General features: G+C 37.3%; 59 protein-coding genes, 1 other RNA gene and 3 other annotated features (2 of these 63 cut by a window edge). Of the genes, 10 read left to right on the forward strand and 50 right to left on the reverse strand.

Annotated features, from left to right (window positions below; translation table 11 throughout):
* From ACLIBG_RS04125 to sigK, 5 genes are all read left to right on the forward strand, one after another.
* Window positions 1-1,273, forward strand: partial view of a Na+/H+ antiporter subunit D gene (locus ACLIBG_RS04125; RefSeq protein WP_439311455.1) — the 3' portion only. 203 nt of this gene lie to the left of the window's left edge; the window shows 1,273 of its 1,476 coding nt (coding positions 204-1,476); the start codon falls outside the window, past its left edge; the stop codon is at window positions 1,271-1,273.
* A gap of 6 nt (window positions 1,274-1,279) precedes the next feature.
* Window positions 1,280-1,756 carry a Na+/H+ antiporter subunit E gene (locus ACLIBG_RS04130; RefSeq protein WP_439311456.1) on the forward strand — a complete coding sequence of 159 codons (477 nt, stop codon included), beginning with the start codon at window positions 1,280-1,282 and terminating at the stop codon, window positions 1,754-1,756.
* Entirely contained in the window at window positions 1,753-2,064 is a 312-nt protein-coding gene (locus ACLIBG_RS04135) for a Na(+)/H(+) antiporter subunit F1 (RefSeq protein ID WP_439311457.1), read from the forward strand. The genes ACLIBG_RS04130 and ACLIBG_RS04135 overlap by 4 nt, the downstream gene beginning before the upstream one ends.
* Window positions 2,045-2,413, forward strand: coding sequence for a monovalent cation/H(+) antiporter subunit G (mnhG, locus tag ACLIBG_RS04140; RefSeq protein ID WP_439311458.1), 369 nt, complete (start codon window positions 2,045-2,047; stop codon window positions 2,411-2,413). Before ACLIBG_RS04135 ends, mnhG begins: the two co-directional genes overlap by 20 nt.
* Before the next feature lie 138 nt (window positions 2,414-2,551).
* Window positions 2,552-3,262 (forward strand): RNA polymerase sporulation sigma factor SigK, encoded by a 711-nt coding sequence (sigK, locus tag ACLIBG_RS04145; protein ID WP_439311459.1) that lies wholly within the window; start codon window positions 2,552-2,554, stop codon window positions 3,260-3,262.
* Between the two features lie 94 nt (window positions 3,263-3,356).
* Here sigK and ACLIBG_RS04150 read toward each other — a convergent pair whose 3' ends face one another.
* From ACLIBG_RS04150 to cymR, 16 genes are all read right to left on the reverse strand, one after another.
* On the reverse strand, window positions 3,357-3,599 hold the full coding sequence (locus ACLIBG_RS04150) for a YrhC family protein (RefSeq protein WP_439311460.1): 243 nt from the start codon (window positions 3,597-3,599) through the stop codon (window positions 3,357-3,359).
* An 85-nt stretch (window positions 3,600-3,684) separates the two neighbouring features.
* Window positions 3,685-4,395: a 5'-methylthioadenosine/S-adenosylhomocysteine nucleosidase gene (gene mtnN / locus ACLIBG_RS04155; protein ID WP_439311461.1), complete on the reverse strand. Its 711-nt coding sequence runs from the start codon at window positions 4,393-4,395 to the stop codon at window positions 3,685-3,687.
* 28 nt (window positions 4,396-4,423) lie between these two features.
* Entirely contained in the window at window positions 4,424-5,077 is a 654-nt protein-coding gene (locus ACLIBG_RS04160) for a YrrS family protein (protein WP_439311462.1), read from the reverse strand.
* Between the two features lie 257 nt (window positions 5,078-5,334).
* Window positions 5,335-5,811: a transcription elongation factor GreA gene (greA, locus tag ACLIBG_RS04165; RefSeq protein WP_439311463.1), complete on the reverse strand. Its 477-nt coding sequence runs from the start codon at window positions 5,809-5,811 to the stop codon at window positions 5,335-5,337.
* A 187-nt stretch (window positions 5,812-5,998) separates the two neighbouring features.
* Window positions 5,999-6,634 (reverse strand): O-methyltransferase, encoded by a 636-nt coding sequence (locus ACLIBG_RS04170; protein WP_439311464.1) that lies wholly within the window; start codon window positions 6,632-6,634, stop codon window positions 5,999-6,001.
* A 34-nt stretch (window positions 6,635-6,668) separates the two neighbouring features.
* The gene (gene mltG, locus ACLIBG_RS04175; protein ID WP_439311465.1) at window positions 6,669-7,784 is read right to left on the reverse strand and encodes an endolytic transglycosylase MltG; all 1,116 of its coding nucleotides are present in this window, start codon (window positions 7,782-7,784) and stop codon (window positions 6,669-6,671) included.
* Between the two features lie 131 nt (window positions 7,785-7,915).
* Window positions 7,916-8,197 (reverse strand): DUF1292 domain-containing protein, encoded by a 282-nt coding sequence (locus ACLIBG_RS04180; RefSeq protein ID WP_439311466.1) that lies wholly within the window; start codon window positions 8,195-8,197, stop codon window positions 7,916-7,918.
* A 12-nt stretch (window positions 8,198-8,209) separates the two neighbouring features.
* The gene (gene ruvX / locus ACLIBG_RS04185; protein WP_439311467.1) at window positions 8,210-8,626 is read right to left on the reverse strand and encodes a Holliday junction resolvase RuvX; all 417 of its coding nucleotides are present in this window, start codon (window positions 8,624-8,626) and stop codon (window positions 8,210-8,212) included.
* Window positions 8,627-8,896 carry an IreB family regulatory phosphoprotein gene (locus ACLIBG_RS04190; RefSeq protein WP_439311468.1) on the reverse strand — a complete coding sequence of 90 codons (270 nt, stop codon included), beginning with the start codon at window positions 8,894-8,896 and terminating at the stop codon, window positions 8,627-8,629.
* Between the two features lie 61 nt (window positions 8,897-8,957).
* Complete coding sequence (gene alaS, locus ACLIBG_RS04195; RefSeq protein ID WP_439311469.1) at window positions 8,958-11,609, reverse strand: alanine--tRNA ligase; 2,652 nt, start codon at window positions 11,607-11,609, stop codon at window positions 8,958-8,960.
* A gap of 66 nt (window positions 11,610-11,675) precedes the next feature.
* Window positions 11,676-11,878 (reverse strand) — a binding site (T-box leader).
* 42 nt (window positions 11,879-11,920) lie between these two features.
* Complete coding sequence (locus ACLIBG_RS04200; protein ID WP_439311470.1) at window positions 11,921-12,985, reverse strand: AI-2E family transporter; 1,065 nt, start codon at window positions 12,983-12,985, stop codon at window positions 11,921-11,923.
* A 183-nt stretch (window positions 12,986-13,168) separates the two neighbouring features.
* Window positions 13,169-15,493, reverse strand: a complete 2,325-nt coding sequence (gene recD2 / locus ACLIBG_RS04205; RefSeq protein ID WP_439311471.1) for an SF1B family DNA helicase RecD2 — start codon at window positions 15,491-15,493, stop codon at window positions 13,169-13,171.
* A gap of 27 nt (window positions 15,494-15,520) precedes the next feature.
* The gene (locus ACLIBG_RS04210) at window positions 15,521-16,183 is read right to left on the reverse strand and encodes a tetratricopeptide repeat protein (protein WP_439311472.1); all 663 of its coding nucleotides are present in this window, start codon (window positions 16,181-16,183) and stop codon (window positions 15,521-15,523) included.
* Between the two features lie 72 nt (window positions 16,184-16,255).
* Window positions 16,256-17,368 carry a tRNA 2-thiouridine(34) synthase MnmA gene (gene mnmA / locus ACLIBG_RS04215; protein WP_439311473.1) on the reverse strand — a complete coding sequence of 371 codons (1,113 nt, stop codon included), beginning with the start codon at window positions 17,366-17,368 and terminating at the stop codon, window positions 16,256-16,258.
* A 6-nt stretch (window positions 17,369-17,374) separates the two neighbouring features.
* A complete protein-coding gene (locus ACLIBG_RS04220; RefSeq protein ID WP_439311524.1) occupies window positions 17,375-18,529 on the reverse strand; it encodes a cysteine desulfurase family protein in 1,155 nt (384 codons plus the stop codon).
* 22 nt (window positions 18,530-18,551) lie between these two features.
* Window positions 18,552-18,974, reverse strand: a complete 423-nt coding sequence (gene cymR, locus ACLIBG_RS04225) for a cysteine metabolism transcriptional regulator CymR (protein ID WP_439311474.1) — start codon at window positions 18,972-18,974, stop codon at window positions 18,552-18,554.
* Window positions 18,975-19,326: 352 nt separating this feature from the next.
* On the opposite strand from cymR, the gene ACLIBG_RS04230 reads away from it, so the two are divergent.
* Both ACLIBG_RS04230 and ACLIBG_RS04235 read left to right on the forward strand, forming a co-directional pair.
* A complete protein-coding gene (locus ACLIBG_RS04230) occupies window positions 19,327-20,613 on the forward strand; it encodes a replication-associated recombination protein A (RefSeq protein WP_439311475.1) in 1,287 nt (428 codons plus the stop codon).
* 287 nt (window positions 20,614-20,900) lie between these two features.
* On the forward strand, window positions 20,901-21,554 hold the full coding sequence (locus ACLIBG_RS04235; RefSeq protein WP_439311476.1) for an RsfA family transcriptional regulator: 654 nt from the start codon (window positions 20,901-20,903) through the stop codon (window positions 21,552-21,554).
* Window positions 21,555-21,639: 85 nt separating this feature from the next.
* Here ACLIBG_RS04235 and ssrS read toward each other — a convergent pair.
* From ssrS to ACLIBG_RS04255, 4 genes are all read right to left on the reverse strand, one after another.
* Window positions 21,640-21,822: non-coding RNA, 6S RNA (gene ssrS, locus ACLIBG_RS04240), on the reverse strand.
* A 109-nt stretch (window positions 21,823-21,931) separates the two neighbouring features.
* Window positions 21,932-23,704 carry an aspartate--tRNA ligase gene (aspS, locus tag ACLIBG_RS04245; RefSeq protein WP_439311477.1) on the reverse strand — a complete coding sequence of 591 codons (1,773 nt, stop codon included), beginning with the start codon at window positions 23,702-23,704 and terminating at the stop codon, window positions 21,932-21,934.
* Window positions 23,694-24,983, reverse strand: coding sequence for a histidine--tRNA ligase (gene hisS, locus ACLIBG_RS04250; protein WP_439311478.1), 1,290 nt, complete (start codon window positions 24,981-24,983; stop codon window positions 23,694-23,696). The genes aspS and hisS overlap by 11 nt, the downstream gene beginning before the upstream one ends.
* 81 nt (window positions 24,984-25,064) lie before the next feature.
* Window positions 25,065-25,282: a binding site (T-box leader), on the reverse strand.
* Between the two features lie 49 nt (window positions 25,283-25,331).
* Complete coding sequence (locus ACLIBG_RS04255; protein WP_439311479.1) at window positions 25,332-25,505, reverse strand: hypothetical protein; 174 nt, start codon at window positions 25,503-25,505, stop codon at window positions 25,332-25,334.
* 93 nt (window positions 25,506-25,598) lie between these two features.
* Between ACLIBG_RS04255 and ACLIBG_RS04260 the strand changes: the two genes are divergently transcribed.
* Window positions 25,599-26,669 (forward strand): N-acetylmuramoyl-L-alanine amidase, encoded by a 1,071-nt coding sequence (locus ACLIBG_RS04260; protein ID WP_439311480.1) that lies wholly within the window; start codon window positions 25,599-25,601, stop codon window positions 26,667-26,669.
* A gap of 536 nt (window positions 26,670-27,205) precedes the next feature.
* Here ACLIBG_RS04260 and dtd read toward each other — a convergent pair.
* The 7 genes from dtd to ACLIBG_RS04295 all read right to left on the reverse strand — a co-directional run bounded on the left by dtd (window position 27,206) and on the right by ACLIBG_RS04295 (window position 36,517).
* Window positions 27,206-27,649 carry a D-aminoacyl-tRNA deacylase gene (dtd, locus tag ACLIBG_RS04265; RefSeq protein ID WP_439311481.1) on the reverse strand — a complete coding sequence of 148 codons (444 nt, stop codon included), beginning with the start codon at window positions 27,647-27,649 and terminating at the stop codon, window positions 27,206-27,208.
* An 11-nt stretch (window positions 27,650-27,660) separates the two neighbouring features.
* The gene (locus ACLIBG_RS04270) at window positions 27,661-29,865 is read right to left on the reverse strand and encodes a RelA/SpoT family protein (protein ID WP_439311482.1); all 2,205 of its coding nucleotides are present in this window, start codon (window positions 29,863-29,865) and stop codon (window positions 27,661-27,663) included.
* Window positions 29,866-30,587: 722 nt separating this feature from the next.
* Window positions 30,588-31,103 (reverse strand): adenine phosphoribosyltransferase, encoded by a 516-nt coding sequence (locus ACLIBG_RS04275; RefSeq protein ID WP_439311483.1) that lies wholly within the window; start codon window positions 31,101-31,103, stop codon window positions 30,588-30,590.
* Window positions 31,093-33,426 carry a single-stranded-DNA-specific exonuclease RecJ gene (gene recJ, locus ACLIBG_RS04280; protein ID WP_439311484.1) on the reverse strand — a complete coding sequence of 778 codons (2,334 nt, stop codon included), beginning with the start codon at window positions 33,424-33,426 and terminating at the stop codon, window positions 31,093-31,095. The genes ACLIBG_RS04275 and recJ overlap by 11 nt, the downstream gene beginning before the upstream one ends.
* 66 nt (window positions 33,427-33,492) lie before the next feature.
* Window positions 33,493-33,789: a LapA family protein gene (locus ACLIBG_RS04285; RefSeq protein WP_439311485.1), complete on the reverse strand. Its 297-nt coding sequence runs from the start codon at window positions 33,787-33,789 to the stop codon at window positions 33,493-33,495.
* Window positions 33,790-33,908: 119 nt separating this feature from the next.
* Window positions 33,909-36,167, reverse strand: a complete 2,259-nt coding sequence (gene secDF / locus ACLIBG_RS04290) for a protein translocase subunit SecDF (protein WP_439311486.1) — start codon at window positions 36,165-36,167, stop codon at window positions 33,909-33,911.
* A gap of 56 nt (window positions 36,168-36,223) precedes the next feature.
* Window positions 36,224-36,517 carry a post-transcriptional regulator gene (locus tag ACLIBG_RS04295; RefSeq protein ID WP_439311487.1) on the reverse strand — a complete coding sequence of 98 codons (294 nt, stop codon included), beginning with the start codon at window positions 36,515-36,517 and terminating at the stop codon, window positions 36,224-36,226.
* 115 nt (window positions 36,518-36,632) lie between these two features.
* Between ACLIBG_RS04295 and spoVB the strand changes: the two genes are divergently transcribed.
* Window positions 36,633-38,186 (forward strand): stage V sporulation protein B, encoded by a 1,554-nt coding sequence (spoVB, locus tag ACLIBG_RS04300; protein ID WP_439311488.1) that lies wholly within the window; start codon window positions 36,633-36,635, stop codon window positions 38,184-38,186.
* A 245-nt stretch (window positions 38,187-38,431) separates the two neighbouring features.
* Window positions 38,432-38,812, forward strand: a complete 381-nt coding sequence (locus ACLIBG_RS04305) for a TIGR04086 family membrane protein (protein ID WP_439311489.1) — start codon at window positions 38,432-38,434, stop codon at window positions 38,810-38,812.
* A 658-nt stretch (window positions 38,813-39,470) separates the two neighbouring features.
* Here ACLIBG_RS04305 and yajC read toward each other — a convergent pair.
* The 23 genes from yajC to mreD form a co-directional block, all read right to left on the reverse strand.
* A complete protein-coding gene (gene yajC / locus ACLIBG_RS04310; RefSeq protein ID WP_439311490.1) occupies window positions 39,471-39,731 on the reverse strand; it encodes a preprotein translocase subunit YajC in 261 nt (86 codons plus the stop codon).
* Between the two features lie 20 nt (window positions 39,732-39,751).
* Window positions 39,752-40,888, reverse strand: coding sequence for a tRNA guanosine(34) transglycosylase Tgt (tgt, locus tag ACLIBG_RS04315; RefSeq protein ID WP_439311491.1), 1,137 nt, complete (start codon window positions 40,886-40,888; stop codon window positions 39,752-39,754).
* A gap of 18 nt (window positions 40,889-40,906) precedes the next feature.
* A complete protein-coding gene (gene queA, locus ACLIBG_RS04320; protein WP_439311492.1) occupies window positions 40,907-41,935 on the reverse strand; it encodes a tRNA preQ1(34) S-adenosylmethionine ribosyltransferase-isomerase QueA in 1,029 nt (342 codons plus the stop codon).
* Between the two features lie 23 nt (window positions 41,936-41,958).
* On the reverse strand, window positions 41,959-42,156 hold the full coding sequence (locus tag ACLIBG_RS04325; protein ID WP_439311493.1) for a DUF2905 domain-containing protein: 198 nt from the start codon (window positions 42,154-42,156) through the stop codon (window positions 41,959-41,961).
* Window positions 42,153-43,157, reverse strand: coding sequence for a Holliday junction branch migration DNA helicase RuvB (gene ruvB / locus ACLIBG_RS04330; protein WP_439311494.1), 1,005 nt, complete (start codon window positions 43,155-43,157; stop codon window positions 42,153-42,155). Before ruvB ends, ACLIBG_RS04325 begins: the two co-directional genes overlap by 4 nt.
* 18 nt (window positions 43,158-43,175) lie before the next feature.
* On the reverse strand, window positions 43,176-43,781 hold the full coding sequence (gene ruvA, locus ACLIBG_RS04335) for a Holliday junction branch migration protein RuvA (RefSeq protein WP_439311495.1): 606 nt from the start codon (window positions 43,779-43,781) through the stop codon (window positions 43,176-43,178).
* A 100-nt stretch (window positions 43,782-43,881) separates the two neighbouring features.
* Window positions 43,882-44,610 (reverse strand): YebC/PmpR family DNA-binding transcriptional regulator, encoded by a 729-nt coding sequence (locus ACLIBG_RS04340; RefSeq protein WP_439311496.1) that lies wholly within the window; start codon window positions 44,608-44,610, stop codon window positions 43,882-43,884.
* 197 nt (window positions 44,611-44,807) lie between these two features.
* Window positions 44,808-45,350 carry a YhcN/YlaJ family sporulation lipoprotein gene (locus ACLIBG_RS04345; RefSeq protein ID WP_439311525.1) on the reverse strand — a complete coding sequence of 181 codons (543 nt, stop codon included), beginning with the start codon at window positions 45,348-45,350 and terminating at the stop codon, window positions 44,808-44,810.
* 61 nt (window positions 45,351-45,411) lie between these two features.
* On the reverse strand, window positions 45,412-46,158 hold the full coding sequence (nadE, locus tag ACLIBG_RS04350; RefSeq protein WP_439311497.1) for an NAD(+) synthase: 747 nt from the start codon (window positions 46,156-46,158) through the stop codon (window positions 45,412-45,414).
* Between the two features lie 618 nt (window positions 46,159-46,776).
* The gene (locus ACLIBG_RS04355; RefSeq protein WP_439311526.1) at window positions 46,777-48,003 is read right to left on the reverse strand and encodes an IS110 family transposase; all 1,227 of its coding nucleotides are present in this window, start codon (window positions 48,001-48,003) and stop codon (window positions 46,777-46,779) included.
* A 345-nt stretch (window positions 48,004-48,348) separates the two neighbouring features.
* Entirely contained in the window at window positions 48,349-49,320 is a 972-nt protein-coding gene (gene safA / locus ACLIBG_RS04360; RefSeq protein WP_439311498.1) for a SafA/ExsA family spore coat assembly protein, read from the reverse strand.
* Window positions 49,321-49,641: 321 nt separating this feature from the next.
* A complete protein-coding gene (gene pheA, locus ACLIBG_RS04365; protein WP_439311499.1) occupies window positions 49,642-50,496 on the reverse strand; it encodes a prephenate dehydratase in 855 nt (284 codons plus the stop codon).
* Window positions 50,497-50,512: 16 nt separating this feature from the next.
* Window positions 50,513-50,959: an ACT domain-containing protein gene (locus ACLIBG_RS04370; protein WP_439311500.1), complete on the reverse strand. Its 447-nt coding sequence runs from the start codon at window positions 50,957-50,959 to the stop codon at window positions 50,513-50,515.
* 30 nt (window positions 50,960-50,989) lie between these two features.
* Window positions 50,990-52,261: a GTPase ObgE gene (gene obgE / locus ACLIBG_RS04375; RefSeq protein ID WP_439311501.1), complete on the reverse strand. Its 1,272-nt coding sequence runs from the start codon at window positions 52,259-52,261 to the stop codon at window positions 50,990-50,992.
* A gap of 15 nt (window positions 52,262-52,276) precedes the next feature.
* The gene (locus ACLIBG_RS04380) at window positions 52,277-52,807 is read right to left on the reverse strand and encodes a Spo0B domain-containing protein (RefSeq protein ID WP_439311502.1); all 531 of its coding nucleotides are present in this window, start codon (window positions 52,805-52,807) and stop codon (window positions 52,277-52,279) included.
* Window positions 52,808-52,951: 144 nt separating this feature from the next.
* Window positions 52,952-53,248, reverse strand: a complete 297-nt coding sequence (rpmA, locus tag ACLIBG_RS04385; protein ID WP_439311503.1) for a 50S ribosomal protein L27 — start codon at window positions 53,246-53,248, stop codon at window positions 52,952-52,954.
* Between the two features lie 14 nt (window positions 53,249-53,262).
* Window positions 53,263-53,586, reverse strand: a complete 324-nt coding sequence (locus ACLIBG_RS04390; protein WP_439311504.1) for a ribosomal-processing cysteine protease Prp — start codon at window positions 53,584-53,586, stop codon at window positions 53,263-53,265.
* 9 nt (window positions 53,587-53,595) lie between these two features.
* Window positions 53,596-53,904: a 50S ribosomal protein L21 gene (gene rplU, locus ACLIBG_RS04395; protein WP_439311505.1), complete on the reverse strand. Its 309-nt coding sequence runs from the start codon at window positions 53,902-53,904 to the stop codon at window positions 53,596-53,598.
* A gap of 16 nt (window positions 53,905-53,920) precedes the next feature.
* Window positions 53,921-53,989, reverse strand: a sequence feature (ribosomal protein L21 leader region).
* Between the two features lie 87 nt (window positions 53,990-54,076).
* Window positions 54,077-54,943 (reverse strand): M50 family metallopeptidase, encoded by an 867-nt coding sequence (locus ACLIBG_RS04400; RefSeq protein WP_439311506.1) that lies wholly within the window; start codon window positions 54,941-54,943, stop codon window positions 54,077-54,079.
* On the reverse strand, window positions 54,927-55,691 hold the full coding sequence (locus ACLIBG_RS04405; protein ID WP_439311507.1) for a peptidoglycan DD-metalloendopeptidase family protein: 765 nt from the start codon (window positions 55,689-55,691) through the stop codon (window positions 54,927-54,929). Before ACLIBG_RS04405 ends, ACLIBG_RS04400 begins: the two co-directional genes overlap by 17 nt.
* Before the next feature lie 209 nt (window positions 55,692-55,900).
* On the reverse strand, window positions 55,901-56,698 hold the full coding sequence (minD, locus tag ACLIBG_RS04410; RefSeq protein ID WP_439311508.1) for a septum site-determining protein MinD: 798 nt from the start codon (window positions 56,696-56,698) through the stop codon (window positions 55,901-55,903).
* Window positions 56,691-57,377 (reverse strand): septum site-determining protein MinC, encoded by a 687-nt coding sequence (minC, locus tag ACLIBG_RS04415; RefSeq protein WP_439311509.1) that lies wholly within the window; start codon window positions 57,375-57,377, stop codon window positions 56,691-56,693. Before minC ends, minD begins: the two co-directional genes overlap by 8 nt.
* 65 nt (window positions 57,378-57,442) lie before the next feature.
* Window positions 57,443-57,671, reverse strand: the final stretch of a protein-coding gene (mreD, locus tag ACLIBG_RS04420; protein ID WP_439311510.1) for a rod shape-determining protein MreD. The gene runs 311 nt beyond the window's last position; 229 of the gene's 540 nt are visible here — the last part of the coding sequence; its start codon lies beyond the right edge, outside the window; its stop codon occupies window positions 57,443-57,445.

Below are 57,671 nucleotides of genomic sequence, written 5' to 3' on the forward strand. Positions count from 1 at the left end.
TGGAATCGTTTTTGTTGCCGACCCATTGTCCGTTCTACTCGTTTTAACGACGAATGTGCTTGCGGTTGCCTGTGCTTTTTATGCACCTCATTCCCTTTCGATTAAAAAAGAAAAGCATTACTTCTATTCCTTTTTCTTCTTTTTAATTAGTGGGGTTTCTGGAGCTTTTTTAACAGGAGACTTATTTAACTTATTCGTTTTCTTTGAAGTTCTTTTAATGGCTTCTTACGGTTTAATCGTATTAGGAGGAAATAAAGTACAACTTAGAGAGTCATTGAAATACGTGCTTTTCAATTTATTTTCATCGGTTATATTTGTTACGACAGTCGCGTTCTTGTATTCGGTCGTAGGTACCGTTAATATGGCCCAAATCGCCGAGCGTGTTCAGGAAGTGGAACAGCAAGGTATTTTAACGACGATTGGGATTGTCTTATTTTTCGTATTCGCAACGAAAGCTGCTTTATTCCCGCTTTATTACTGGATGCCGCATTCCTATATTGTTCCAAATCCGGTAATTTCTGCTTTATTCGGAGCGTTATTAACGAAAGTTGGGCTGTATTCCATTTTACGCGTATTTTCACTGATTTTTGTTTTTGAAATCAATTTAACGCATTACTTTTTCATCTGGATCGCCGGGTTATCCATGATATTTGGTGTTATTGGAGCACTTTCAACGAATAATATTAAATTAATTATTGCCTATAATGTTATCCCTGCTATTGGATTTATGATTATGGGGATCGGTATTTTTAATCAAGATGCAATGAGTGGAACCGTTTATTATTTAATCCATGATATGATTATAAAAACAGCTCTCTTTTTAATCGTAGGTGTCATTACTTATGTTGCTGGAACATCGGACTTACGAAAGATGTCAGGTCTAATACATCAATATCCTGCACTGGCATGGATCTTATTTATTTCCGCATTTGTACTGTCTGGTATACCACCTTTCAGCGGTTTTATCGGGAAACTACTTTTATTTAGAGGTAGTGTCGCCAATGAAGAAATAGTAATTGTCATCATTGCTTTAATTACAAGTTTGCTTATTTTGTATTCCATTTTAAAAATCTTTATACGAGGATTTTGGGGAGAAAAACAGGAGTCTATTGAGAAGAAGTCAACGAAAGGACTGATTGCTCCGATTGTCTTTCTCTTAGCCTTTTCAGTAGCCTTAGGAGTCGGTGCTGAATTTGTCTACCCGGTTGTTGATTCTGTCTCGGCCTATTTGCTTCAACCAGAAATATATATCGATTCTGTCTTAAAGGAGTAAATTGTGATGACTTTTCAAATTGTAGTAAATTTAATTATTTCTTTCATGTGGATGTTTTTAAGTGAAACCTATTCATTTTCCAGCTTCATTTTTGGTTACTTGTTAGGAATTGTGCTGATCCTTATTTTAGACCGGTTCTTTCCAAGTTCATTTTACTTAGTGCGTGTATACAGCATTATAAAATTGATATTTATTTTTTTCCGCGAGCTGATCTTATCAAATATCGATGTTGTCAGACTCGTATATAAGCGCAAACCGGATATTGAACCTGGAATATTTGCAATGCCTACTGAATTAAAAACAAATTGGGAAATTACTTTATTGGCGAATCTAATTACCCTTACACCAGGAACTATGTCTGTAGCAATATCCGAAGATGATTCAATTATATTTATTCATGCAATGCATATAGACGAAGTCCATACAGCAATTTACGATATTAAAAATACATTTGAAAAAGCAATAATGGAGGTAACACGATGACGGATACTTTGGAATTCACTGAGCAACTCTTAACGTTTGTAACACTCATTTGTTTGGTTGGTATTGCTGTATCCGTTCTTCTTCTTTTATACCGAATCATCATCGGACCGACAAATCCAGATAGAGCTACCGCATTGGATGCACTAGGGATCAATCTGATGGCAATTGCCGCCCTCATGGCTATTCGATTAGTTACATCTTATTTAAATGATGTCATCCTTCTCATAGGAATTCTTGGCTTTATTAGCACATTAGCAATTGCCAAATACGTTGAAAAGGGTGATCTAATTGATCGAGACTTTGATTAATATAATAATGAATTTTGTTATCATTTTCTTTTTACTTGCGGGTACATTTTTCATTTTATCAAGTTCCATAGGTATTAATCGTTTCCCTGGTGTATTCACAAGATTGCATGCTGCAACAAAAGCTCCTACACTCGGTATATTTAGTATATTAATAGCTGCGTTTTTATTTTTATATGGGGACCATGGTATTGTGAGCGGAAAATTATTATTGGCAGTCATCTTCATATTGCTTACCGCGCCAGTAACCGGTCATGTGCTATCAAGAGCTGCTCATCGAAGTGGTGTAAAACCTTACTTAAGAAGCAGAAATGACGAATACAAAGAATATTTACAAGGTAAAAAGAAATAAGAAAAAAGATGATTTATTTTGAAATCACCTTTTTTCTTTTTATCCTCTCGGACAGACACAATTTCTCTCTTCTGAACATAAAGATAAGTTATAGGCTTTTACCTAACCATAGGTGAACATATCAGGAGGTGGAGATTGTTGTCGGGTATTTTGACCGTTCTTGCCTACTTAGTTAAAGAAACCCTCTTTTTTGTATCTTATGTTAAAAATCACGCATTCCCACATCCTTTATCCCCGAAAGATGAAAAAAAATACATTCAACAAATGCAAGATGGTAGCAGAGACGCACGAGATAAATTAATAGAACACAACTTACGACTAGTTGCACACATTGTAAAAAAATTTGATAATACCGGTGAAGATATGGAAGATTTAATTTCCACCGGCACTATTGGATTAATTAAAGGAATTGAAAGCTTTAAGGCGGGCAAAGGAACAAAGCTTGCCACTTACGCTGCCAGATGTATTGAGAATGAAATACTTATGCATTTAAGGGCATTGAAGAAGGTTAAGAAGGACGTTTCTCTTCATGATCCGATTGGGCAAGATCATGAAGGGAACGAAATCAGTCTAATTGATATACTGGAAGCTGAAAATGAAAATATAATCGAGTTCATTCAATTAAATATGCAGATTGATAAAATGCAAGACTACTTTCAAGTGCTTGATGAACGGGAAAAAGAAGTAATTATTTACCGTTACGGATTAAATGAATACAAAGAAATGACCCAGCGGGAGATTGCTGATATGCTGAATATTTCACGAAGTTATGTGTCCCGTATAGAAAAAAGAGCACTGATGAAAGTATTCAGAGAATATTATCGGAAGGAAAAAGGTGGGTTTATTTAACCAATTCAAAAGATGGATTATCCCGGTGACTCCGACGAATATACGTTCAGGCCGGGAGCATTGTTGATAGTGACAAACACAAAGCATGTGCTTCTTATTGCACATGCTCATCTTTATCAAGTAGTTTTATTATTTGATGTCTTTTGTACAAAAAGAAGATGGCGAATGCCAATGATAGACAAGTTAGATAAAACATGATTTTTCCATTCTCTGAGGGTTCTATATAAGTAGCGATAAATGCTCCCATATAAAAATAACAGCTCAAAATAATTAGCGTCAATGAGAAACGCTCATAATCTATCAATTTCCATTTGTATTTCTGAGTAGAATTATTCATTTTTTCTGCTCCCCCTTCGGAAGCATTATATCATATTATATTGGGCTATTTGTTATGAAATTGATGGAAATATTGTTTCCGTCTATTAACTTGCAGTCCCCTTAGAGGGAATTTCTTTTATTATTTTCATAATTAACATTGCTGCATTTTTGGCGGCCGTTTCTAAAAATTCATCAAAAGCTATCGATGATTGTTTTCCCGCTATGTCAGATAATGCTCGGATAATAACAAATGCTTTATTATATTGATAACTCACTTGAGCGATTGCTGCTGCTTCCATTTCTGCTGCAATCATAGTGGGAAATTTCCCCAAAATATAGGAAGACTGTTTTTCATTATCGATAAAAGAATCGCCTGTTGCGATTAGTCCTGTTTTATATTGTAAATTTAACCCTTTTACCGCATCAATTGCTTTACTTACAAGCTCTGTGTCCGCAGGTAATGTTGCAGGCATCCCAGGTACTTGTCCATGAGCATACTTAAAAGCAGTCACATCGACATCGTAGTGAACAACTTCTGTTGAAATAACAATATCTCCCACCTGCAATTCTTTCGCAAAACCACCGGCAGACCCTGTATTAATAACACATTCAGGAGCGAATCGTTCATGCATAATGGTCGCTGCCATGGCTGCATTTACTTTTCCTATACCTGATTTTAATAAAACGACTTGTTTATTATTTAATTCTCCTGTAATAAATAGCGTGTTCGCTATGGTCATCTCTTGCTTATGATGCATATTCCCGGCCAAAAAAGCAATTTCTTCATCCATTGCACCAATAATACCAATTGTCATGTTTCTCCTCCTGTATTACGTCCCGTCGCTATTTGGCTAGTTCTTTTAAAATTTCTACCTGTATTGGTTTCCATCCCTCGTTATCTACCCATTCAATTGTTACGCGATAAATTTCCGAATGATCGTTCGAATTATAAATGGTACCAACTGATTTTTGCTCCCCACCATTACCGATCCAGTACGTTACCATATTGTTCTCAGTTAAATCTGTTGCAGCTGCCAAGGCTTTTTCCATTTCAGCCCAATCTTGTGTTCCCTTTTCATATTGAACCGTATGTGGCTCTGTTTGTTTGGTACCAATTGGCCGCCAATTTGCGGTATATGCTTCAATTACATTTGCATCATCACTTTCCACAGGTTCACGATTTATTGATGAATTATCGTTCTCTTCCACATCGTTTTCTGCTTCTTCCATTTCATTATCATTATCTACAGGTCTCTCATTTTCATTTTGTTCATCACTATCTCTACTTCCTGTTTGCTTACCGGAATCAGATGGCTTTTGTTCCACTTCCTGTTGTTCTTCTGTTGTTGCCTGGTCCGCCTTTCCTCCAAAGAAAAACAGGTATAGTAGAACGATACTCAAAATAAATCCTACAATTAACAAAACAGTTATTGCTTTTGTGTTTTTTCTTCTTTTTTCGAACTTATCAACACGTGAAAATTGATCGAAATTGCTCATCATCTACCCCCTGCTTTTATTTTACTACGAAAAAAGCATCGAATTATTTTTGCAATACAATTCTCATTAAACCATAACAAATCAAACGCTTGTCTACTTATTTAGGATAGTTGTTTTTAGTCTTATCCGAAAATCAACATACTGACCTTACACTTTGAATCATTCCGGAACATACATAAGTAATTTAATGGCCAGCAGCCGTTTATCGGCAAATAAAGCAAAGAAGCGAACCGATATATGCTCGCTTCTATTGCTATTTATTTAACATCTAATATTTTTACCTGGATGTCTCCTCCGGGTGTAGATACAAGGACTTCTGTTCCTTTCTCATGACCGAGTAGGCTTTTGGCCATTGGTGAATCATTTGAAATTTTCCCCTCAAACGGATCTGCTTCTGCACTACCTACAATTGTATACGTTTCCTCTTCTCCATCGGGCAATTCTTTAAAAGTAACAGACTTACCTAATGATAAAATATTGGAATTATCTTTATCATTTTTAATAATAGCAGCGTTTCTAATCATTTTCTCCACTTGTGCAATTCTAGTTTCAACAAATGCTTGTTCATCTTTAGCAGCATCGTATTCCGAGTTCTCGGACAAATCTCCAAAATCACGTGCAACCTTAATTCGTTCAACAACCTCTTGTCGTCTTTCCGTTTTTAAGTAATGCAATTCCTCTTCAAGTTTTTCTTTACCTTCTAGTGTCATATAATAACTTTTTTCTGTAGACATACTATAATACACTCCTTTTCTCTTTCTTGTACAAGATACATTAAATCAAAATAAATTCGATTATGTTGAAATATAAAAACGACGCACACATTGCGTACGTTTTTATACATTCTTTATAACTATGGCAAATTATATGAAGTTTTTCAATCGTTTTTAGTCTTCAATAAAATAGTAATTTCGACATCTATTATTTTTTTAGACTAATTGCTATTCCGTCACCAATTGGAATAAAGGTGGTTATATAGCCCGAGTGGTTACTTAGCCATTCGTTATAATTTCTGATTTTTTTTACTAGTTTTACGTGACGATCATTTATTCCTTCTTCATTGACTACATACCCTTTAAATAATACATTATCTGTGACAATAATACCATCTTTAGATATGAGTGGGTCTATTAATTCGAAGAAACGTTTATACTGACCTTTTGCTGCATCAATAAAGATAAAATCAAATGTTTTCGCTTTTATACCCGGATCTTCCAGTACTTCAAGAGCGTCTCCGAAGATAACTTGAATTTGATCTTCTTTACTTTGGTCTTTAATATTACGGATTGATTCATGATAACGGTCTTTATCTCGTTCAATTGTAATTATTTGGGCTTGTGGACAAGCATTATGCAGTTGAAGAGCCGAATAACCGATTGCCGTTCCGATTTCTAAAAGGTGTTTCGGTTGTCGTATCTGTGCGAGTTGCTTCAGAAAATGAATACTCTGTCTTTCCATAATAGGTACTTTACCACTTATTGCTTGTTTTTCTAAAGCAGTAGCCCATTCTTCAGATTCAGGCAATAAGTTTTCTAAGTAATTATTTACTTTATCCATGATAATGCCTCTTTTGATTTTATTCATTTTTAAATTACTCAATATATTTATTTTTTAACTCAATATGTTCGTCATGTGTTTCAGCGTAGTGAATATTACCCTCACTATCATGTAAAAAATAAATATAATCTGTATCTTCCGGTTGTAGTGTTGCTTCAAGCGACTCTTTACCAAAATTGGATATTGGACCAATTGGCAAATCTTTTATTTGATATGTATTGTACGGAGATTCGGTTTCCAAATCCTTTAACAATACTTTATCTTTATGTTGACCTAACGCATATAATACCGTTGGATCTGTTTGCAAGGGCATATTTTTTTCCAAGCGATTATAAAAGACTCCAGCAATCTTTGTCCGTTGATCCTGTGTTTTAGCTTCATTTTCAACTAGAGAAGCAAATGTCAGTGCTTCATGTATAGTTAAATTTTTTTCTTCCATTTGTCCCAAGTAAGGGCCTACTACTTCCTCTGTCTTGTCTAACATTTTCTTTATAACCGATTCAATTGTCGGATCTTCTTTATAAAAATCATACGTTGCTGCAAATAAATAACCTTCCAACGGGGTTACAATATTTGAATCCAGTATTTTTTCCGAAAGAAAATCCGGATATTCGTTAATTAATTGATTAATGTAGTCGGTGTCATTCACTTTATCCAAAAACTCGTCCTTCTTAAAAGGTAGTATACTGGAATAGATTTGTGCAATTTGTTGAATTGTTTTCCCTTCTGGTATTGTTACCGTGTATACAGCTTCTTCATGAACTTTACCACTTTTCAGCTTTTCTATAATTTCATTTATCGAAAGGGCCGGAGAAAGTGTATATTCTCCTGCTTGAAAATCACTTTCATTTTTAAATTTTATATAAAAGCGAAACACACGGCCATCTTTAATAATACCGTTTTCTTCCAGTATGTTGGCTATATTCGACGTGGATGATCCTAACGGAATTTCAATGCTTTGTTCTTCTGTACTTTCCGGATTTACAGGAGCCAGTGACGATTTTATATACATATAACCCGAAATACCACCAATAACAATAATTAATACGAGCGACAAAATAATAATTGCAACAATTTTTCTCACTGTTTTAGCCTCTTCGGAACGAGCCGCCAAATTATTTTTATATTGTTTTTTAATATCATTTGACACGGATTATCCCCCTTATCTGCTACATTATACTAAAAATAAAGAAGATAATCTATTATAATTTATAATAGAAAAACTGGCGCCATAAAGGCACCAATTCCATGTCTTCATTACTATTAAAAAGTACTTCCCATTTATTCGCTTTGATCAGTCAGTGTGTGAAGCATTTCTTCTACCATATCCCATTCTTCATCTGATTCAATAGGAAATAATGCTAAATCATCATCGTCATCTTCTTGCTCTTCATACCTAAACGCATATACTTCAACATGTTCATCTTCATTTTGTTCTGCAGGTATTAAAGCAATGTATGTTTGTTCCAGTTCATCTATTTCGAAACTGAACAATACTTCGAATAAATGTTCTTCTCCGTTTTCATCTGGAATAATAATTCGTTCTTTTTCTTCTAATGCCATCGTTTCACTCCTTTAATTATATTGATCGAGAAATCCTTGTAATATCATGACAGCAGCCATTTTATCAATTACTTTTTTTCTTTTTTTACGGCTCATATCTGCTTCAAGCAATACACGTTCGGCTGCTATGGTTGATAATCGTTCATCCCACATATGAACCGGTAATCGGTATGTCTTTTCAATATGCTTAGCATACGCCTCTGCTGCTTTACCCCGTTCACCCACAGAACCATTCATATGCTTAGGTAGACCAACAACAACTTTTTCGACTTCATGCTCTTCGATGATTTTTTTCATCTGGTCGTCGGCAGATCGTCGATTGTTTTCATCCCATTGGATCGTCGTTAATCCTTGAGCAGTTAAACCTAGTGCGTCACTAACAGCTACTCCAATTGTTTTAGAGCCAACATCCAATCCAATAATTTTCATTTATTTGTCCTTTTGTTGCTCTTTTAAATAGAACTTTACCAGTTCCTCAATCACTTCGTCACGTTCAACTTTACGTATCAAGTTACGCGCATCTTTATACCGGGGAATATATGCGGGATCCCCTGATAATAGGTAACCTACGATTTGATTGATTGGATTGTAGCCCTTTTCATTGAGTGCTTCATGAATAGTTGAAAGTATTTGTTTAATATCTTGGTCGAAAGGCTCTTCGGAAAAATTAAATTTCATCGTTTTATCAATCGAACTCATTGTGACACCTCATTCCATGTTTTACCTTCTACCAATTATTCTACCATGTTTGTACAGATTATTATATATTTTTACTGTCTATTGTTTCTGAGATATACCTTTTTGCATAGTCCAATGCTTCATTAATCTTGTTGATATCTTTACCACCAGCTTGCGCCATATCCGGACGGCCGCCACCACCGCCGCCACATATTGATGCAGCTTCTTTAATTAAATGACCTGCATGAAATCCTTTTTCCATTAAATCGTTTGTTACACCTGCAGCCAACTGTACTTTGTTTTCATTCTCAGCAGCGAGCAAAATTACACCAGAACCTAACTTTTGCTTTAACTCATCTACCATACTTCGAAGCTGATTCATATCTTTAACTTGTACGCGCTGTGCCAATACCGAAATGCCAGCAATTTCTTCCACCTTATCAACAATGGTTGAAGCTTCCATGTTGGATAATTTCGCACTATATGACTCATTTTCCTTTTGCAGTGTTTTTATTTCATCAAATATATGATTGATTTGACTTGGCACTTTATCAACTGTAGTTTTTAATAACTTGGCAGAAGTAGATAGTATGTTCAATTTTTCCAGAGTAAATTCATATGCTTTTTTACTTGTAAAAGCTTCAATTCTTCTTGTACCGGCTCCTATTCCACTTTCCACAACGATTTTGAAAAGACCAATTTCCGAAGTATTGTGCACATGACAACCACCGCAAAGCTCCGTACTAAAATCGCCAATTTGTACAACTCGTACGTTTTCACCATATTTTTCTCCGAACAATGCCGTGGCACCCATTTTTTTCGCTTCTTCCAGTTGTTTATTTTCAATGATTACCGGCGAATGTTTCCAAATATTTTCATTGACGAGTTGTTCAACTTGTTGTAATTCATTTTCATTTACTGCCTCAAAATGGGTAAAGTCAAAGCGTAGTCTATCGGGTGTTACTAAGGATCCCGCTTGGGTAATATGGTCACCTAGTACATCTTTTAACGCTTGATGAAGCAGGTGGGTTGCTGTATGATTTTTAACGATAAGGATACGAAAATCATGATCAATCATTGCTTTTACTCGTTCGCCAACGTGGATTGTGCCTTGCTTCACCTCGATTCGGTGAACATGCTGGCCATTTGGCGCTTTTTTTACATCTTTGACATGTGCAATCATGTTTTCTGTATAGACCCAACCTTTATCTGCTATTTGTCCACCACTTTCAGCGTAAAAGGGAGTTTCCTTCAGAAACAAATAAGCGTCCGCTCCTGCTTCAATCGTATCTGCAGTTTTATTATGTTCAACGATTGCTTCGATTATTGTTTCTGTTTCTGTATGATCATAACCTATAAATTCGCTTTCCACTTGAATACTACTTAACAATTCATCTTGTATTTGCATGGAACCGACTGTTTTCCGAGCATCACGAGCTCTTTCTTGTTGCTTTTTCATTTCTTTTTTAAAACCAGCTTCATCTATTGTAAATCCATTATCTTTAACATATTCCTCAGTCAGTTCTTTCGGAAAACCATACGTATCATACAGACGGAACACATCGCTTCCGGGAATTACCGATTGGTTGTTTTGCTTTTGTTTTTCCATAATTGCCGTCAGGATATTCAAACCGTCATTCAAGGTTTCGTGAAAGCGTTCTTCTTCGGATTTTATAATTTTTGAAATTTGATCTTCCTGTTTTACGACTTCCGGATAATAGGCCTTCATTATCGTGCCAACAGTTGATACAAGCTTGTACATAAACGGCTCTTCAATCCCTATTTGTTTAGCAAAGCGAACCGCGCGTCTTAATAGTCGTCGCAGTACATACCCCCGTCCTTCATTTGAAGGGAGCGCATGATCGCCAATAGCAAAAGCAACTGTTCGAATATGGTCGGAAATGACTTTATAGGCTATATCACTACTTTCTTCTTCTCCATAATTTATAACTGCAAATTGTTCAATCTTACTAATGATTGGCTTGAACAAATCCGTCTCAAAATTCGTCGGTGTTTGTTGTATGATTGAAGCCATACGTTCCAGACCCATACCCGTATCAATATTCTTTTTCGGTAAAGGTGTATACGTATCATCTGGATTATGGTTAAATTGCGAAAAGACTAGATTCCAAATTTCCAGGTACCGCTCATTTTCTCCACCGGGATACAGTTCCGGATCTGATGCATCATTCCCGTAATGCTCACCACGGTCATAAAATATCTCCGTATTCGGTCCACTTGGTCCTTCTCCTATATCCCAGAAATTTTCCTCCAAGCGGATAATTCTACTAGCCGGCAATTTTATATCATTAAGCCATATATCATAGGCTTCATCATCTTCCGGATGGACGGTAACAGATAAACGTTCCGGATCAAAACCAATCCAATTTTTGCTTGTTAAGAATTCCCACCCCCATACAATTGCTTCTTTTTTAAAATAATCTCCTATGGAAAAGTTACCGAGCATTTCAAAAAAAGTATGGTGACGGGCCGTGAAGCCAACATTTTCAATATCGTTTGTCCGAATAGATTTTTGCGCATTAACGATCCGTGGATTGTCCGGGTTAATGCTTCCATCAAAATACTTTTTTAACGTAGCTACCCCGCTATTAATCCATAACAGAGTCGGATCATCTTTTGGCACAAGAGATGCACTTGGTTCAACCTCGTGCCCTTTTTCTTTAAAAAAGTCAATAAACATTTGTCTGATTTCAGCAGATGTTAACGGCTTCATCTCATCTCCTCCATTAGTTAAAAAATTACAGTAATCGTAAAATAAAAAAATCGTCTCTCTGCATATTGCAGGGACGAGATTATCGTGGTACCACCCTTATTATGAACAATTAAAAGTTCATCACTTTCACATGATAACGGTCTGAAACCGACGGGAATTAACCGTACTCCAGTTTAGCTTTCCATGAATCAGATTTAGGATTTTTCTCAGCCATTAAAATCCCTCTCTTGAAACCAACATCATGTACTTGGAACCTTCTTCGTATTTTATGTGCAATTTTAAGATTAGTATAGAAAACAAAGTAGCAAATGTCAATTTTGGAGCCGAAATCCGACCGTATGTTTAATAATTTCTTTTAAAATCATGTATAAAGGTACTGCTAATATCATACCTAATACTCCACTTAGTTTTGCTCCAAGCAACAAAACAAAAATGATCGTAACTGGATGAATTCTAGTACTTTTGCCAACTATATAGGGCGATAAAAAGTTACTTTCCACAATTTGTATAACAAAACTTACAATAATGACATAGACAACTAACTTTGCGGAAGTAGTCAATGTAAGTAAAACTGCCGGTACAGTTCCGATAATCGGTCCAAAGTAAGGTATGATATTGGTTACTCCCATAATAACTGCAAGGAGCAAGGCGTATTTTATATTTAAAAAGTGAAAAGCCGTCCAAGTAGCCAGTATAACAAATAATGAAACAACCATCTGTCCCCTAATGTAATTTCCGAGACTATCATCAATTGCATAAACCATTTTTTTCATTTGTGGTCGGTACGTAAACGGGATACCCCGTTTTATATACTCTTTTATTTTCGCAAAGTCCTTTAAGAAGTAAAATACGAGAACAGGAATAATCGTTACAAGAATAAGAAAATCCACAACTTTCGTAACGCCACCGACTAATTTATCCAAAACATTTTCCAAAGACTTTTCCATCGTACCGATAAATCCATCTATTTTTTCATGGATAGTTTCGGGTAAAAACGAAGTCGATTCGTACAATTGATAAATAAACTTTTCATAAATATGAACTACATGCGGTAACTGTTCATTTAATTCTCGCACTTGATGGATAATTGCTGGATAACCGAGATAAATCGCATAAGCAATACCTCCAAAAAAGAGGAAATAAATAAGCATAATTGCTAATGGTTTTTGAATATTTAATTGGTCTAATTTTGTAACGAGCGGGTAGAGTAGGTAAGCAATGAAACAAGCAATGATAAATGGTGCAAATAGCTGCCATAAAAACACAGTAAAGCTTTTATAATAAGGGAAAAGCTTTCCTAATAAAAATACGAGCAAAAATATAAAAGCAATAACAATCAATACATATAACAGACGAAAATCCTTGCTTTTAAACATATTCAATCTCCCTTATTATTAAACAAGACGTCATTACAGGAGTAGAATAAACATATTTTTTTGAACGCGCATTTTTATTTGTTTTAGTCGCTCGATTAAACATATAAATTCCATTTGCAGCTCCTCTGCGCTTCATTAATAGAATTTCTAGTTTAACCGATTTAAATCATCCTATTCACTTGATTAAATGAAATCATATGGAGAAATCTCATCTTCGCTTGAATCGTGCTCTTGTATTTCAGGCACGTCATCCAATCGTCTCATTAATTGCTCTTTCAGATTCGTAAACCTTATATTTGTATCTAGTGTATGTACTCCTTTCAAAAATGCTTGCTTAACTCCACAAATGATTAAAGATTGTTTACTTCTCGTAATAGCCGTATAAAGTAAATTTTTGCGAAGCATTCGGTTATAAGCAGGTAAGACGGGCAAAATAACGATCGGAAACTCACTCCCCTGTGATTTATGAATGGAAATACAGTAGGCATGCATAATCTCGATATAATCTTTTCGTTCGTAAACAACTTCTTTACGATCAAACGAAATAACAATTTGCTCCGTATTTTCTACGTTTTCATCTTCCTCAAAAATAGCTGCAATCGTCCCGATGTCACCGTTGGATATTCCATCCTCAGGTCGATTGGTTAGTTGAATAACTTTATCACCGATTCTATATATGGTATCTTTTATTCTCTTCTCCCTTTTTTGTCGTGACGGTGGGTTCAAAAGTTGTTGCAATTGTTTATTAATCGCCAAAATCCCTGCCCTAGTGCGGTACATTGGTGCAAGTACTTGAATATCTTTCGGATCTATTCCTTTATCAATTGCTTTTGTAAAGATATTTAGGATCACTTCTTCCGCTTGCTGCTCGGTACACGGGATAAAACTAAAATCCCGCTTATTTTCTAAGATCTCTGCTGTACACGTATCTCTTCTGATCCGGTGTGCGAGTTCAATAATTTTGGATCCTTCTTCCTGGCGATACACTTCTTGAAGTGTTATCGACGGCAATAGGTTTGTAGATAATAAATCGGACAAAACCTGACCCGGGCCTACAGAAGGCAATTGATCTTCATCACCAACGAGCAGTACTTGCATATGGTCAGGTATCGCTTTGAATAGAGCATGTGCCACCCATATATCTACCATGGAAAATTCATCAATGATTAACAGTTGACCCGATAAAGGTTCATTTTCATTTCGTTCAAAAAACTCATTACCATCCCAACCTAATAATCGATGGATTGTTGTTGCGTAAATCCCAGTCGACTGTTGCAACCGTTTCGCAGCTCGTCCGGTTGGAGCAGATAAAACAAATGGAAAGTCAGCTTTGTTATCGTAGTCATCCCGATTTGTTGATACATCATGAATAGATGCATAAGCATTGATGATTCCTTTAATTACCGTTGTTTTACCAGTCCCAGGGCCACCTGTTAAAATCATAATTTTTGAATGAAGGGCTTCATTTATAGCTTTAAATTGTTCCTCACCGTAGCTTAAAACTTCTAATTCTTCTATTTCTCCAATAATTTTCATCAATTCAGCCAAGGTTGTTTTTTGTTCAATTGATTGATCAATCAAACGATTCACATTTGATGCAAACCCATCCTCTGCATAATAAAGGGACGGAAGGTATGCTTTTCCCTCAACGACAATTAGTTTTTTTTCCTTGTTTAAATCTTCTATACATTCAGTAATCATTTGCTCATTAATATCTGGGGTAATCAATAACTTATAAGTCTCTTGAACGCACTGATCAAGCGGTAAATAAACATGCCCGTTTTGCACACTGTTTTGCAAAACATAAATACACCCAGCCCCAATTCGGTTTGGATGTGTAAGAGAAAGTCCATTTGTTTTAGCAATCTGGTCTGCCGTGTGAAAGCCGAAGCCCTCTATGTCAAGTACAAATTGAAACGGATCTTTTTTAACCTGTTCGATCGATGTTTCTTTATAGTTTTCATATATTTTTTGAGCCATTTTTAAACCAATATGATATTTGGAAAGGAATACGACTACATGCTCGAACCCCTGATTTTCCTGCAATGTCTCTACTAATGTTTCTCGCGTTTTTTTCGTTAATCTAGGCACGGAAGCTAAAACGTCCGGGCTATTCATTATTTTCGACACTGCGTTACTTCCAAGATGTTCCACAATCTTTTGAGCCGTTCTTTTTCCGACACCATAAAATAGGTCACTTGATAAATAATCGACAAGACCATCTTCGGAAGTCGGGATATATGTTTGAAACGCATGAATTTTATATTGCAACCCAAACTTTTCATGCTTTTCGAATTCCCCCATAAACGTATAAACAGTTCCATCCTGTAATTTGGAAAAGTACCCTTTTACTACTACTTCTTTTTCCTTAAAATCTTCATTCGTTTGATGGATTTTTATTTTCGCAATGGAAAAATGCTCTTCTGTATTATGAAAAATTGTATACAGTAATTCGCCCCGAATAAAGCTATTTTCATTATTGCTTTTTTCAAATTTCTCAATCGCCATCCTTAATACCTCACGATCTTATAGGGTTCATTGACCGTTTAACAATTGCTCTACTTGAGCTTTTCCATTTGCTGCGAGAACATGATCCGGTTGCAGCTCTAGTGCTGTTGTAAAATAATCAAGGGCTTTGTTTGCCTGCTCTTCATATAAGGATATAATACCTAAATTATAATGGGCATCACTATGATTATTATCCAGTACAACCACTTTTTCAAGGGCGTCTTTTGCTGCTTGTATATGTTCCAATTTTGCAAGTGTTAAACCATATTGGAAAAGCTTTTCACTGTCATTTGGATCGATTTCAGATGCTCTCAATAAATAAGCTAATGCCGGCTTTGGCTGCTCTTGATTCAGATGAGCTAACCCAAGCATGAAAAACGTATCTCCTTCTTCCAAACCTAACTCAACGGCTTTCAGTAAATATTCCTGTGCTTTTTTGTAGTTTTCGAGTTCAAAATATAAATTCCCCAAGCCATAATATGCGGTGGCGGCTTCGCTATCTAATTGAATTGCTTTCATAAAAAAACGTTCAGCTCGATCCGGGTCATTCATATGCATTAATAGATTACCAAAATTAATATAGCCAATCGGATCCTGAGGATTTTCTTCAATTAAATCGTTAAAAAGCTTAGCAGCTTCTTCATATTTATTTTGCTTCATTAATTGGATTGCTTTTTTGTTATTATCCATCGATACCTTCTCCTTGAATAAAGTCATGGGCTTACTATTTACAAGAACCCATGAACTTTTTAACTATCTTCTTTACCCTACATAATGCAAAAATTTGTCATGCTTTAATATTTGATCAATTGTTCCTCCACCAAGACATATGTCACCATCATAAAAAACAACTGCTTGCCCAGGTGTAACAGCTCGTTGCCTTTCTGCAAACTGAACAGAAACCCGATCGTTCACTGTTCGCGTTACTGTCACATCACAGTCCTGTTGGCGATACCGAAATTTAGCGGTACAAGTAAACGTCTCCTGTATAGTATCAGGATTAATCCAATTCACTCCTGATGCAATTAAGCCTTCAGAATATAAATTTTCGTTATCGTAACCTTGTTCGACATACAATACATTTTCTTTCACGTTTTTACCAACTACAAACCAAGGATCACCAGGTCCACCTATACCAAGTCCTTGCCTTTGACCAATCGTATAATACATAAGGCCATCATGTTTCCCTTTTATTTCACCTGTCAATGTCTTCATATTCCCTGGCTGTGCAGGTAAATAATTGCTCAGAAACTCCTTGAAATTTCGCTCTCCGATAAAACAAATCCCTGTACTGTCCTTTTTTGTAGCTGTAGCAAGTCCATGGTCTTTCGCAATTTCTCTAACTTTGGATTTTGGTAGATGCCCTAAAGGAAACATTACTCTTTCTAGTACATCTTCCGTTAATTGGCTGAGAAAATACGTTTGATCTTTATTGGAATCCATACCGCGCAGCATTTTATAATGGCCATCTTCATTACTCACTTGTGCGTAATGTCCAGTTGCCACATAGTCCGCACCCAATGTTATCGCATGATTCAAAAATGCTTTAAATTTGATCTCTTTATTGCAAATTATATCAGGGTTCGGCGTGCGTCCCGCTTTATATTCATCGAGAAAGTACGTAAATACATGATCCCAGTACTGTTTTTCAAAATTAACTGAATAATACGGAATATCTAGTTGGTTACATACACGAATAACATCTTCATAATCTTCCGTTGCTGTACATACGCCGTTTTCATCCGTATCATCCCAATTTTTCATAAAGATACCAATTACTTCATACCCTTGTTCTTTTAATAATAGTGCTGCTACGGATGAGTCCACACCGCCACTCATGCCAACTACTACACGTATATTTTTTTTATCTGTCACTTTCATTCACCCTTTTTTCGCTAACCGTTTTACTACGCCAGCAATAATATTAGCGGCTTCTTTTATATTTTCCATTGTATTATGGTTACCAAAACTGAAGCGAACCGAATTTGTTACACGCTTATCTTCTTTTCCGTACATTGCAGCCAAAACATGGGATGGTTCGATTGATCCCGCTGTACAGGCACTCCCGCTGGAAGCTGCAACTCCTTCCAGATCAAAATTCATAAGCAATGCCTCAACGTTCGTTCTTGGAAAACTTATATTCACAATGGAGGGAACCGTTTCATCAACGACACCATTAAGCTGATAATCAATTTCGTTTGAGCTTAAAATTTGTAAAAAATGCTGCTTAAAACGAGTATACGTTTCAAGTCTGTTTTCTCGGTGATTTACTGCTAGTTCTACTGCTTTTTTAAAACCAATGATACCCATTGTGTTTTCCGTCCCTGCTCTTTTTTTTCTTTCTTGCTCTCCGCCAAACTGGGCAGGAGCGAGTGAGACGTTACTATCTGCATATAAAAAACCAATTCCTTTTGGTCCATTAATCTTATGGGAAGAAACAGTCAGTAAATCAATCCCGCATTCCTTCACATTCAATTCAAGCAGTCCAAATGCCTGTACTGCATCGGTATGAAAATAGGCTTGATGATTTTTCAGTAGCTCACCAATCGCTTTTATCGGTTGAATTACTCCCGTTTCATTATTCACTGTCATAACAGATACAAGGATTGTTTTATCCGTAAGTGCTTTAGCCAAATCTTCTATATTTATTTTCCCTTGCTTGTTTACCGGTAGATAAGTTAATTCGAACCCTTGCTTTTCCAGTTGCTCCGCCGCTCGTAAAACAGCATGATGTTCCTGAACGGATGTAATGATATGGTTACCTTTATGTTTATTAGCTATCGCTGTACCAATCAAGGCTAAATTATCTGCCTCCGTTCCCCCACTCGTAAAAATAATATCCTTCTCATCTGCATGAATACTCTTGGCCATCATTCGTCTTCCTTCATCAACCGTCTGCCTTGCTTTTCGCCCAAATCGATGCATGCTTGATGGATTACCAAAATATTCCTGACTTTCGGCTGTTGCAGTCATTGAGTGGAGAACTTCTCGATCGATTGGTGTTGTTGCCGCATGATCTAAATAGATCATATAAATCTTTCCTTCCTGCTTATCTTTGTTATATATAAAACATATATTCATTATTTCGTTCGACGTCGTCATCATGTTCTGCTAAATCTAATAATGTTGTCTTATCAAGCACTTCTTTAACCGCATCCCTCACTTGAAGCCAAAGCGCCTGCTGAGGAGCTTCTTCCTCTTCCATTCCTTCAACAAGCGTAATTGGCCCTTCTAATACACGAATGACATCACCGGCAGTGATCGCATCGGGTTTTTTGGCCAAAATATAACCACCGTATGCTCCACGTACACTTCTTATCAACCCGGCGTTTCGTAAGGGGGCAGCTAATTGTTCCAAATAATGGGGCGATAATTGTTTTTCCTTGGCGATAGATTTCAGCGGTACCGGACCATCACCATATTTTCGCGTCAACTCAATCATAATAGTTAACCCGTAACGTCCTTTAGTAGTAATTTTCATTTTTATTACACCTCTAAAATCATTTACATCCTTCTGCCAATAAACTCTTGCGTAGAATGACGATTTTTAACCATACAACGATCATATATTCTATTCAACTCATAATCATGAAGTTAAGCTTTATTACTATCTAGCAAAGAGAGAACATATGTGCTAAAATGTGATTTGAATTAGGTTAACTTTTAAATAACTATCACTGTAGTTTGTAATAGGTAGTTTCATTATAATTAATTATTTCCAAGTCATAATAATACATGCTATTATAACATGAATGAATATCTACTTGCATTGAAAGAACCTTTTCTCCTATTATTTATGACTGGAAGATTAAAATATAAAGGATCGATAAAAAATGAGTCAAGCACCTCTTGCATTACGGATGCGTCCTGCCCATATTAATGACATCATCGGTCAGGAGCACCTTGTTCAAAAAGGAAAAATCATTCACCGAATGGTTGAAGCAAATAGGCTTTTATCCATGATTCTATATGGGCCGCCCGGAACCGGCAAGACTTCGATGGCCTACGCTCTTGCAAAAAGTTTACAGATCCCAGCTAAAATACTCAATGCAGTAACAGATAGAAAAAAGGATATGGAAATCGTCGTTGAAGAAGCAAAAATGTCCGGTAACATCGTACTAATCCTCGATGAGGTTCACCGATTGGATAAAGCGAAACAGGACTTCCTGCTTCCACACTTGGAAAGCAATCTAATTACATTGATCGGTTGTACAACGAGTAACCCTTTTCATTCAATTAATCCAGCAATCAGAAGCAGATGCCATTTATTTGAACTTCAGGCATTAACGAGTGAGCATATCAAAACAGCAATCAATCGTGCTATCACAGACGAAACTGACGGATACGGGGGTCTGAATATATCGTTGACGGATGATGCATTGGTACATTTTGCCCAAAGTTCGAACGGTGATTTACGTGCCGCCTTAAACGGGTTGGAATTAGCTGTTCTATCAACACCGGAAAATGAAGAAAATATAATCGAAATAAACTTAGCAAGCGCCGAAGAATGCATGCAAAAGAAAAGCTTTTCCCATGATAAAGGTGGGGATGCACATTATGACGTGCTTTCTGCGTTTCAAAAATCAATCAGGGGCAGTGATGTTAATGCTGCACTTCATTACTTGGGCCGACTGATCGAAGCAGGTGACTTGGATAGTATCGCACGGCGTATGATTGTGATTGCCTATGAAGATATCGGTCTTGCCAATCCACAAGCAGGTCCTCGAGCGTTGGCAGCTGTAGAAGCTGCAGAAAGGGTTGGATTCCCTGAAGCACGGATTCCATTGGGTGTTTCCATTGTAGAACTTGCATTATCACCAAAATCAAATACAGCCTATAAAGCACTTGATCAAGCATTAACAGACATTCGCCAAGGAAACACCGGAGAAATACCTCCGCATTTAAAAGATGCTCATTATGCAGGAGCAAAACAATTAGGCAGAGGGATCGACTACAAATATCCGCATAACTATGAAAATAGCTGGATTCCGCAACAGTATATGCCCGATGCAATTAAACATAAACAATACTTTTCACCGAAAAACAGCGGAAAATTTGAGCAAGCTATGAAACAAGTTTATGAAAAAATTATTGCTGACCAAAAGAAACACTCAATGTAAGTATAATTCCTTTTTCAATAGGTCATAATATTTGTAGGCATTGTTGCCAGTCAGTTACAAGATGATTTAATTAGTAAAATAGATTTTTTAATTGTAACGACACTTTACTCTATCAAACATTACAGTTAAGAATATAAAACTTCTAGCGCTCGGTTAATGTCGTATGTGCTGAATAGTAGTAGGATGATAATTCTGCGGTGTAGCCAGACATAGCCTGTTCAGTCTTGATTAGAACAAAGCCAGGATTTTTATACATTCTTACCTATTGAAAAAGGAGCTGAATCATTTTGGCTAAAGTAAGACAGGATGCTTGGTCCCATGAAGATGATCTATTATTGGCAGAAACGGTACTACGCCATGTGAGAGAGGGTAGCACCCAACTTAATGCTTTTGAAGAAGTTGGTGATAAACTGAATCGTACGTCTGCTGCTTGTGGATTTCGCTGGAATGCAGAAGTAAGACAAAAATATGAAAGTGCTGTTGACCTTGCCAAGCGACAACGAAAAGAAAGAAAACGTACGGAAGCAACCCAATTGAAACTAACGAATCCCGAGCCCGTACAATTGACGAATAACGAATTTGTACTAGAAAATGAATCATTGGAAACGGAGAATAAAACACCTATTACCGTGGATAAGGTCATCGAATTTTTGCACAATATGAAAGAAGACTATCATGTCGCAAATCAATCAAAATTTACTTTGCAACAACTTGAAAACGAAAATACTATGTTGAGGGATCATGTTAAGAAAATGGAAAAGCAACTAGCTTTAACGGAGGAAAAATTGGAAACGGTACAGGAAGATTACCAAATGTTTATTCAAATTATGGAACGAGCCAGAAAAATGACCGTACTCGATGATAAGGGTAGTCTAAAGGCGCCTTCATTTAAAATGGACAAGAACGGCAATTTAGAGCAGATGGCACATGGATCCAACTAGTTGAATAGAGCACCATATATTAGAGCAAAAAAACTGACTTGCTAGCACTTAATTGCGCTAGCAAGTCAGTTTTGCATGTAAGCTTATCAATCCCAATTATGCCGTCTAACATCCAGTTTTGATCCCGCTCTTGGCAGGTGGGTGTTTTGTCTTACATCTTATGCTTCCACTTCGATAGAGGCATGCAAGCAATGTAAAAACGAGCAAACTCCCAATATTATAGATGTTCGGTCAAAACGATTTAAATAGACAAACACATCAGGATTTACTTCTAACGACTTTGTAATTTGATCTTATCATAGCTTTCGTCTTTTTTCAATAATTATGAAATTTAATTATTCGTTACAAATGTTACAATTTCACATCAAATGTAATCTTCAGTCATTTTTTTCAATCCGCTGAATAGATAGCTCTTCCAGTTGACTGTCATCTACTTCGCTCGGTGCATCCGTTAATAGATCGGAGGCGGAAGCCGTTTTTGGAAATAATATCGTATCCCTTAAATTTTCTTTACCGGCTAACAACATCACGATCCGATCCAGACCAAATGCAACTCCCCCATGAGGAGGTGCACCATATTCCAACGCTTCAAGCAAGAAACCAAACTGCTCTTTTGCTGCCTGTTCTGAAAAGCCTAGTACGTGGAACATTTCGTTCTGTAATTCTTTTTGATGAATTCTTATTGATCCACCGCCAAGCTCAAATCCATTCAATACAAGATCATAAGCGTTTGCACGTACACTTCCTGGTTCAGAACGTAATTTATCGATATCTTCTTCAACCGGAGATGTAAATGGATGGTGAGCCGCAGTGTAGCGCTGCTCTTCTTCATCATATTCAAGCAGTGGCCAATCGACGACCCAAAGGAAGTTAAACTTTGATTTATCAATCAACTGCAGGTCTTTACCGAGCTTTAATCGAAGAGCTCCGAGACTATCATGAACAATATCCGTCTGATCAGCTACAAATAATAGTAAGTCGCCACTCTCTCCATTCGCCCGTTCTTTTATTAATTGCTTTTCTTCATCCGATAAAAATTTAGCTATTGGTCCACTCAGTTCATTATCCTTTATTTTCAACCAAGCAAGTCCTTTAGCACCGTATATTGCTGCATATTCCGTCAGCTGATCAATATCTTTTCGGGAATAATTATCCGCCTGGCCTTTTACATTAATAAGGGCCACTTTCCCGGATTTTTTCACTGCACCACTAAAGACGTTGAAAGAAGAATGCTCTACAATGTCCGATACATGAATTAACTCCATATCAAATCTTGTATCCGGTTTGTCCGAACCGTAACGTCTCATTGCTTCTGTATAACTCATTCGTTCAAAAGGAGCAGAAATATTTACTTGCTTCACTTCCTGCATCACCTTTTGCATCATCTTTTCAACCATCTCCATAATTTCTTCACTGGATAGAAAAGCTGTTTCAATATCAATTTGTGTAAATTCAGGCTGTCGATCGGCACGTAAATCCTCATCACGGAAACAACGGGCAATCTGATAATACTTTTCGAACCCGCCCATCATAATTAACTGCTTGAATAGTTGCGGTGACTGCGGTAAAGCATAAAACTCTCCGTCATGTACACGACTTGGCACTAAATAGTCCCGTGCTCCCTCCGGCGTACTCTTTGTCAAAATAGGCGTTTCCATTTCAAGAAATTCTTCATTATTTAAAAATTGACGGACTACTTGTGTTATTTGATGACGAAGTTTGAATGTATCTTGCATTTCTTTTCGTCTTAAATCAATATAACGATACTTTAAGCGAAGCTCTTCTGATACACCTCCAGCTTCATGCAATAAAAATGGTGGATTTTTGGATTTGTTCAATACTGTTACATTTTGAACAACTACTTCTATTTTTCCCGTAGCCAAATTAGGATTAATCGTCGATTCTTCTCTTTTTACTACTGTCCCCTTAACTTCAAGGACGTACTCACTTCGGACTGATTCAGCTATTTCCAAAGCTTCTTCGGATTCATCCGGGTTAAATACGATTTGAACAATTCCTGAATGATCGCGCAAATCAATAAAGATAAGACCACCCAAGTCTCGTCTACGATCCACCCAGCCTTTCAACAGCACTTCTTCATTCATATTTTCTTCGTGTAATGTCCCTGCCAATATTCTTTTATTCAACATCGTGTCCTCCCAGCAATGCATTTGTCATCATTTCCATCAATTTGTTCATAGGTACTTCCGTTTGTTCACCTGTTTCCATCGAACGGACAAGTACCATGTTTTGTTCCAATTCAGTTTCTCCCAGTATAAGTACGTATTTTACTTTCAATCGATCAGCACTCTTGAATTGTGCTTTCATTTTCCGGCCTTGATAATCTTTATCCGCTTGTATTCCGTTCTGCCTTAATTCATTTAAAAGGCGAACAGCTTCTTTTTCCGGTTCTTTTCCGATCGCAACCACATAGCAATCCAGCTTTTGTTCAACGGGAACATTAACTTTTTCAGCATCAAGTGCCATTAATAAGCGTTCCAATCCCATGCCAAATCCAATACCAGGAGTATCGGGTCCGCCCAAATCGGCTGCAAGTTGATTATATCTCCCTCCACCCAACAATGTTGTAATCGCTCCAAAACCTTCCGATTCACTCATTATTTCAAACGCCGTATGATTATAATAATCCAATCCTCGAACTAAATTTTCATCAACTACATAAGGGATATCCATTATATCCAAGTATTCTTTCACCTTATTAAAATATTCTAATGACTCATCGTTCAAGTGGTCAAGAATAGAAGGTGCGGTTTTCATTGCCGGATGTTCCATATCCTTTTTACAGTCTAATATTCGCATTGGATTTTTCGTTAGCCTATCTTTACAGTCGGAGCAAAGCTCGTCCTCGAATGGCGAGAAATGATCTACTAAAGCTGCACGATGACTTTTACGGCTTTCCTTATCACCCAAACTGTTAATAACTAATTTAATGGATTGTAATCCAAGTTCTTTGTAGCATGCCATTGCAAGTGCGATCACTTCTGCATCAACTGCTGGGTCCGCACTCCCAAGTACTTCCACTCCAAACTGATTTAATTGTCGCATTCTTCCTTGCTGTGGTCGCTCATAGCGAAACATCTCAGCAAAATAATAAAGCTTTACCGGTTGGTTTATTGCACCATATAATTTATTTTCAACAAATGCCCTTACTACTGCTGCGGTGCCTTCCGGGCGCAATGTGATGCTTCGCCCTCCACGATCTGTAAATGTATACATTTCTTTTTGGACTATATCTGTTGTATCTCCTACTCCCCTTTGAAATACTTCAGTATGTTCAAATAGCGGCGTGCGAATCTCCTCAAAATGAAATCGATCGCAAATATTTTGTATGACTTTTTCAACATACTGCCATTTACGGATATCCGGTGATAAAATATCAACCGTTCCACGTGGTGCTTTCATTTTCATTATAGACCCTCCTGAACATCATTTATTTTCATGTAAATAGTAAAAAAGAACATAAAAAAACTCTCTATCCTATTATTCAAAATAAGGGACGAGAGTACCCGCGTTGCCACCCTGATTGATGCATGACGCATCCGCTCTTGGCAAGTAACGCTTGCTACACGGCCATGCCTAATCGATCATTCAGCACAGCTCCTAAAGAATTGTCATTCATTAAGCCATTATGTTGAAAATGTTTTCAGCCAGGACATTTCCTCTCTTTCCATATGGATCTTAACTACTGATTCCCTTACCGGATTTAATCGTATTTATTGAAGTTGATTCTAATATTAAGGTTTACTCCTAGCATTGTCAAGTACGGTTTATTTTTCTTTTCAACATGTTTACTTCCCCAAGTGTAATACCAAATTCTTCTGCTATTTCAATTTGGTTCGATTTACTTTCCAATTCCATAAATTTATGAAAATTCACTTCAAATATATCTTTATCATTTAAAGCTTGCCAATGATTTCGATTCATACGCATTGTTTACTCCTCCCTTTAATATTAGTTTTGCCTATATCAAGGTTTTTTATTATACTGTATGGAACAGTGTATTGGATGGGAGGCTGTGTCTGCATGAAAACGAAAGCGTTATTCAAGTTTTTATTTATTATTATGATTATTGTATCCGTGCATCCACTCTCTGTACAAGCAAATGCAGCTAAGCAGACAGCGGTTATTGAAACAGATCATTTGAATGTACGAAGTGGTCCCGGAACACACTTTGAGCAAATTATTCAAGTACATGAAGGAGAAATTTATTCCGTCATGCAAATAGAAGATAACTGGATCAAAATTAAATTAGAGGAAGGGACCGGGTGGGTTGCTAAAGAATACATAACAATAAAGAAAACAGAATCAAGTCAATCATTTGAGGAAATAAAACTTACGAAAGGTTCAACATTTGAAATCAAGTATGCTAACACCCATATTCGTAAAGAGCCGTCCCTTAAAAGTAAAATCATTCACTTCGCAGATAAGGGAGATAATTTTGATATAGTTGATATCCACAATGATTGGGTGAAAGTGAAAAACGATGATTACACTGGCTACATAATGAAAAAGGTAATTGTCAGCAGTATTCCGGCATATGAAAAAAAACTTCAAAATAAAATAATCGTCATCGATGCGGGCCACGGTGGTTATGATGTTGGTGCTATTGGAAATGAAGGTACATATGAAAAGGATCTTACCCTACAAACTGCTAAGCTACTGAAAGAAAAACTAACAATGTTTGGTGCGAAGGTCTATCTCACAAGAAATAATGACTACTATTTAAGCCTTTCCAGCCGAGCTAGTTTAGCTAATTCTCTCCCTACAGACCTGTTTATGAGCATCCATTACAACAGCTTTCCTGACGCTGCGGACATTAGCGGAATTAGCACCTATTATTATGACGAACAACATATGAAGATCGCCAATCATGTTCAAAATAAACTGATAGAAAAAACAAATGACACAGATCGCGGTGTAACTTTTGAAGACTTTCAAGTATTGAGACAAAACGGTAAACCAGCTCTTTTATTGGAACTTGGGTTTATATCAAATGCGAAAACGGAACAGAAAATATTAACGAATCAATATCAGGAAAAGTTAACAGATGGAATGATCCAAGGTATAAACATTGGTTTTACGGAACAGAAATGAGCTAGGATATAACTACCAAGCTAAAGAGGATAAGTAATCCAAGCGAACGATTTGCTATAGTTATTTGTTGTAAAATGCGACGTAGCTGCAATGTTCTTTCCCGCTGCGGACAGTCGCTTTCCACGGGCAACACTTCAGCTTCCTCGAAAGCAAACACCGCTTCCTGCAGGATCTTCAGTTGGGACTGTGCGTATATGCCCGCCCCACCGAAAATATTTGTCGTAACGCCTTCATGACCAACCTCATGTAGCCCGAGGCTTACCGCGAGTCCTCGGCAAAGAAGACACCTTGAATGCGAATGCATGAACGGATGTCGCGCTTGTGTCCTGCGGGTGAAAGCGAAATGTATTTTCGGAACGGTTTTTCTGCTCAACTAGAAATTTCTAGCTATTGCGCAGTTTATGGATATTTAGTAGCGACAAGGAATACAAGAACACGCAAAAAAATCCGAACTGTTGCAAATTCTAATTAAAGAATTAAATCAATCGTTCGGATTTTTCTTTAGCACAATATAATTTTGTTTTAGCTGTGTTCTTTTATTCGTTACTATCTAAAACAAATGTTACTGGTCCGCTATTTGTTAGCGTCACTTTCATCATTTCTCCAAATTCGCCTGTTTCAACGGGGACACCAGACTCCTTGAAAATTGCATTAAATTTTTCATACAAATTCTGGGCCTTCTCCGGTTTCGCAGCGTTCATAAAATTCGGACGCCTTCCTTTACGCGTATCTCCATAAAGGGTGAATTGTGAAATAGATAGAATACTACCATTGACATCTAAAAGCGAACGATTCATTTTATTTTGATCATCTTCAAATATACGAAGATGCATAATTTTATTCGCTATATATTTCACATCGCTCATTGTATCCTCATGTGTTATACCTACAAATACAACTAACCCTTGATCAATTTGGCCTACCGTTTTACCTTTTACAGTGACATTTCCTTTTTCTGAACGCTGTATAACAACTTTCATTATAATCCCCTTTATTGCGTTGTTCTAGTTACTGTATAAACATCCTTGATTCGTTTAACTCGATCGACAATTTGCTGTAAATGACCAATATTATTTATAAGAATCGTCAAATGAATTGTCGCCATTTTATTACGGTCAGATCTTCCTGTAACTTGAACGATCGATGTTTTTGTTTCATTGATCGCTTGTAATATTTCATTTAATAATCCGTGACGATCAAAGCCGGAAATTTCAAGATCGAGTTGATACTCTTTTGTATCAGTAATTTCATTTTTCCATTTCACATGTAAAAACCGTTCTTTCGCTTCTTCTGTTTGTACATTCGGACAATCAGCCCGGTGAACGGAAACACCTCGACCTTTTGTTATATAACCTACAATAGGGTCTCCAGGAACCGGGTTACAGCAACGAGATAAACGAACTAATAAATTATCGACTCCTTCTACTTCTACACCTGAATCTCTTCTGCCAGTTCGACTTTTTGGCTTTTCATCTTTCTTCACTTCTTCAATGGTCGTTTGTAAATCTTGTTCTTTTTTTCTAGTATGTCTCAGCTTTTCCGTTAATCTTGTTGCTATTAGCGCGGCTGTAATTCCTTGATATCCGACAGCTGCATACATATCTTCCTCACTTGAAAAATTAAACTTTTCATAGACCCGATCAAGATTTTCCTGTGTGACTACATCTTTAATGTCAAATCCTAGCGATTCAATTTCTTTTTCAACTTGTTCTTTTCCTTTAATAATATTCTCTTCTCGCTTTTGCTTCTTAAAAAATTGTTTGATTTTATTTTTAGCTTGCGATGTTTGCGTAATCTTTAACCAATCCTGTGATGGTCCATAGGAATGCGCCGAGGTCATTACTTCTACAATATCGCCATTTTTCAATTTATAGTCAAGCGGTTCCATTTTCCCATTAATTCTAGCGCCTACAGTCTGGTTTCCAATTTCGGTATGAATACGATAAGCAAAATCCAAAGGAATCGATCCTGATGGCAATTCTATAACATCGCCTTTTGGTGTAAAGACATAAACCATATCAGAAAACAGATCAACTTTTAACGACTCAACAAATTCTTCAGCATCATGTGTTTCATTTTGCCATTCCAGGATTTCTCTGAACCAAGTCAGCTTTTCCTCAAAAGATCTTTTATCTTTATGAATTTGTTTTCCTTCTTTATAGGCCCAATGCGCTGCAATTCCGTACTCAGAAATTTCATGCATTTCACTGGTCCGGATTTGGACTTCCAGTGGATCCCCCTTAGGACCGATCACTGTCGTATGCAGTGATTGATACAGATTGGGCTTTGGCATGGCAATATAATCTTTGAACCTGCCAGGCATCGGCTTCCAGCATGTATGAATAATTCCAAGTGCCGCATAACAATCTTTTATACTATTCACGATAATCCGTACAGCCAATAAATCATAAATTTCATTAAATTGAACTTTTTGTTTTACCATTTTTCGATATATACTGTATAAATGTTTCGGTCTACCTGATATATCTGCATCAATATGAACCTTTTTTAATTCATTGCTGACGCCTTCCATAACATCTTCAATGTAATATTCGCGTTCATTTCTTTTTTGCTTCATAAGTTGGACAATCCGATAGTATTGTTGTGGGTTTAAATACCGTAACGCAGTATCTTCCAACTCCCATTTTATCGTCGACATACCTAGCCGATGTGCTAACGGAGCAAATATTTCCAGCGTTTCATTAGAGATTCTTCGTTGTTTTTCCGGTGGTAAATGCTTTAACGTACGCATGTTATGCAGCCGATCTGCCAGCTTTATCAAAATGACACGAATATCTTTAGCCATCGCAACAAACATTTTGCGGTGATTTTCAGCTTGAATAGCTTCTTTTGATTTATACTTTATTTTGCCGAGTTTCGTTACTCCATCAACGAGCATTGCCACCTCATGATTGAATGCTGATTCGATCGCTTCGAGACTTACATCTGTATCTTCTGCGACATCATGTAAAAACCCCCCGGCTATTGTTTCTTGATCCATTTCTAGCTCAACAAGAATTCCGGCAACCTGGATCGGGTGGACGATATAAGGTTCACCGGATTTTCGAAATTGGTCTTTATGTGCATCTTTTGCAAATTCATAAGCACGGCGAATAAAATCAGTATCTTCTGTTGTTAAATAAGTGCTCGCTCGCGCGATAACATCATTTCCCGTTAAAATTTCATCTTTAGCCACATAATCACCTTTATTCGCTATTTATACATGTTCTACCCGAACGCTTTCTATAAAAACCTTATTGATAGAGCTCTTATAATTTAGTATTGAAAATTTTTGCTTAAAAGTAAAGTAATTAACTATAAGAAAAGCGCAAGCGCCCTGCCTAGAAACGTAGCGACTGGACTGAAGCATCTAAGATAAAGGAATCACGATGAGCACCACGAATCGATGATGACTTATCGCAAGGCGCTACAGGAAGTCGCCTAGTTTCTGGGTGCTTAAGCTAGACAGCTACGCGGAAAATTTTATACATTCTTATCTTTTTAGAAAACTTGGCTTATCGCCAAGCCTTTATGACGAAAGCCTTAGTTGCACTTATGCAGTATGAAAGTTATATACTTTCATATCTGCTAAACATAGCGCAAGCGCCCTAGTTAAGCCTTAGGCATAGCTTAAGCAAGAAAACGTAGTGGCGGATTTAGTCACGAAGATTTATTGCTTAAGACCTCAAAGGACTGAGCACTTAAGCTAGATTGCTATGCGTATAATTTTATACTTTCCTCAACTATAAAAGTGCACCTTTATATAAGTTCATAATACATAATTGCTTTTTCTACAAGAAATACATGGTAAATTACATGCTGGATAAATTCTATCATTTCCTGGCGTGACAATAAAGGGGCAATTATAAGAACAGGTCTGACTTTCAAATGTTTGAAGTCAGACCCTGGAATGTCCCTTTACTCATAACGCATGAGTGTAAAGACGTCATAATTTTTCAACTTATCCATTCCATTTAGATATGAAAGTTCGATTAAAAAGGCACATCCTGCCACGATTCCACCCAATTCTTCCACTAATTTTATTGTTGCTTCTATTGTTCCTCCTGTAGCAAGCAAATCATCGGTAATTAATACACGTTGACCCGGTTTTACGGCATCCTTGTGTATTGTCAATATATTGTCCCCATATTCAAGACCATAATCAACTTTGATTACATCGCGTGGAAGCTTTCCTTCTTTTCTGACTGGAACAAAACCTGTTTCCAGTGCATATGCAACAGGGCATCCAATAATAAATCCTCTTGCTTCAGGACCAACAATAATATCTGCTTTCCTTTTTTTTGCATAGTCAATGATATCATTGACTGCGCTTTTGTAAGCTTGGCCATTATTCATTAAAGGAGTAATATCCTTAAATTGGATTCCTTCTTTCGGCCAGTTTTCTACTATTTTAATATGCTCTTTATAATCCATATACTGCTTCCTCCTCAGGAATATCCACGCGCATTAAGCAATCTGACAACCACGTTTTTAATTGTCCGTAACCGGAATAGTACAACACTTTTTCAATTTCTGATTGATTTAGCTGCTTGCAATACAATTCAGATTCATGTAAATTTCGTTTTTTTATGTCCGTTGCCAGTTGAACAATACGATTATTTACGATAATAAAATCCAGTTCCAAAAACACTTCAATCATAAATATAATCCGATCTTTTGACCAGCCTTTTTGTTTCATTATAATATGGAGGTCTTTTTCTAGATCTATTTCTTTTTTCTGGATTAATAGTGCATAAAACCATTTAAACGCTTCTCTATCAGGGAATATATCCAGATAGGAGCTTTTTTCCACAGTATAATTGGCATGAATAATGCTTGGATTTGTTATTTGAATGATATTTTTTAGTTTATCCAATTCATAGGGCATGTCGAAAATAAATACGACATCATACTGCTGCAGTGTATCAGGGTCTGTCTCATAAGTTATCTGGTCTACATGTTCATGCTGATCAACCAATGGGTGTTTATTTTTCCCAATAATGAGGTGTTTTTTTCCCAATATTATATTCGATTCTATCGCATCCATACTCTTTCGACCACGATGGTCAAATAATTGCCATTCGTTTACTTGGATATCCTCGATTAGTATTTGTGTTTTTTTATTACCGTTCCACTCATTAATACTTAGTTCCCCAACAATTTCAACCGGTGTCTGATTGGCTATCCTATAATATAAATCGCCTTTATGAAATCCAACTCCATCTAGCCACTTATCATTATGTTTAAACTGCAGTTTTAAATGATTTTTCATTGCTCCCATTTGTTTCAATTGGGTAGGTATTGCTTTTAAATGAAAAACTGGTTTTGGATTCTTCATACCAAATGGTGCTAATTTATTAATTTCATTGACAAGCTGTTCATTCATATCAGATAATTCTAGTGTTTTATTTATGTTTATGAGTTGTTTGAAATCTTCCTCATTTAGTTGCTCATGTATTAAATTATCCAAAGAGGCTTGAATTTGCTCCAGATGTTCATACGGCAATGTCATCCCCGCTGCCTGGGAATGACCGCCAAAGTTTGTAAATAAATGCCTAATCTTCATGCAGTTTTGAAACAGGTTAAACGCTGGAATACTTCTAGCGGATCCTTTAAGTTCGCCTGTATCGGAATTTACGGTTAATACAATTGCCGGTCGATAGTATTTTTTAACGAGGCGAGATGCTACTATACCGAGCACGCCTTCGTTCCAATCTTCACGATGAACGATAATTACACCGTTTTTTTCCTTAGTTTCCAATAACTGTTCGGCTTCTTTTACAATTTTAGCAACGATTTGTTGACGCTGTTGATTGATCAAGTCAATTTCTTTGGCCATTTCATCTGCTTCCTGCTCATCCGTTGCCATTAGCAATTCTACGGCAAGACTAGCATCTTGCAATCTTCCAACAGCATTAAGTCTTGGAGCAAGTAGAAACCCAATAGCTTCTTCAGTTATAGATCCTTCCACATTGCAAGCTTTTTTTAAAGCTTGTAACCCTAGATTTTTTGTTGTAGCTAATTTTCGCAAACCATGATAAGCAAATACTCTATTTTCTTCAATGAGCGGAACTAAGTCAGCAATTGTTCCGATTGCAGCAAGATCCAATAAATGATCTGGGAAGTAACCAAGTAAATGCTGTGCAAATTTAAAGGCAACTCCGACTCCTGCAAGTTCTTTAAAGTGATATTCGGGTGAGAGCTTCGGATGTATAATAGCAAGTGCTTCAGGAATCTCTTCCTGTATTTCATGATGATCCGTTATAATTAAATCGATACCGATTTTTTTGGCAATAAATGCTTCATGAACAGATGCAATTCCTGTATCTACAGTAATAATTAAAGTGATTCCTCTTTCATGTGCTTGTCTAAAAGCGGCTTCATTTGGCCCATAGCCTTCAGTAAATCGATTCGGTATGTAAAAATCACAATTCGCTCCTAGTTCCCGAAGCGCATGAAGTATTACTGCGGTAGAACAGACACCGTCTGCATCATAATCACCAAAAACAAGGATTCTTTCTTTACTATCTATTGCTTTATGTACACGTTCAGCAGCAATATCTATCATTGCTAGTTGATACGGACTAATTAACTGTTCTTTGCTCGGATTAAGAAATTGTTTCGCATCTGCTTCTGATTGAATACCTCTTTGCTGAAGGAGGCTCTTTACGATGGAATTGGTATGATCAATTTCTGTATTCTCCTGCTTATTCATTTCCGTTTCTAAAAAATGCCATTTAGCATTACTCTTTAACATAAAGTCACTCCTGACGAATTAATTATACAAAAGGAGATCAAGGAGTGCAATGTTGGCTTTAACTCTTTATTCCTCCGGTTTGTCCTCTTCTACAAGCTTATTCTCCTGTAGAATTGCTTCTTTCTGATCATTTGCTACTTTCAATTTTTTTATTTCGCGTTGTAATCGAATAATTTTTACACTGCCTGCTATCGCTGTAACGATACAGCCAAGAAGCACGGAAAATAATATAACTAATATCAGGGGTGATTTCCCACTCCAAAATAAGTAGTTAACTTCCACACTGCTCGTGTTTGTTAGGGCAAAAACAGTAATTATAATAATAAAGACGATCGTAAATATGACGTACGTCTGTCCCCTCATCTTTTTTCCTCCCTCTAAAACACTTTCAAGTAATGACTGAAGAGTAGCGAATACCTATTTTATAAAAAGTGCCCCTGAATCATTTCATTATTCATATCGAAGCAGAGGCACATATGATTTTATACTTGCGGTCCTTCTATCTTCTTTTTCTTTGTAAAGTCCAGTGGTCTTTCTTTTAATGAACGACCACGCCATACGAGCCAGAGCTGTGACGCTAGAAACAAGGATGAATACGTTCCGGCGATTAAGCCAACAGCTAAGGCAATAGCAAATCCAAAAATTGATTGTGCTCCTAGGATAAGAAATGCTAACACAGCAATCATCGTTGTTACAGTTGTATTAATGCTGCGCATAAATGTTTGTACCAAGCTTGTATTTACAATTTTTGCAAGCTCTTTGGCAGACTTGATGACGCGGTTTTTATTTCTTATATTTTCCCTAATCCGGTCAAATACAACGATGGTGTTATTAATCGAATACCCGATTATTGTCAAGATAGCCGCAACAATCGTAACATCAAATTCTATTCTAGTAATGCTAAAGACGACCAAAAGGAAAAATGTATCATGCAATAATGCAATAATTGCCGTAATGGCAAAGAAAAATTCAAACCTTAAAGTTACATAAATGATCATCCCTATAGAGGCAATCGCTAGTGCGTAAATAGCATTCTTCACAAGTTCTTCACCGACAATTGAAGAAACGACACTGACATTCGGCTCATTTCCGTACAATTCACTAAAGTGTTGTTTCACATCAGCAATTCGATCATCAGTCAATACTTTATCGAAACGGATAACAGCAATTTCGCTGTTCTCACCAGATAAAACAATCGATTTTGGTTCCAACTCCATTTCTTCTACACTTGATTCAATTTCCTCTGTAGTTAAAGTTTCTTCTGCTAAAACCTCTACTCTCGAACCGCTCGTAAAGTCGATTCCCGGATTTAATTTAAAAAGTAGCAGTGATACGCATCCGATTATCAGAACGAAAGTAGTGAACACAAATATTTTTTTCTGATGTTTTACAACGTCGACGGTTCGATTAAATATCGTTGGTTCTTCTTCCGTCGTATCGGAAATATCTTTAATCTGACTTTGTTTTACACCGAACCAGCCTGGTCGATTATTCAAGTAGCGCGTTTTTATCCAGAGGCCGAGCAGTAGTCTTGTCCCATAGACAGCTGTTAAAAAGCTCACTGCAATACTGACGATGAGCATTGTAGCAAATCCTTTAACTGAACTCGTACCAAACATAAATAAAACAGCAGCAGCGAGCAACGTAGTTATATTTGCATCAACAATCGTTTTTAGTGAGTTCTTTGAACCTGCTTTAAACGCAGCTAACAATGATTTACCTGTTCTCATTTCCTCTTTGATTCTTTCAAAGGTGATAACATTAGCGTCAACGGCCATACCTACCCCTAAAATAAGAGCAGCAATACCCGGCAACGTTAATACACCATTCATTAATCCAAATACAAGTAAAATAATGTATATGTAGATAGCTAAATTAATGGATGCAATCAATCCAGGAAAACGATACGCCGACATCATAAAAATAAAAATAAGTCCTACACCAATAAATCCTGCAAATACCGTTTTATTTAATGCTTGTTCACCAAACTGGGCACCTACAGACGTCGAATATAATTCATTCATATGTACCGGCAAAGACCCTGAATTAATAATATTAGCCAACCGCTGTGCCGATTCAACCGTGAAGTCCCCGGTTATTTGGACACTTGTGGAGTTAATAACTTCCCCAACTTTCGGGGCAGAAATATATTTAGGATTCTCTTTTTTCACTTCCTCGGCAAAAGAATCATCTTCTTGATAATCCATCCAAATAACAAGCAAATTGTTCGGTTCGCCCATGTTTTTAATTTTTTTTGTCACTTCTGCAAATTTGTTCGCATCTTTTAATTGAAGAGTAACCATAGGGGCATTTGAATTTGGGTCAAAATCCTGTTTGGCACTGCCTTCTTTAATATCTGATCCATCCAAATATTCTTTGTCGTTTACATCACGAAAGGACAATATCGCAGATGTTGATAAAATTTCTCTTGCCTCTGTTTGATCTTCCACACCTGCAAGTTGGACTCGGATACGGTCTTCACCTTCAATATCAATAACAGTTTCACTAATACCGAGTCGGTTCACGCGATCATTAAGCGTCTGAACAGTCGACTCTAGAAGTTTTCTGGAAACTTCCTGGTCGTCATCCACGGGTTCTACTTCATAAAGTACTTCGAATCCACCTTGTAGATCGAGCCCTAAATTAATATTTTTACTTACGCCTGTTGCAGTTGTTCCAATCGTAGCTGCAAATACGATAACGATTAGAAAAAAAGTAATAATTCTACCTCTTTTTTTCATATGAATCTTTTCCTCCCTCTATTCAATGGGAATTAATGCCGAATATGTAATAAAAATTAATTATTTCCTTCGTTCAGCGCATGGATTGAAGCCATTAAGTCATCTTCCTGTACTTGAGCATTAACTGTTAAATAACTCATATATATATTTGTGTTCAAGTGGAAAATATCTTGCACTACTTCATGCAATCGTTTGGAAGGGTTATTTTTCCATAACTTTGTATTGAGACATTCCCATATCCCTTCTGGTGTTGCCTCTTTATACCCCATTAATTGAAACTCTCTCGCTTTGCTAATAAGTGCTGGTTCAATAGATGCTTTCCAGTCTCTAACCGTTTTTAATTGTTCCAAATGGTCCCCCTCCTACAGCGAGACGAATTAATAGTTCTTGTCATGCTTGGACGACATGCTCGCATATATATCATTGTATATGAATTTTTATTTTTTGAGAAGGCAGGCGTTATAAATGACGAAACAGTCATTTCTAAAAGGAACATTAATATTAATTCTAGCTGGCATGATTACACGTTTTTTAGGTTTTATTAACCGGATTGTCGTTGCACGTTTAATGGGTGAAGAAGGTGTAGGTCTTTATATGATGGCCCTGCCGACCCTTTTTTTAGTCATTACACTATCTCAAATTGGACTACCTGTAGCCATTTCAAAACGGATAGCTGAAGCGGACGCAAAAAATGATACATTGAAAGTTAAAAAAATACTTGTTGTTTCATTAGTCATTGTTACCATAACAAGCATCATTTTTACAATCGGAATGATTATTGCTATCCCATACATTGCAACTTCATTATTGACAGATGAGCGGACAATCTATCCCTTGCTTGCCATCAGCCCAATTGTACCAATCATTGCGGTGTCGTCTGTGCTGAAGGGATATTTTCAAGGAAAGCAGAATATGAAACCGCAAAGTTACGCCCAAGTAATCGAGCAGGTCATTCGTATTTCTTTTGTATTTATATTGGTCAAAATAACATTACCGTATGGTGTGGAATTTGCCGCTGCCGGTGCGATGGTCAGTGTCATTATCGGCGAACTCGTGTCATTATTTTTTATGTTTTACTTGTTTAAAAGAAAAAAAGTTGTTTCCATAAGACATCGGTTTTTTTTCTATTTAAAAGAGAGCAAGCACACGTTGAAAGAATTATTTTCGATCGCACTCCCTAACACGGGAAGCAGATTAATCAGTTCGGTATCCAACTTTATGGAACCGATCATCGTTGCGCAAAGTTTAGCAATTGCCGGCGTAGCCACAACTGTAGCGACTAAACAGTATGGTGAGCTAACCGGATTTGTACTTCCATTATTATTTTTACCTACTTTTATTACACATTCTCTGTCAATTGCATTAGTTCCCTCTATCGCCGAAGCAGAAGCAAAAAACAATCAACGTCTTACCCATTATCGTATTCATCAATCGATACGAATTTCGTTCGCATCCGGTGCTCTCGCAACCATTGTTCTCACCATTTTTTCTGTAACTATACTAACATATATGTATGGAACCGCAAACGCAAGTAAATTTTTAGTACTAATGGCTCCTTTTTTCATCATGTTATACATCCAATCTCCTTTACAAGCCGCGCTTTTAGCACTGGATCTTGCCAAGCCGGCAATGTTCAATAGCTTAGTCGGTGCATTCTTTAAATTTATCACTTTATTTATGCTCGCTTCAAATAAAGATTTTGGAATTAACGGTGTTGCTATTGCCATGTCTGTCGGAGTAGTTCTTATCACTTTGCTGCATTTGGCTACTTTATATAAATCTATTCGGTTTTTTATCCGATTTTCTGACATATGGAAAATGATTGTACTTGTATCACTCACTTCTGTTATTGCTAGTGGATTAAAAGTAGTTTATCAAGGAATGGATTCCAATCTTCTCGTGTTTATTGCAATGCTGATTTTGCTTAGTATTTTTTATATTATTTGTTTATTTTTACTAAGATTTATTACGAGAGATGAATTAAAGCAAATACCCGTCCTTCAAAAATGGGTGTCTTAATGTTGCATACTTCGGGACTTCATCTTCCAGTGTATCCATAACAATTTACTAAAATTCTTTCAACAGTGTTGTACTTCTCTTAGCAGTTAATTCCTTAAAAATGATTTGGATTCCTACTTACTTTTGAAGTGGAATTTCACCATTGTTAATACGGGATTTAATTTTTTCTTATTTTTCCGTCTAAATTTTGTCCAATTGAATAAAATGGTTATAGATGGACAATCAGAGGGGGTGTCGAACAAATAATGGAAAAGAATCATTTTACTGCTATGGTATATGGTTGGATTGTGATTTTGGGATTGATCCTTGTTTCAAGTGTTACACTTGCCTTTCTATTACGATTCACTTCTTTTAACGAGCCGACGATATCCTATGTAACATTAGCAATTGGTCTTATTTCTTTATTTACCGGAGGAATTGTTGCAGGTATTAAAGGAAAAGGTAAAGGGTGGTTAATTGGCGGGATAACCGGTCTTGGGTTTACAATCTTTACATTTTCCGTACAATACCTTGGATATCAACAAGCGTTTACGATGGAACAATCGCTGCATCATGCGGGATATATATTGGCAGCGTTGCTAGGCGGCATGATTGGCGTGAATCTTGTCGTAGCAAACAAAGAATAACGACATAGCACTCAGGAGTAAATCTAAAATTATTTTTTAGAAATACAGGATAGAAAGTCTAGGACGTCACTTTTTATTGGTTGGGTTTCTTGCGTAGTGGTTGTAAGCTGCGACGTAGCCTACAGAGATAGTAATTGTCTTTATCATACCGCTACGGAAATATACCACGCTTTCACCCACGGGGCACAAGCGCGACATCCGTTCATGCATTCACATTCACGGTGTCTTCTTAGCCGCGGGCGGCTGGTGGGCCTTCTCGTGCTTTGCACTGGACCCAAATAATTTCACCCTTTAAGATGGTTGTTTGGAGCGGAGGGCAGTTGACTCCTAGTCGGCTTCCTGTAAGCCACTGAAAAATTAAGTTCTTGAGAATAATGATCAGCATATATCATGTTGATTGGATCGCAAGGCGGCGAGTCCTGCGGGAAAGCGAGACAGCTGAGACCCTGCAGGAGCGTAGCGACGAAGCGGTTAAGCGCTCGCCCGCGGAGAGCGTCTGCCTGAAGCGGAAATCAACCGTAGCTACGTCGTAGTTTATGGTTAATTAGCAACAAGGTGCAAAAAAATCCGAACAGATGAAATTCTGGGTACAGAATTTTTAAATCATCGTTCGGATTTCTCTTTGGTTAAACACTTTTGGTTTATGTACGGCAATCCTTTAGCTCTGTTTCACTTCGCGGATTGCGGAACGGTCATACTTCATCCTGCTATTTTCTCCACAGGCGATTACGACGGTGTCTTCATCAATAGCATGTACTTCCCCATGTAATCCACCAATCGTTATGACAGCATCTCCTTTTTTCAGTTCCGACTGCATTTGTCTAACTTGTTTCTGACGTTTTTGCTGTGGACGTATAAGTAGAAAATAGAAGATCACAAACATTAAAATAATTGGTGATAGCGATATAAGCGTCTCCATTATATATTATCCTCCCTTCACTAAAAGTTTTTCGAATGCATATCATTGAATCCATATTGTTCAAAGAATGCCTCTTTAAAGTCGCCAAGACGATCATCAAAAATTGCTGTTCGTACTTGCTCCATCAATTTTAACAGAAAATATAAGTTATGGTAAGTAGTAAGTCTAAATCCAAACGTTTCGTTACATTTAATTAAGTGGCGAATATACGCTCTCGTATAATTCTGACACACATGACAGCTGCAATTTTCATCAATTGGCCCGAAATCACGGGCATATTTGGCATTTCTTACTACAAGTCTTCCATTAGACGTCATACACGTCCCATTACGAGCAATCCTTGTCGGCAAAACACAGTCAAACATATCAATTCCTCGCATGGCACCTTCTATTAAAGAATCAGGAGAACCGACTCCCATTAAGTAACGAGGTTTATTGCTTGGCATGAGCGGCGTTGTATACTCCAGCACGTTATTCATAATATGTTTAGGTTCACCTACAGATAGCCCACCTATAGCATACCCGGGAAAATCCAGTGATATAAGATCTCTGGCACTTTGTTTACGTAAATTTTCATATTCTCCACCTTGAATGATTCCAAATAACCCTTGTTGATCACTGCGATTATGTGCTTTTAAACATCTCTCTGCCCACCTCGTAGTGCGCTCAATGGAGTCTTTCATATAATCCTGTGTTGCAGGAAAAGGCGGGCATTCATCCAAGACCATCATAATATCGGGGCCGAGATCATTTTGAATTTGCATTGCTTTTTCCGGTGAAAAGAATAGCTTTTCTCCACTCAGGTGGTGTCTGAAGTGAACACCTTTTTCGCTGATTTCTCGTGTATTGCTCAAACTGAACACCTGAAAACCGCCCGAATCAGTTAAAATAGGTCGATCCCAGTTCATAAAGGTATGCAACCCACCGGCTTCTTTAATGATATCTTCCCCTGGTCGCAACCAGAGATGATATGTATTGGATAATATAATTTGGGCGTTCATGTCCACCAACTCTTCCGGACTCATCGTTTTCACAGTAGCCAACGTTCCAACAGGCATGAACATCGGCGTGTCAAAGGTACCGTGGGGGGTGTGGACTTTACCAAGTCTTGCGCCCGTTTGTTTGCACGTTTTTATTAATTCATAAGTTATTGGCATATTATCCTTCAGTCCCTATTATATAATTAACATAGCATCTCCGAAGCTGAAAAATCGATACTGTTTTTCAACTGCTTCTTTATACGCTTGTAATATTTCATTTTTTCCCGCAAACGAACTGACTAGCATTATTAGTGTCGATTTTGGTAAATGAAAGTTTGTAACTAGTCCATCAATTGCTCGAAACGAATAAGGAGGATATATAAATATATCTGTCCAGCCGCTGGAAGCTTTCAACTTCCCATTATTGTCTCTCGCTATCGTCTCTAGTGTTCGAGTAGTGGTTGTTCCAACAGCAATAATCTTTCCACCTTGTCTTTTTGTTGCATTCAAATCATCAGCCGTTTGCTGGGATATATGATAATATTCGGCATGCATACGATGTTCTTCCACCGTATTCACACTAACCGGGCGAAACGTACCGAGGCCAACATGCAACGTTATATACTTAACTGAAACACCTTTTTTTTGGATCACTTCCAGCAACTCTTCAGTAAAATGGAGACCTGCTGTTGGGGCTGCAGCTGATCCGGTTTCCTTTGCATAAACGGTTTGATAACGTTCTTTTTCAGGCAATTGTTTTTTTATATACGGTGGAAGCGGCATTTCTCCCAATTCTTCCAGGATTTCATAAAAAATACCATTATAATTTAATTGAAACGTACACGCCCCATGCTCTTGTTTTGCGGTGCATACCATCCGCAACTTTCCGTCACCTACAATAATTTCAGTGCCAACTTTAACACGTTTCGCTGGCTTTACAAGAGTTTCCCACCGATCTTTTTCTTGTTGATGAAGCAACAATACTTCTATATTAGCACCAGAATCTTTCTTGACACCATAAATCCTTGCAGGGAGTACACGTGTATCATTCAGCACTAAACAATCGCCTTCATTCAAATACTCCACTACATCCGTAAAAAAACGATGTGCTGTGTTCTTTTGTTCCCTATCCAATACGAGCAGACGAGATGCAGATCGATCTTTTAAAGGGGTTTGTGCTATAAGTTGTTCAGGTAGATCAAAATTAAAATCTTCTACATTCATTTGTATATTCTCCCAGATAGTTATTAACGAAATTTACTTAAAATAAACAAGATGAGCGAAAGAACGACACTGATAACGATAGAAGTCATGATAGGGAAATGAAAAGAAACGTTGCCTTTTTTAAAGCTGATATCTCCCGGCAGTTTGCCTATAAATGTCCAAATGATACCAATAAGTAAAAAAACTATTCCGAGCAAAATAAACAGCTTGCCCGCATTCATTCCTTATCATTCACTTTCAATCCAAAATGTGCATATGCTTTTTCCGTCACAAGTCTGCCCCTTGGGGTTCGTTGAATGAATCCAACTTGCAACAGGTAAGGTTCATATACATCTTCTATCGTCTGTGATTCTTCGCCAATTGTAGCGGCAATCGTATCAAGACCGACTGGGCCTCCGCTAAATCCTTCTATAATGCCTTTTAATAATTTGTGATCAATATGATCCAGTCCAGCATCATCTACTTGAAGCATGTGTAAAGCTGTATCTGTAGTAGGCAAACTAATTTCCCGTTCACCTTTCACTTGTGAAATATCCCGAATTCTTTTGAAAAGCCGATTGGCGATCCTTGGTGTTCCTCTCGCCCGTCGTGCCACTTCCGCAGCAGCCTCTTTTGTTATGGTTGTGTCAAAAATTTCTGCCGTTCGTTCAATAATAGCACACAAATCCTTCGCTTCATAAAATTCCAGACGGCTCAATACACCAAACCTGTCCCGAAGCGGTGCTGACAAAAGACCTGCTCTTGTTGTTGCTCCAACCAGAGTAAATGGCGGAAGATCTATTCTTACAGAACGGGCACTTGGTCCAGTTCCAATAACAATATCCAGAAAGAAATCTTCCATTGCTGGATAAAGTACTTCTTCAACAGAATGGGGCAAGCGGTGAATCTCATCGATAAATAACACATCACCCGGTTCAAGTGAAGATAGAATTGCTGCCAAATCCCCCGCTCGCTCGATAGCTGGGCCGGAAGTGGAGCGAAATTGTACGTCCATCTCGTTGGCAATGATTGCCGCTAATGTTGTTTTCCCCAACCCCGGCGGTCCATATAATAAGACATGATCAAGAGGTTCATTACGCATTTTTGCAGCTTGGATAAAGATACTCAAGTTCTCTTTCACTTTATTCTGACCAATATATTGATTTAAAAACGAAGGGCGCAAGCTTAATTCAACAGATGCATCGTCACCTGTCTCCTCACCGGTAATGATTCGGTCTTCCATTGGATTCGCCCCCTTTTATCAGTTTTTCATTAATAATGCTAAAGCATTTCGAATGATTTCGTCGGTACTTCCCTGAGGTGTCTTTATCAGCTGGGATTTAACCCCACCAATCTCACGTTCTGAATATCCTAATGCCTTTAATGCCGCAAATGCTTCCTCGAGCTTATCAGTAGCTCTTGTATTTGCTTCTTTATCTTCTACAGGAATGTTGGCCACTCGAAGGAGTCCGGTTAGTTTCCCCTTCAGGTCAAGTATAATTTGTCTCGCTGTCTTTTTCCCCACACCTGGGAATTTCGTTAAGTATTTGTCGTCTTCCTGCTCGATCGCCTGAATAAATTCATCCACGTCCACACTGCCGAGAATGGCTATTCCACTTTTTGGTCCAATACCGGATACAGAAATAAGCTTTACAAATAAAAACTTTTCATCTTCTGTTTCAAATCCATATAAATGTTGAGCATCTTCTCTGACATGATGATAAGTATAAATAAGTATTTCTTTATTCAGCAACGGCTGAAAGACATAAGGATCAGCACATAGGATTTCATAACCAACTCCGTTAACATCGACCGTTATTGTTTCCTCATAAATGAACGTCAATGTCCCTCTAATATAAGCAATCATTCCCCAATCCCCTTTATGAACTTTGAACGCTTCCTCTATGTTAGAATGCTGCAAAACCGATTTTTAGTCCGGTAAAAAGATTTGAAAGCTGTAATTCACTCTACTGAGTCATTTCCCAATTATGATGTACATCCTGAACATCTTCGGAATCTTCCAGCATATCAATTAACTGAAGCATTTTTCCTTGTTCTTCTTCTCTGATTTGGCTATACGTTTGTGGAATTAATGTAACTTCTGTCTCTTCAATTATATATCCTGCTTCCCGCAATTGGTCGGCTACAGCTTGTAATTCCTCCGGTAAAGTATATATTTCATATAAGCCATCTGATGCTTCAATATCCTCTGCACCAGCTTCAATCGCGGCTAAAGTAATTTCTTCTTCATTTACACTTTTATCTGTATTTAAAATAACAATATAACCTTTCCTATCAAACATGAAAGAAACACAACCTGTTTCTCCAAGATTACCGTTATTTTTTGTAAATGCATGCCTTACTTCTGATGCTGTTCTGTTTCTGTTATCTGTTAAAACATGAACAATAATGGCAGTTCCGCCTGGACCGTATCCTTCGTAAGTAATTTCTTCGTAACTTGCTCCATCCATTGTGCCTGTTGCTTTCTTTATAGCGCGATCTATATTATCATTAGGCATATTATCCGCTTTTGCTTTATCAATCGCTAGGCGTAATGCGGGATTCGTGGTCACATCCCCTCCTTGCTTAGCGGCAGTGTAGATTGCCTTTGCGTGACGCATAAATATTTTACCTCTTTTAGCATCTTGTGCATTCTTTCTTCTCTGTATATTGTGCCATTTGGAATGACCAGCCACTGGACATTCTCCTCTCTAGGAAATTCATGTTAAGTATACCAAAAATAGCGGCATATATTAAGTGGGAGCCTTTTCGAGCACTGTTCGTGTAGCTCTTACAATAATTAATAAAAATAATCGTAATTAATTAGAATCATCTTTTTTATTATAACATACAGTTTCTGATCAAAATGAAAACCCCTGCTTTGTAACAAGGGTTAGTCTTTAAGGCGAATATTAAAGTTGTCCTCCAAATAATGTTCTAGGTTTTCTCCGATTTCTCTTTGTTTTAATCCTGACTGTAGATTTCTCATCCGGTTCCAGTGAATATCATCTGTATAAATTATTACTTCCTTGGCAGGGACGATTTCTTGTACATCCTGCTTTATGCTGTTTGTTATATTATCGTTCGTATAGTCCTTCAATGTAACAGAAACGATTACGGTATCTTCGATTGTTGCTACCTGACTTTGTTTAATGTCTGTACGTTTATGCAGTTTTTGAGTAATTAATCTAGCCTCTTTTGAATTAAAAAGCTTGCTTTCATTTCCGTCCAGTGCAATACCTTTCTCATCACTTTGATAATAATCCTTATCTGCATATTCATTAATTCCGAAACGGGCGTTTTGTTCCTCTTTCGATTCATAACGGATTAAATCCGGATTTGTTTCATTAATTTTTTGCTCAGCATCGTCGTTGCCATTTGCACAACCAGTTAATACGAACAGACCGACAGCGAAAAAAGTTATTAGTAATTTCATCAACGTAAAACCTCCTTTACCCGATATTTTTTGAATAAAGGAGAATAATAATCATGTTAATTTAAGGTAAAGTGCGTTTATATTGTTTAGGGATGTTACGTTTATGTTCGGTTTGTTTATGCATTTTTTCAATAACGACCTGATCTTCTTCAGGTATCGGTTCACCTTTAAGGAAACCATCAATATTACTGTATGTTGTACCCATTTCTTCTTCATCTGTCTGACCTTCCCATAAATCAGCACTCGGTTTTTTATTAATGACCGCTTGAGGTACACCTAAAAACGCAGCCATCTCACGTACTTCTTCTTTCGTAAAATCAACAATCGGCAGTATGTCTACACCACCGTCACCGTACTTTGTAAAATATCCAGTATACCATTCAGAGGCATTATCTGTTCCAACGACTAAATAACGGTAATTTGTCGCAATCGTATATAGTGTTCCCATCCGAAGCCTAGCTCTTAGATTGGCATCGGCCAATTGATTCTTTTCACCATTCCATTCATTTCTGTTTTCAAGCGATTCTTTTATATTATTATACATGACCCGATGCGATTCAGTTAAATCAACCGTTATACCTTCAATACCACTTTCAGCAATTACTTGCTGTGCATGGTCAATATCTTTTGGGTTGCTTTTAAGCGGCATTACTACTCCAAGTGAACGTTCCGGAAAAGCACGTTTTATTAAAAAAGCAACAACAGCAGAATCTAATCCACCACTAACCCCTACGGTTAATCCATTTGCATTTGCCATTTTTGTTTGTAATTGCAACCATTCAACTAGTTCATTTACTATTTTTTCCACTGCTGAATCGCTCCCTTTAAAAATAGTTCATCTTCGTTTATTTTATCATGGTACGATATTTTATCAAAAAAAAAGACTAAGAAAAGCGCAAACGCCCCACTTAGAAACGTAGCGACTGCGCCAGCTCAAAGCTGGTGGTTCGATGTTGCCACGCAAAGTGGCGGTTTTAATCGAACATTCCAAACCTTCCTAGATAAAGGAATCATGCCCCTGCAAAAGGGGTATGCCAACGTTGCCCGCAAAGGGCGTATTTAGTTGGCCCTCCTTTACCTGTGCGAATCGATGATAACTTTCACCCAAGGGCATAAGGGCGACTAAGCCTCTGTCTAAAGCCAATCGGCAAGTCTTCTTTATCGTAAGGCGCTGCGGGAAGTCGCCTAGTTTCTGGGCTAGCAGGCTTAGAACGCCACGTCTTGTGGCGTCGCCTGGGACTGCGCGTAAATGCTCGCCCCACCGAAAAGATTTGCACTAGAACTTCCTGTACGTCGAAGCTAGACAGCTATGCGCAAAAATTTATACTTTTGTATGAAAACACTTCCTACAAAAGGCAATTCTAAACTTGGCCCTTCATTATTATATTTTTTTGAAGGGCTTAAATAAACAATCATACAATATTTATTAAGCAGTTTGTTGATCTGATGATGAGATACTGTACCCTTTCCTCTTTAAATACTCAATCATTTTTAATTCTTTATTTTTATGGTGCTGTTGTACATAATTTGGTCCCAGTTCATGATAAGGTTCTCCTGTCTTTAAAATATTGAAAGCAATCGTTATAAGCAAATGAGCCGAAGCCATATTTGCTTTTTTCTTTCCTTGTCGTTTTGCTATTCTTTTTCGATGTGCGGTTATTCGATTATGCTGTCTCGATGTTCCTAATACACATTCTATTGCCGTGGTTTTTAACGCCTTATTTCCTTTTGGCACTTTCGTGTTCTTTTTTTTTCCGGCACTTTCATTATTCCCTGGACTTACACCTACCCACGACGCAGCACGTTTGGGACAATTATCGAAGACGGACATATCAACACCCATCTCGGCAACAAATACAGCGGCTGAATCCTTGTTTACACCAGGAATGGTATCAAGATTCTCTACTTCTTTCCGATAGGGTTCTAAACATTGGTCGATTTGTTCTTCCAAGTTTCTCAATGTTTTCTCCAGGTATATCATGTGTTCCCAATGATAGCGAAGCATATCCCGATGATGACGGCGAATTCGACCATTGATGGATTCCGCTATGTCTGTTAGACTGGCCTTTACACGCTTATGCACCATTTTTTGAAGTTCCTTCACTTCGATTTTTTCACCATTTATAATGGCCTCTAATATTTTACGCCCCGATTTACCAAAAATATTAGATAGAACGGAAGTAAGTTTGATGTTGGCATCCTGAAGAATTTTATGGATACGATTCTGTTCAGCTGTACGGTTATTAACCAGCTTTTTGCGGTAACGGGTAAGGTCCCGTAAATCCCGAATATCTTCTGGTGGGACAAAGCTGCCTTCAATGAGCCCGCTTCGTAATAGTTTGGCTAACCACTCAGCATCTTTAACATCCGTTTTCCTCCCCGGGACATTTTTTACGTGTTTGGCATTGGCAAGCACAGGCCGAAAGTGATTTTCGAGAATATTCCACACCGGTTTCCAATAAACACCCGTACTTTCCATCACGACATCCGTTACTTTCATCGATGTCAACCAATCATTTAGTTTTAATAAACCTTTTGTGGATGTTGAAAAAGATTCGATGGACTTTTTTGGTCGTTTGTCTAAGGGACCATATAAGACACAAGCGACCACTGTTTCCTGGTGCACATCCAAACCTGCACATCTTTCAATCATTGCTTCCACGGGAGAATCACCTCATCATCAAATTAACAATACAAATGACAGTAGTTTTCTTGCAAAACTTTTGTATACGTGATCAAGTCACAATAGATGGTGCTTCTATACTGCCACAACCAGTTTCTTACGCGGGGTAATCCCTTTTGAGGATCCACCATTGTATTTTCGATCTGGTCGTATTGTTATTAACTGTATTGCCATAAATAATAAAGGTATACTCCCAATCAAGATTAACAATTCATTTTCATGATAGATGGTGGCTCGCTCAAGGCGAGCCATGGTGGTTTCTTACCTTTAAAAAAAGAAAAGAGACAAATAACGTCTCTTTTACTCTTTATCCTCTTATAAATCATCCGGTTGATTTATGCTGCTATAAAAATTTGGTGGCGTTGGATTGGTTCGGTATTGCTGATTATAGGATGGATATGACTCCATTTGTTTATTTTCCATATTCATCGCATTCGGGTTTCCCATCGGTTGATTGATGTTCGTCACATTCGGGTATCCCATTGGATAATTTCCTATGTTCGACATATTTGGATTTTCCATTGAATGATTGCCCATGTTCATCATATTCATGTAGTCCATTGAATGATTATGCTGCATGTTTTGTTGCGGTATTTCTGCGACTCCCATTTCATTCATTTGTCCGGGCATATCCATTGCCGGGTACAAATTGGCACCAGGATGCATCCCGCTTGCCCCTTGCATCATTTGAGGCCCTGGCATTGGGTAAGGTTCGGAGCAGTTCCCGCCCATATGTTGTCCCGGAGCATGCAAGGGCATCATGTGCATTTGATTAAAATGCATTGGTTTACAACAACATGGATGAATCATATGACAGCACATCGGCTGCATTGGCATCGGTTGGTGGTAAGCCGGCACTTGTTCCTTCTGTGGAGATGAATATTGCTCCTTTTCCTGGTTCATTTGCATTTGATCGTTCATCGTTTCCTCTTTTTTTGGTTCTTCTGGATAATTAAAGGTCATGTGCTGGTGGACGTTCTGCTCCATAGTGGACATCGGCTGCATTGGAAGAGTAGGCTTTACTTCTTTTGGTTTTGCATTGTCGTCTTCTTTAATGAATGGCTTTGGTTTCATTTCCATTTTCTTTTCTTCTTTTTTGACCGGTGCTTTCCCCATTTCTTTTTTCACTTGCTTTGTAGAACTCGGTATTTTTATTTTCATACCAGGCATAATCATATCCGGGCTTGATATATGACTATTCGTCTGTTTTAACTCTTCAAAATCAACCCCGTATTCCTTTGAAATTTCCCACAATGTATCACCCTTTTGCACAATGTGTATCTTCAAACGGATCAATCTCCTTTCTATCGTTTAAGAAACTAGGCTAATACTCTATATCAACATATGCATTCATTTTGCAAAAGTTGAAAAAAATAGTTGAAAACTTTATAAATGAATTCATTTTAAAATATTAGCAGTACGGATAGTACAATTATAAACATAAAATTTATATTGACTGAGTGGAGCTCCAACCTTGTTTCAGAGCATTTAAGAATAAAAAACGCAATTGCCTGTTCAGACAAATGCGTTTTTTTATTCTAGGTTATTATACAATAATTAAATTTTTTGACGTGTTAAGATCACGCAATAATGGACAGGGCGATCGAGTTAAAAATTCATTTGATATACAGGATAAGTACCAAGTACTGTTACCTGGCATCCGAGTGCTTCCAATTCACCTTTAACTCCAGGAAACAACACATCATCAAAAGGTTCATTTACATCAATAATAAAGAAATATTTTCCCAACCCTGTTTTCATTGGTCTTGATTCAATCTTTGATAAATTCATTTTTCTCCAGGCGAAAGCTGATAAAACCTGATGCAAAACCCCTGCCTGATCACTTGGTAAAGTAATTAAGAGGCTGGTCTTTTCCGTTTGTATTTCGTGATTCACTTTCACCTTGCTTCTATCCTTTGCCAAGACAGCGAATCGAGTATGGTTGTTAGGATAGTCATGTATGTTTTCTTTTAGAATTTTCAGTCCGTATTCCTCGGCGGCCAGTCTATTTCCGATCGCGGCATTTGCTTTCTCTGAGTCACTTACTACTTCCGCTGCTTTTCCAGTGGATGTTTCATAAGCGATGGATGCGTTTGGCGTATATTGGTGGAGAAATTGATGACATTGTGCAATTGCCTGGCTGTGTGAATGTACAGATTCAATTTCCGTCAATGCACCCGAAAAAGACGGATTTACGAGTAAGTGATGTTGTATTGGAACGATAATTTCAGCGACAATCGGCAATCTTACTTGATGAACAAGATAATCAATTGTTAAGTGAACTGTACCTTCAATCGAATTTTCCATAGGTACGACGCCGATCTCAACATCATTTGCAGCTACTGCGTCAATACACTCCGGAATGGTTGTAAAACCTTGTTTATTTTCTCCATTAAATGCTTTGTCTACTGCAATTTTAGTAAATGTACCTTTTGGGCCTAAATAGCCAATTCTATTTTTCAAAAATACTTCCTCCTCGTTATACCCCGGAGCTTAACATATCTACCCGTTCGACAAAATCCAATTGTTGAAGATTGTGAATGAGGTCACTTATACTTCCTTCAATACGCGCTATATCCAAAGATAAGGTAACGTTCGCCTTTCCTTGTATTGGGATTGTTTGGTGAATCGTCAATACGTTACATCCCATTTCAGCTGCAATTTTTAACAATTTAGATAACGTGCCGGTTCGATCTTCAATATGAAAAAACAAAGTGATGATTTTTTCTTTCACCATTGCTTTAAAGGGATAAACTGAATCTCTATATTTGTAGTATGCACTTCTTGACAATCCAACTTCTTGTACCGCTTTATATATCGTCATATCCTGCCCATGTTCAAGCAGCTCTTTTATTTCTATCGTTTTTTTCATCGCTTCCGGTAATACATCATGTCGTACTAAATAAAACTTTTCCTTATCACTCATTACAATCCCTCGTTTTAACATACAGTTTTATCATTCAATAAATTCGAATTCAAAATCAAGTAATCGAACGATGTCTCCATCCAATGCGCCTCGTTTGCGCAATGCATCATCTACACCCATTTTCCTTATTTGTCGGGAAAAGCGTTGTACGGACTCATCCGTAGTAAAGTCAGTCATTTTGAAAAGACGTTCAATTTTTTCACCTGATAAAACGAATGTACCATCGGATTCACGATGAATAGTAAATTGCTCTTTCTGTTGTTCGAAGCGATAGTGCACTTTATCATCGTGTGGTTGTTCTGTTTTCGGAATTGTTTGCAGTTTATCAGCAATAGCGAACAGTACTTCTTTTAATCCACTTTTCGTAAGTGCGGATATAGGAAATACAGGCAGTTGATCGGTCAACTGTTCTTTAAATTGTTGTAAATGATCACTTGCTCCGGGCATGTCCATTTTGTTTGCTATAATAATTTGTGGTCTTTCAAGCAGTTCTTCATCATATTTAGCAAGCTCTGTGTTAATTTTTGTATAGTCATCATATGGATCTCTACCTTCCGTGCGTGCCATATCGATAACATGGACGATTAATCTTGTTCGTTCAACATGACGTAAAAAACGGTGACCTAGACCAATACCTTCATGAGCACCTTCAATTAATCCAGGTAAATCAGCCATAACAAAACTTCGTTGATCTTCTGTAGCTACTACACCTAAGTTCGGAGCCAATGTCGTAAAATGGTAATCTGCAATTTTTGGTTTGGCCGCACTAATAACAGAAAGCAACGTAGACTTTCCTACACTTGGAAATCCAACAAGACCAACATCAGCAATTACTTTCAGTTCAACTGTTATATCATTTTCCTGTCCTGGTTCTCCGTTTTCCGCAATATTTGGAGCTGGATTTTTAGGAGTTGCGAATCGTACGTTTCCCCGACCGCCTCGACCACCTTTAACAATAACTGCGCTTTGTTTATTCGTCGTTAGATCGGCAATAATCGCTCCTGATTCTTTATCATAAACCGTAGTCCCCGGAGGTACGGATACAATGAGCGGTTCTGCATTTTTTCCATGTTTTCCTTTACTCATCCCGTTTTCTCCACGTTTTGCCTTAAAATGCCGATTATAACGGAAATCCATTAGTGTGTTTAAGCCTTCATCAACTTCAAATATAATGTCCCCGCCATTTCCGCCATCACCGCCGGCAGGCCCTCCTTTTGGTACATATTTTTCACGTCTAAAAGCGACAAGGCCATTCCCACCGTCTCCTGCTTTTACAAATACGGTTACTTGATCAACAAACATTACCATTCACCTCTTTCATTGAAAAGAAACTGCAATACTGCATCGAACACCAGAATTCGTTTCCACAATCTCATATGCTTGGTCGGTCATTATTAAATTCTCTTTTAACTCAGCAATTTGAAGCATGTTGCCCTGAAAAGAAAGATGCAGTTCAATTATTTGTTCATCAGGACGTTTATGTAATTCCAAGTTGCCTTCATAGTATTCCTCGCTGTTACAATATTTTGTTAATAATTTAACAAACTGGTCACAAAAATAGACCAACGAGTCATCTATCTGTTCTAGGTTAATATTCTCCGTATGCATGTCATATGTTATTCGTATGTTCTCATGCCTATGATTAAATTCAATTACCCATAATGCAAGTTTTGGTGCATGCAAACTGATTAATTTGCGTTCATTGTGAAAAGAAGCGATCATCTGGCTAACTTTATTCTCTACTTTCTCTAAATTCCCCATACTAGCATAACCATGAACAATTTGTAGTTCGTTTAAAATATCATGTCTATAATTTTGTAGAAATTGCATAAACTTCTTTTCATTCAATTTTTACCCCCCTATTTTATAATAGCAAATAGGCGGAATAATTAATATGTATCCGAAGAGGGATTATTTCTATAATAGCTTAAACACAGTTAGGTTTCTAATAAATTATAAAAACTCCAACCGTAAAGATTGGAGTTTCTACCATTAAGCTTCTTGTGTAACTGGTACTGGATAAATACTAACTTTTTTACGGTCACGACCAAAACGTTCAAATTTAACTACCCCGTCAACTTTGGCGAAAAGCGTATCATCGCCTCCACGGCCAACATTTTCACCAGGATAAATTTTTGTCCCTCTTTGACGGTACAAGATTGACCCGCCGGTTACAAACTGACCGTCTGCACGTTTTGCACCTAATCTTTTGGAATGGGAGTCCCGTCCGTTTCTCGTACTTCCGGCACCTTTTTTCTGTGCAAAAAATTGTAAGTCCAAATGCAACATGTACATGCACCTCCCTATAAAATTTTAATAAATTGCTTATAGTCCCGTTCGATTGTTTGCAAAGAGATAAGCATTGCTTCCAGTAAAAAACTCACCTGGTCTCTTTGTTCTATTTGTATCCCATCAGGCACGGTCGCTTTCAAAAAACCACCGTCCTGTTCTTGTTCAATTTGAAGCTCCATATTACATAGTTCCATAACAGCGTTCACTGCCCCAAATGATACAGCAGAGACACCGGCACATACAAGGTCATATCCATAAGGACCACTTCCTGCATGGCCTTCCAATTGAAATCCATGAATTTTGTTTCCTTTACGAAAAATGGTAACTTTAATCATGTGATTTCCTTAAGCGTTAATCTTATTAATTACCAATTTCGTGTACGGTTGACGATGACCTTGTGTACGATGGTAATTTTTTCTGCGCTTATATTTATATACTCTAATTTTTTTCTGACGACCTTGCTTTTCAACCTTAGCAGTAACAGATGCTCCTTCAACAAATGGAGTTCCAACTTTTACATCGTCTCCACCTACGAAAAGAACTTTATCGAAAGTTACTGTTTCATCAGTTTCAGCATTTACTTTTTCAATATAGATTTCTTGTCCTTCTTCAACCTTTACTTGCTTGCCACCTGTTTCAATAATTGCGTACATACTTCATTGCACCTCCTAATATACTCAGACTCGCCATACAGGTACTTTGAAAGTTTAAACCTGATCTGTGCGGTTGTAGCTTGGTGCTACAATAAGAACAAAATAATGTTACCATAGGTACAATCAAGTGTCAAGACAAACTCGCCTGAAGTCTCCTATAAAACGAAGGCGTTCAATCCGACTTATTTACAAGTTCACCGATCGTTCTATTATATTTTCCATCATTGAAATATAAGTGCAAACACTCACTCTCATCGATTACCGCACGGTTGTGTTCTGAAAAATGGACATAAATTGGATGCTTCTTATCCCGTCTGAACAACGAAAAAACGTCCATTAGCGATGCATTGTTTTTTACAGAAAGCGGGACAACCCCTTTTATCGCTCCTTTACCTTCATAACGGTGCAATAAGAAACGAATAAAAACATAATATCGATGTTTCCATTCCGTACGATTTTCCATCAATAAAAAAATCATAATAAAAAAAGAACTCAATGTAAAGCTGAATATAAATAATTGGTAAATAATTAAAGTTAGAGTGATCACCATCGAAAATCCAATAATGAAGTAATATGCCTTACGAAACGGATGAAAAGAAGACAAACTGAAAAAAAGAAGCTTCCCTCCGTCCAATGGCCATATGGGGAGTAAATTAAATAATAGAATAATTGAATTATAGTAATACACTAATTGTATAACCTGCTCGGGTAAAATTTGACTATATGATAAAGGTATTAAAAAGATAAAGATAATAAGATGTTGCATTGGACCGGCAATCGTTACGAAAAATTCTTCGTTTAATGGCTTGTTTGCATGTTCTTCTACATTCATAACACCACCAAATACCCATAATGTAATATTGCGAATCCGCCATTTAAATATACGAGCCATCGTATAATGCCCCAACTCATGAAAAAAAACAATAAATAAAATGATAAATAATTCGACAAACGTACCGGTAACAAAAGAAATTAAAATGAAGATATACAATATCGGATGTAAATGAATGCGCGGGAAAATGCTATTGTGAATCGTCAACTGGGATCACCTGAATTGGATCAATATATTCGCTGTCTTTTTCTATTGAAAAATAAACAGCTTTATTCTCTTCTGTTGGCTGAAATGCTCCAATAGCCTGATCTTTGTCGATGAATTGGTAAAGATAAACATAAATTGAGCTTAACGATCCATAAGTTGATTGACTATTATCTGGATGCTGCACAACAATCGTCTTTCCCTTTTCTCGGTCATTGCCGGCAAAAATAACGACACCTTCTCTAATCGAAGAAACTTGTGTTGTTTCTTCCGGTGAAATCATAATGCCTGTACCATTTGTTTGAAAAGTTTGTTCCAAACGGCCATTTACCGGCATTGCCACTTGATCTGATGTTAATATTTCCTCTTTTTCAGTTGGTGTAAATGATAACGGTGAGCCAAAGGTTGTATTGTACCATTGATTGACCTTGGCAAAAGGAAATTCTTCTGTAAATGCATACTGGGTCCATTGTTTCGGCTGATCAAGATAATCCGTTTTGGATTCTAAAATCCAAGCAGTCCCAATAAACAAAGCAATAGAAAATACGCCTTTAATAAGAAGACCCGAAAACAATTTGCTGTCATTTCTATGAAGATCTTGTTCAATGGCATTTGGATAATAGCCATGTTTTTCTTCGTCCTGTAGGATCGCTGGATAAATTTGTTTACGTGTTTTACTATCCGCAGGTAAATGCCGCAATTTTTTTCGATGTTTTATTTTTTCTCGTACTTTTTTTACTCCTCTATCCATTTTCTCACAACCCTTGTTCAACATTTCTATCATTGTATGAATATGAAGGACAAGTTATGTGTTTATCCTCTATTTACATAAAAAAAATCAGGCAATAGAAGTAGAATTCTATCGCCTGAAAGATAATTCCTATATTATTCTATTAAAGGTTTTTCAAAAAGTAAGTCTTTTTGACCTTCGAGCATTTTACTCTATTTGAACCTAAACTACTATGTTCGCATACCGAAAAATTTCTTCACTTTTTTAAATAAACCAGCTTCATCTTCTAAAGACTGTAAAGGTACTGTTTCTCCAAGAATTCTTCGTGCAATGTTTCGATAAGCAATTGATGCTTTCGTGTTCGGTTGGAAGGCAATTGGCTCGCCTTGATTGGAAGCAGCAATGACCTGATCATCGTCCACAACGATACCAATTAAATCAATGGAAAGTATTTGTACAATATCATCAACTGCAAGCATGCTGCCATCCTTCATCATCTGATTTCGGATTCGATTTATAATAAGACGTGGCCGTTCCATATTGTATTGTTCCAATAACCCAATAATACGATCAGCATCACGGACACTTGATTTCTCAGGTGTTGTTACTACAATCGCTTGATCTGCTCCGGTTACTGCATTTTGAAAGCCTTGCTCAATACCTGCTGGACAATCGATAATAATATAGTCATAATCTTGTTTTAATTCAGCAACGATTTTTTCCATTCCTTCTGTTGTAACAGCCGATTTATCGCTCGTTTGTGCTGCCGGTAACAAAGAAAGAAAATCAAATCTTTTATCGGAGATTAGCGCCTGTTTTAGCTTACAACGTTCTTCAATAACATCAACAATGTCATATATAATCCGGTTTTCCAGACCCATGATAACATCTAAATTTCTTAAACCAATATCTGTGTCAATCAAACATACTTTTTTGCCCATTAACGCTAAAGCTGTTCCGATATTTGCGGTGGTCGTTGTTTTTCCAACTCCGCCTTTACCTGATGTAATTACGATTGCTTCACCCATTAAGAAATCTCCTTTCAAACGTGCTTAGCTTATTCCGCATATGTGAAAGAACTTGTAAACGATCTATAATAATTTTGTCTTGTTTATGATCGATAAACCCACATTCCATATATACACCATCAGTCTCATAATCAGGTGCTCTACTGACGTAATCAGAAATCCGCAATTGCGTAGGTTTCATGTAGGAGGCGGCGATAACAGCTTCCTGATCACCATTAACCCCAGCATGAGCAATTCCTCTCAAATTCCCAAGTATATAGATGTTTCCCGTAGCAGTCACGTGTCCACCTGGATTTACATCGCCAATAAGGAAAAGATCACCTGTTATTTGAAGTATTTGTCCTGATCTTACAACTTGAGTTATTACTTTCGTTTCACTTTCTTCTTTCCATTGTAAAGCTTCTTTCTTCAAAATAACATCTGAATCAAAGCTTTCAATTGTAAGTCGATTATCTCTTCCGATTAAATGATGCAATCGTTCCTTTTGTTCTTTATGTAAATACCGATAACCAAGTTTGACAGTAACCGATACAACAGGCTCCTCTTTCGTCGGTTGACTCGCCTTAATCTTTTCATCTAATTCATCAATAGCTTCTTCAAAAGAACATGTATCGTCAATGAACAATGTGAGCCCATCTCTTGTTCCTTTGATCGTTATTTTTTGTTTATTGTCAAGCACGATAAGTTCACCTCATTCTATTACAAAGCGACATCCGTTAAGTTGAATCCTTAATTAATTAGTACTTAAAAAGTAGCTCCTTTATCTACTTGCTCTTTTTTCCATTTTATAAATCTGTTTTTAAATATCGGATACATCACAATCAAAAATATAACATTTGCTAAAACGGTAGGTAGGAGACGGTTACTTAAATAGTTTATTAAATTCATATCTGTTATGTTTGCTGCACTGTATACGATATGAATCATTGTATCTGCAAAAATCAACCCAATCGTCCCTAATAGAAATACAACA

Origin of the sequence: Virgibacillus sp. W0181, assembly GCF_051846915.1 — a bacterium.
Taxonomy (GTDB): Bacteria; Bacillota; Bacilli; order Bacillales; family Amphibacillaceae; genus JBPYCR01.

What these genes read in the sequence shown, in the direction of transcription:
- ACLIBG_RS04130 (WP_439311456.1), top strand. Translation starts at nt 1,280, where the DNA reads ATGACTTTTCAAATTGTAGTAAATTTAATTATTTCTTTCATGTGGATG.
- ACLIBG_RS04135 (WP_439311457.1), top strand. Translation starts at nt 1,753, where the DNA reads ATGACGGATACTTTGGAATTCACTGAGCAACTCTTAACGTTTGTAACA.
- ACLIBG_RS04150 (WP_439311460.1), bottom strand. Translation starts at nt 3,599, where the DNA reads ATGAATAATTCTACTCAGAAATACAAATGGAAATTGATAGATTATGAG.
- mtnN (WP_439311461.1), bottom strand. Translation starts at nt 4,395, where the DNA reads ATGACAATTGGTATTATTGGTGCAATGGATGAAGAAATTGCTTTTTTG.
- ACLIBG_RS04160 (WP_439311462.1), bottom strand. Translation starts at nt 5,077, where the DNA reads ATGAGCAATTTCGATCAATTTTCACGTGTTGATAAGTTCGAAAAAAGA.
- greA (WP_439311463.1), bottom strand. Translation starts at nt 5,811, where the DNA reads ATGTCTACAGAAAAAAGTTATTATATGACACTAGAAGGTAAAGAAAAA.
- ACLIBG_RS04170 (WP_439311464.1), bottom strand. Translation starts at nt 6,634, where the DNA reads ATGGATAAAGTAAATAATTACTTAGAAAACTTATTGCCTGAATCTGAA.
- ACLIBG_RS04180 (WP_439311466.1), bottom strand. Translation starts at nt 8,197, where the DNA reads ATGGCATTAGAAGAAAAAGAACGAATTATTATTCCAGATGAAAACGGA.
- ruvX (WP_439311467.1), bottom strand. Translation starts at nt 8,626, where the DNA reads ATGAAAATTATTGGATTGGATGTTGGCTCTAAAACAATTGGAGTAGCT.
- ACLIBG_RS04190 (WP_439311468.1), bottom strand. Translation starts at nt 8,896, where the DNA reads ATGAGTTCGATTGATAAAACGATGAAATTTAATTTTTCCGAAGAGCCT.
- alaS (WP_439311469.1), bottom strand. Translation starts at nt 11,609, where the DNA reads ATGAAGCCGTTAACATCTGCTGAAATCAGACAAATGTTTATTGACTTT.
- ACLIBG_RS04200 (WP_439311470.1), bottom strand. Translation starts at nt 12,985, where the DNA reads ATGTTTAAAAGCAAGGATTTTCGTCTGTTATATGTATTGATTGTTATT.
- recD2 (WP_439311471.1), bottom strand. Translation starts at nt 15,493, where the DNA reads ATGGCGATTGAGAAATTTGAAAAAAGCAATAATGAAAATAGCTTTATT.
- ACLIBG_RS04210 (WP_439311472.1), bottom strand. Translation starts at nt 16,183, where the DNA reads ATGGATAATAACAAAAAAGCAATCCAATTAATGAAGCAAAATAAATAT.
- cymR (WP_439311474.1), bottom strand. Translation starts at nt 18,974, where the DNA reads ATGAAAATTACTACTAAAGGACGTTACGGGTTAACTATTATGATTGAG.
- ACLIBG_RS04230 (WP_439311475.1), top strand. Translation starts at nt 19,327, where the DNA reads ATGAGTCAAGCACCTCTTGCATTACGGATGCGTCCTGCCCATATTAAT.
- aspS (WP_439311477.1), bottom strand. Translation starts at nt 23,704, where the DNA reads ATGTTGAATAAAAGAATATTGGCAGGGACATTACACGAAGAAAATATG.
- hisS (WP_439311478.1), bottom strand. Translation starts at nt 24,983, where the DNA reads ATGAAAATGAAAGCACCACGTGGAACGGTTGATATTTTATCACCGGAT.
- ACLIBG_RS04255 (WP_439311479.1), bottom strand. Translation starts at nt 25,505, where the DNA reads ATGCGTATGAATCGAAATCATTGGCAAGCTTTAAATGATAAAGATATA.
- ACLIBG_RS04260 (WP_439311480.1), top strand. Translation starts at nt 25,599, where the DNA reads ATGAAAACGAAAGCGTTATTCAAGTTTTTATTTATTATTATGATTATT.
- dtd (WP_439311481.1), bottom strand. Translation starts at nt 27,649, where the DNA reads ATGAAAGTTGTTATACAGCGTTCAGAAAAAGGAAATGTCACTGTAAAA.
- ACLIBG_RS04275 (WP_439311483.1), bottom strand. Translation starts at nt 31,103, where the DNA reads ATGGATTATAAAGAGCATATTAAAATAGTAGAAAACTGGCCGAAAGAA.
- recJ (WP_439311484.1), bottom strand. Translation starts at nt 33,426, where the DNA reads ATGTTAAAGAGTAATGCTAAATGGCATTTTTTAGAAACGGAAATGAAT.
- ACLIBG_RS04285 (WP_439311485.1), bottom strand. Translation starts at nt 33,789, where the DNA reads ATGAGGGGACAGACGTACGTCATATTTACGATCGTCTTTATTATTATA.
- secDF (WP_439311486.1), bottom strand. Translation starts at nt 36,167, where the DNA reads ATGAAAAAAAGAGGTAGAATTATTACTTTTTTTCTAATCGTTATCGTA.
- spoVB (WP_439311488.1), top strand. Translation starts at nt 36,633, where the DNA reads ATGACGAAACAGTCATTTCTAAAAGGAACATTAATATTAATTCTAGCT.
- ACLIBG_RS04305 (WP_439311489.1), top strand. Translation starts at nt 38,432, where the DNA reads ATGGAAAAGAATCATTTTACTGCTATGGTATATGGTTGGATTGTGATT.
- yajC (WP_439311490.1), bottom strand. Translation starts at nt 39,731, where the DNA reads ATGGAGACGCTTATATCGCTATCACCAATTATTTTAATGTTTGTGATC.
- tgt (WP_439311491.1), bottom strand. Translation starts at nt 40,888, where the DNA reads ATGCCAATAACTTATGAATTAATAAAAACGTGCAAACAAACGGGCGCA.
- queA (WP_439311492.1), bottom strand. Translation starts at nt 41,935, where the DNA reads ATGAATGTAGAAGATTTTAATTTTGATCTACCTGAACAACTTATAGCA.
- ACLIBG_RS04325 (WP_439311493.1), bottom strand. Translation starts at nt 42,156, where the DNA reads ATGAATGCGGGCAAGCTGTTTATTTTGCTCGGAATAGTTTTTTTACTT.
- ruvB (WP_439311494.1), bottom strand. Translation starts at nt 43,157, where the DNA reads ATGGAAGACCGAATCATTACCGGTGAGGAGACAGGTGACGATGCATCT.
- ruvA (WP_439311495.1), bottom strand. Translation starts at nt 43,781, where the DNA reads ATGATTGCTTATATTAGAGGGACATTGACGTTCATTTATGAGGAAACA.
- ACLIBG_RS04345 (WP_439311525.1), bottom strand. Translation starts at nt 45,350, where the DNA reads ATGAAATTACTAATAACTTTTTTCGCTGTCGGTCTGTTCGTATTAACT.
- ACLIBG_RS04355 (WP_439311526.1), bottom strand. Translation starts at nt 48,003, where the DNA reads ATGATTGAAAGATGTGCAGGTTTGGATGTGCACCAGGAAACAGTGGTC.
- ACLIBG_RS04370 (WP_439311500.1), bottom strand. Translation starts at nt 50,959, where the DNA reads ATGAGTGATAAGGAAAAGTTTTATTTAGTACGACATGATGTATTACCG.
- obgE (WP_439311501.1), bottom strand. Translation starts at nt 52,261, where the DNA reads ATGTTTGTTGATCAAGTAACCGTATTTGTAAAAGCAGGAGACGGTGGG.
- rpmA (WP_439311503.1), bottom strand. Translation starts at nt 53,248, where the DNA reads ATGTTGCATTTGGACTTACAATTTTTTGCACAGAAAAAAGGTGCCGGA.
- ACLIBG_RS04390 (WP_439311504.1), bottom strand. Translation starts at nt 53,586, where the DNA reads ATGATTAAAGTTACCATTTTTCGTAAAGGAAACAAAATTCATGGATTT.
- rplU (WP_439311505.1), bottom strand. Translation starts at nt 53,904, where the DNA reads ATGTACGCAATTATTGAAACAGGTGGCAAGCAAGTAAAGGTTGAAGAA.
- ACLIBG_RS04405 (WP_439311507.1), bottom strand. Translation starts at nt 55,691, where the DNA reads ATGGATAGAGGAGTAAAAAAAGTACGAGAAAAAATAAAACATCGAAAA.
- minD (WP_439311508.1), bottom strand. Translation starts at nt 56,698, where the DNA reads ATGGGTGAAGCAATCGTAATTACATCAGGTAAAGGCGGAGTTGGAAAA.